Raw genomic sequence first — 55338 nt, 5'->3', positions numbered from 1 at the left:
CAGGAAGGTCTTGCGCTGGTCGCTGACGCACACGCCTGTGCGCGCTTCAAGCAGCGTCTGCCACTGCCGAAACTGCTGCGTGTCCATGTCTGGCAGCTGCTGCAGCGACCAGTTTTGCGTTGTCTGCACGTGTGACCCTCGCACTCGGCGTTTCGGGGTGGCAGTTGCCTGCCACCCGACTCAGCTTAGTCGCCCTGCTGCGGCAGCGTGAAGCCGTCAACCGACTGGCGCATGGCCTCGGCCAGTTTCGCCAGCTCACCGATGCTGCGCGCCGTGGTAGTGGTACCGGCGGATGTCTGCGAGGTGATTTCCTGAATCACGTTCATGGTATTGGAAATGTGACCGGCCGAAGACGCCTGCTGACGTGCTGCGTTGGAAATGTTCTGAATCAACGCTGCAAGGCTGGTCGATACCTTCTCGATCTCCTCCAGTGCCACACCGGCGTCCTGCGCCAGTCGGGCACCGCGGACCACCTCGGAGGTGGTCTGTTCCATCGAGATAACCGCTTCGTTGGTATCGGTCTGAATGGTCTTAACCAGCGCTTCAATCTGCTTGGTTGCACCGGAGGAACGTTCCGCGAGGCGCTGAACCTCGTCCGCAACCACCGCGAAGCCGCGACCGGCATCACCGGCCATAGAGGCCTGGATCGCCGCGTTAAGAGCCAGAATGTTGGTCTGGTCGGCAATGTCGTTAATCAGGCTGACGATGTCACCGATCTCCTGGGACGACTCACCCAGACGCTTGATCCGCTTGGAGGTGTCCTGGATCTGCTCACGAATGGTGTCCATGCCAACGATGGTGTTCTGTACCACCTCGTTACCCTTGTTGGCGATGGCTACCGAGCGCTCCGCTACCGCCGCCGATTCGGAGGCGTTGGCCGATACCTGGTCGATCGACACAGCCATTTCATTTACCGCCGCCGAGGCGCCGGCGATTTCCTGCGCCTGGTGCTCGGAGGCCTCGGCCAGGTGCATCGCGGTGCCCTGTGTCTCCTGGGCGGCGCGCTCCACTTCCTGAGCAGTGTCGTTAATGGTACCTACCAGCGCACGCAGCTGGTCGATGGACTCGTTGATGGAGTCAGCGATGGCGCCGGTGAAGTCCTCGGTTACCGTTGCCTGGGCGGTCAAGTCACCGTCGGCCAGATCACCGATCTCGTCCAGCAGACGCAGAATCGCTGCCTGGTTACGCTCGTTCTTCTCGCGGGTTTCCGCCAGACGTTCACGGGTATCGCGGGTCAGCTGAATACCGATCAGCAGCAGACACATGAAGGCGATCGCCGCCAGCACATAGCCCAGCAGGCTGTTGGCAACGCGCGAATCAGCGCGGCTTTCAAAGCCCTGCGCCAGCTCCGACAGGTTGTCGAGCATCAGCTGGGAGCCGGAGAAGATTTCGTTGGCTGCGGTACGTACCTGATAGAGCTCGGGAGAGGTCAGCAAAATCTGGTCAACCGAGTCCGATACATAGCGGAACAGCGACTGAATTTCCTGCAGTCGGCTGGCCGCGTCAGGGTCGGTTACCGGCGCAATGCCAATGCTGGGGTTACCTTCCAGCATGCCCTGCAGTACGCGACCGAACAGGCTGGCGTCACGGCCGAAGCTGTCCGCCGCCATGACCGCATCCTCGTCACCTTCGAGTACCCGGTTCACCGAGCCGAGAATCCGCTCTGCCAGCAGCGACTGACGCTGGGCAATGGCGACCTGATCAGCGGGCGCGCCGCTGGCAATCAGCACGTCTACCACGTCTTCGTACTCGACCTGCAGTTGCGGCACAGTATCGGACAGGGTGATTGCTACCTCGTGCAACGAGAGTACCGTGGTCTGGCTGGCCAGAATCGCGTCGGCGTTGCCACGCATGCGATCCCAGTCGGCCTGCACCTTGGCCTGCTGCGCCTGCAGACTGTCAGGCATCGGCGGCAGGTTGGAGGACGGATCACCGTTGACCAGGTAATCCCAGCGTTGCTGGAAGTCGTTACGCGCCGTCAGCAGCAGGCCAAAGGCCTCCGGCGTACCGGTGGCCGCCTCGGTGGCCGACTTGGAGATTTCCTGCGACAGTACGCGCAGCTCACCCGCGTGACCGATGTACTCCGTATCACGCGAGCTTTGGGTGTTCAGGTAAAAGAAGTTGGCGATCAGCAGCACCAGCGAAACGACCAGTACGGCACCGAGACCCAGGACCGTGCGGTTGCTTCGCAAGGAAGACAGCGTCTGTGTATCAATTAGCTTCATATGACTGGCCCCTACCTGGCCTACGGCTGTTATTACTGGCTACATGCTCCTGTCGCGGTGGCGGCCAGGCCGCTACCGCGCCCAAGTCCATCAGATGGCAACGTCCAGAAACTGCTGGTCGTGTGCCAGGGCGCGAAAGTTGAAAACCAGCGCCTCACGCTCTCCCCGATACGCCCCTACAATGTAGGGCCGCACTTGCGCATCCAGCGCCGGTAACTCGGTGCTGAAGGTATTCACCGGCAGATGCTGCATCCCCAGCACCTCATCTACCAGCAGCCCAACGAACAGATCATCACGATCCAGCACCAGCACCCGACGCTGCTTGCGGGCAGCCGTGGTGCTGACGCCGAAGAACCGGCTCAGATCAATGATGGGTAACAGACGGCCACGCACGTTGGCCACACCCCGCACCCAGGCCTTGACCCGGGGCAGCGCGGTGTAGCGCGGTTCGTGCAGAATTTCAGTGATTTCGCCCATGGCCGCCAGCATGGTGCAACCGGCCAGGCGAAAGCCTACGCCGCTCCAGGTCTCACTGACCACGTCCTGCGACGGCAGGCCTGCGGCCTGCTGGCGGCACTGGCTGGCGAGCTGCTGCAGCAGCTCGAAGGGATGTTGAATATCTGACATGCCGTCCCTGTTCTCGTTCTTATCCGGCATCAAGTAACGTCGGCCCTAGCTGCCGAGTACGGTTTTCAGGGTCTTGATCAGGGTGGACTCGTCGACCGGTTTGGTCAGATAGTCCTTGGCGCCCTGACGAGTACCCCATACCTTGTCGGTTTCCTGGTCCTTGGTGGTTACGATGATGACGGGAATGTGTCCGGTTTCCGGATCTTTGGTCAGTTGCCGCGTTGCCTGAAAGCCGTTCAGGCCGGGCATCACGATATCCATCAGGACGGCGTCGGGCTTCTCCTGGCGGGCCAGGGCCACGCCGTCGGCGCCGTTCTCGGCCTTGAGTACCTCATAGCCGTGTTTTTCCAGCATGCCGGTCAGCTTGTACAGCTCGGTCGGCGAATCATCTACTACCAAAATACGGGCCATCAGACTCCCCCGGGTTGTGCTCTGTGTTGCGTTCGCGCTCAGGCGCCGGCGGCACCGGCCAGATTGCCGGACTGCGGGACGTGGGCGCGGATGGCACCCAACAGCTCTTCCTTGCTGAAGGGTTTGGTCAGGTATTGGTCTGACCCGACGATACGGCCCTTGGCCTTGTCGAACAGACCGTCCTTGCTGGACAACATGATGACCGGCGTCGCCCGGAAGGCGCTGTTGTTCTTGATCAGCGCGCAGGTCTGATACCCGTCAAGACGAGGCATCATGATGTCGACAAAGATGATATCCGGGTGGTTGTCGGCAATCTTGGCCAGCGCGTCAAAGCCGTCGACCGCAGTGATGACGGTGCATCCGACCTTTTTCAGCAGGGTCTCTGCCGTGCGTCGAATCGTCTTGCTGTCGTCAATCACCATGACTTTCAGGCTCTCGAAATTTTCTTCCATAAGACCAGCCTTTGTTTTTGATGGAGGGTCGTACCTGTTGGCTGCGCCGACGCAGCCGCTGACCAGCCAATTCCCTGTCGGCGTACTTTTAGCATAGATTCGACGACCAATCTATAAACCCATCCCAGCGACGATACAGCTTGCGCAAAAGCACCACGCACTGGCTGCACGACGCCGGCGGCGCTACACTCGAAGCCCCCTGCAACAGCCTGGAATACACACTGCCCATGCGAATCCGCCTCGGTATCGTGATGGATCCGATCAACGCGATCCATTACAAGAAAGACAGTTCACTGGCCATGCTGCTGGCCGCCGCCCAACGCGACTGGGAGCTCTTCTACCTGGAGCCGCAGGACCTCTACCTGGTCGACGGCAAGGCTCACGGCTGCCTGCGCCCGCTCAAGGTATTTGCCGATCCCGCCCACTGGTACGAGCTGGGCGAGGAACAAAAGGCCCCGCTGGACAGCCTGGACGTTGTGCTGATGCGCAAGGACCCGCCCTTCGACAACGAGTTTCTCTACGCCACCCACATTCTGGAAGCGGCCGAGCGTGACGGTGTACTGATCGTCAACCGCCCAGCCAGTCTGCGCGATTGCAACGAGAAATTGTTTGCTACCCAGTTCCCGCAATGCGCACCGGATCACGTCGTCACCCGGCGCGCCGACATTCTGCGCGAATTCGCGTTGCAGCACCGTGACGTTATTCTCAAACCGCTCGACGGCATGGGCGGCTCCATGATTTTCCGCATAAGAGAGAATGACCCCAACCTCAGCGTGATCATCGAGACACTGACTCAACACGGCACCCAGCAGATCATGGCCCAGCGCTACCTGCCGGAAATCAAGGACGGCGACAAACGTATCCTGATGATCCAGGGCGAGCCGGTCCCCTACTGCCTGGCGCGCATCCCGCAGCAGGGTGAGACGCGCGGCAACCTGGCCGCTGGCGGCCGTGGCGAGGCGCGCCCGCTGACCGAGCGCGATCGCTGGATCGCAGCCCAGGTCGGGCCGACCCTGCGCGAGCGCGGCCTGCTGTTTGTCGGCCTGGACGTGATTGGCGATTACCTGACCGAAATCAACGTCACCAGTCCGACCTGCATCCGCGAAATCGATGCGGCCTACGACACCGACATTGGCGGCCGCCTGATGAACGCGATCGAAGCCCTGCTGCAGGCGCGTTGAAACACCCCCGCTCGCACGCCGTCGACACCGACGGCGTGACCTGCCCCACAGAACAGCACATGGACTTTTGTGCCGTCGGCGGGCAGACTTCCACGGATACCGAGTTCGCCTATGGACAGCATGAATACCGCCGTGACCCCTCCTGCGCCCAGCCAAGCCCGTACCGTCACCTCCCGTGACCGCCTGGGTTTCACCCTGTTTATCGCTGCGGTGCTGCACGCCCTGCTGATTCTCGGTATCACCTTTGATCTGCCGACACCCAGCGAGCTGACCAAAAGCCTGGAAATCACCCTGGCCACACAGCGGGCCGACGAGGCCCCGGAAGAGGCCGACTACCTGGCCCAGATCAACCAGCAGGGCAGCGGCACGCTGGAAGAAAAGGCCGCGCCCAGCACCACTGAAGAAGCAGACTTTCAGGACAGCGAGATCCACGAAGTCACCCCCCAGCAGCAAGTCAGCGCACCGCCGCCGGAGCAGGAGCAGCAAAAGGTCATCACCACCAGCGCGCCCAAGGTCGACCAGGTCACCGCCGCACCGCCGACCGCCAAGCCGGAGCCAGCACCCACCGCCGAGCTGAGCTTCAACATGAGCGACCTCTCGCGTGAAATCGCCAGCCTGGAAGCCCAACTGGCCGAAGAGCGCCAGGCCTACGCACGCCGTCCGCGCATCCTGCGGCTGAACGCCGCCTCGACCATGGCCGACAAGGGAGCGTTCTACAAGGATGCCTGGCGCCGCAAGGTGGAGCAGGTGGGCAACCTCAACTACCCTGCCGAAGCCCGCGCCAACCGTATCTACGGCAGTCTGCGGCTGATGGTCCAGATCAACCGTGACGGCAGCCTGCGCGATGTGCGTATCCTTGAATCCTCGGGCGAGAAAATTCTCGACGACGCGGCCATCCGCATTGTCCGACTGGCCGCTCCCTTCATGCCGTTCACCGGCGAACTGATGGATGTCGACGTGCTGGAAATCATCCGTACCTGGCGCTTTGAGCCGGGTGACCGCGTGTCCAGCTTCTGACCCGCTGACGCCTCGCCACAAAAACCGGCGTCAGTGCACGCCGGCCCAGGGCATTCTGGCACGCAACCGCCTTGCCCTACCTGGCCTTCGGCCCGATACTGTGGGCATGCAGACCTCGCCGAACTACCTCACGCACCATTTTCTGATCGCCATGCCCCACATGGCCGACGACCGTTTTGATCACAGCCTGATCTACCTCTGTGACCACAGCGCCGAGGGCGCCATGGGCCTGGTGATCAATCAGCCCAGCGACCTCAGCCTGGACGACTTGCTGGAGCAACTGGCGCCCGAGTTGAGCGGCCGCAACTGCCAGACCGTCTTCAACGGCGGCCCGGTAGAGCCCGAACGCGGCTTTGTATTGCACGATGGCGAACGTCGCTGGGAGTCGAGCGCCGAGCTGGGGCCGCTGACGCTGACCACCTCGCAGGACATCCTGCGCGCCATGGCGTGCGGCGAAGGCCCCCAGCAGGCGCTGATCACCCTCGGCTACGCTGGCTGGGGCGCCGGTCAGCTGGAGCAGGAGCTGGCCAACAATGTCTGGCTCAGCTGCCCGGCCGAACACCACATTCTGTTCCAGCTGCCCAGCGGCGAGCGCCTGAATGCCGCCGCGCGCACTCTGGGTATCGACTGGACCCTGCTGACCAGCCAGGCAGGCCACGCCTGATGCCGACCGCCCATCGCCGCGCCATGGCCTTCGACTACGGCACCCGTCAGATCGGCGTCGCCATCGGCCAGACGCTCACCGGCAGCGCCGAGCCGCTGACCAACCTGCGCGCCCGCGACGGTGTGCCGGACTGGGAGCAGGTCGCCAAACTGATCCGCGAATGGGAGCCCAACGTACTGGTCGTCGGCCTGCCCCTGAACATGGACGGCAGCGCCAGCGATATGAGCGAGCGCGCTGCGCGCTTCGCCCGCCGCCTCAATGGCCGCTTCCAGTTGCCAGTCGAGACCGTCGACGAACGCCTGAGCACCTTCGAGGCAAAACAACATTTAAAGGATCAGGGACGCACGCCGAGCAGCTACCGGGAAGATCCGGTCGACAGCCTCGCCGCCGCCCTGCTGTTGCAAACCTGGCTGAGCAGCCAGAGCAAGGAGACATGATGAGTACACTTCCTGCGGTCGACGGCCTGCTGGTCGATATGGCCGAGCAGCTGCGCGCCCACCTCAACGCCCGGCAGATCACTGACCCGGCCTTTGTCGGCATTCACACCGGCGGCGTTTGGATCGCCGAGGCGCTGCACGCCAAGGTCGCCCCAGAGGCGCCGATGGGCACCCTCGACATCGCCTTTTACCGCGACGATTTTGAGCAACACGGTTTGCCGCAGCGAGTGCGCCCCTCCGAACTGCCGTTCACCGTCGATGACCGTCACATCATCCTGATCGACGATGTGCTGATGACCGGCCGCACCATTCGCGCCGCCCTCAACGAGCTGTTCGACTATGGCCGCCCCGCCTCCGTCACCCTGGTCACTTTGCTGGACGTTGACGCCCGCCAGCTGCCGATCCGCGCCGACATCCTCGGCGCCAGTCTGGCCCTGCCGGCGGGCCAGCGGGTAAAATTGACCGGCCCGGCCCCCCTGCAACTGACTCTGACCGCCGCTACCAATTGAGATCGCCATGAGCCTGACGCCGCACCACCTGCAACTCAACCAACAGGGCCAGCTGCGCCACTTTCTGACTATTGAAGGGCTGTCGCGCGAGCTGCTGACCGAGCTGCTCGACACCGCCGACTCCTTCCTCGAAGTGGGCGAGCGCGCCGTCAAGAAGGTCCCGCTGCTGCGCGGCAAGACGGTCTGCAACGTCTTCTTCGAAAACTCCACGCGTACTCGCACCACCTTTGAGCTGGCGGCCAAGCGGCTGTCGGCCGACGTGCTCAACCTGAACATCTCGACCTCCTCGACCAGCAAGGGCGAAACCCTGTACGACACCCTGCAAAACCTGGAGGCAATGGCCGCCGACATGTTCGTCGTGCGCCACGGCGATTCCGGCGCCGCGCACTTTATCGCCGAACGGGTCTGCCCGGACGTGGCTGTGATCAATGCCGGCGACGGCAACCACGCCCACCCGACCCAGGCGATGCTCGACATGCTGACCATCCGTCGCCACCGTGGTGACTTCGAGAACCTCTCGGTTGCCATCGTCGGCGATATCCTGCATTCGCGGGTGGCCCGCTCCAACATGCTCGCACTGAAGACCCTCGGCTGCCCGGATATCCGCGTGATCGCCCCGCGCACTCTGCTGCCAGAGGGGATCGACCAGTACGGCGTGCGCGTATTCAACGATCTGCGCGTCGGCCTGCGCGACGTCGATGTAGTGATCATGCTACGCCTGCAGAAAGAACGCATGCAAAGCGGCCTGCTGCCCAGCGAAAGCGAGTTCTACAAGCTCTACGGCCTGACCCGCGAGACCCTGGCGCTGGCCAAACCGGACGCGCTGGTCATGCACCCTGGCCCGATCAACCGCGGCGTCGAGATCGAGTCCGATGTCGCCGACGGCCCGCAATCGGTGATCCTCAAACAGGTGACCTACGGCATCGCCGTGCGTATGGCCGTGATGTCGATGGCCATGACCGGACAAACCACCCAGCGCCAGCTCACCCAGGAAGCGAACTGAACCATGCGACTGACGATTGAAGGCGCCCGGGTCATCGACCCCGCCAGCCAGTTTGACGAGATTACCGACCTGCACATCGCCGCCGGCCACATCCAGGCCATTGGCGCCGCCCCCGAAGGCTTCAACGCCAGCCAGCGCATCGACGCCCGCGGCCTGATTGCCTGCCCCGGCCTGGTCGATCTCAACGTCGCCCTGCGCGAGCCCGGCCACAGCCGCAAGGGCAATATCGCCAGCGAAACGCGCGCCGCCGCCGCCGGAGGCGTGACCACCCTGTGCTGTCCGCCCGATACCCGGCCGGTGCTCGACACCCCGGCGGTTGCCGAGCTCATCCTCGACCGCAGCCAGGCGGCCGGCAACGCCCGCGTTCTGCCGATCGGCGCCCTGACCAAGGGCCTGGAAGGCGAGCAACTCAGCGAGCTGGTTGCCCTGCGCGACGCCGGCTGCGTGGCCTTCACCCAGGGCCTGACGCCGATGGCCGGCAACCGCATCCTGCGCCGTTCACTGGAGTACGCCGCCACTTTCGACCTGACCATTATCTTCACGCCGCAGGACGCTGACCTGGCCGAGGGCGGCATGGCCCACGAAGGGCCGACCGCCTCACGCCTTGGTCTGGTGGGTATTCCCGAAAGCGCCGAAACCGTCGCCCTGGCCCGGGATTTGCTGTTGATTGAGCAGACCGGCGTACGCGCGCACTTCAGCGGCCTGACCAGCGCCCGCGCCATGGACATGCTGGCCACTGCCCAGGCCCGCGGCCTGCCGGTGACCGCCGACGTTGCCGCCTACCAGCTGCTGCTGTGCGACGAAGACCTGGTTGGTTTTTCCAGCCAGCTGCACGTGATGCCGCCGCTGCGTTCAGCTGCCGACCGCCGCGCCCTGCGCGAAGCGGTGCAAAGCGGTGTGGTGCAGGCCATTGCCTCGCATCACCGGCCACACGAAGCCGAGGCCAAGCGCGTGCCCTTCGCCGCATCCGAGCCTGGCATCAGCAGCGTCGAGATTCTGCTGCCCTTGGCGCTGACGCTGGTTGCCGATGGCCTGCTGGAGTTGCCGGCAGCGCTGTCGCGGGTGACCAGCGGCCCGGCCAGCGCACTGGGCCTGCCGGTGGGCATCGGCCAGCTGCAGCTTGGCGGCGCGGCGGACATCACCCTGTTTGATCCGGCGCAGGCCTGCGAGATCGGCCGAAACTGGCTATCTCGGGGCAGCAACTGCCCCTTTATCGGGCAAGGCGCGCCCGCAGCGGTTACCCATACCCTGCATGGCGGAAAACTGGTATATCAACTGACCTGACGCTGCTGTCAGCGCGGCGCCGGGCAGCCGGCCAACACTGAGCGACTGGAAAGGACACTGGCATGGCCGCATTCGGCTTACGTGGTAAATCCCTGCTGGCACTATTGCTGGCCTGTCTACTGGCATTGGTGCCGGCCGGCCTGATCGGCTGGTCGGTGCTCAATAACATCCACCAGCACTTCGGCGAAGGCTACGCACGCAACGCCACGCTGCTCAGTCGCGAACGCATCAGCGCGCCGATCAGCCGCGAGCTGGCGCTGTCGCTGCGCTTTGCCAATTCCGAGGTCACCCGCCAGTGGCTGCGCGATCCGGACGACCCGGCCAAGGCCGACCTGTTCTTCCGCGAGGCCGAACTGTACCGCGCAGACTTCCGCGACCACGCCTACTTCATTGGTCGACTGGATACCCTGGGCTACTACTTCAATGGCGGCGACCAGGCTCCCAGCCGCGAGCCACGCTATATCCTCAACCCCGACGACGATGCCGATCGCTGGTTCTTCAGCACCCTGCGCAATACCGAGGGCTTCAACCTCAACGTCGACGTCAACCCCGAGCTGGACACCACCAAGGTGTGGCTCAACATGGTGGTCAAGGACGAAGACGGCAGCGTGCTGGCACTGGCCGGCTCCGGGCTGGATCTCTCCGACTTTATTCGTGACTTCATCACCAGCGATACCGCCGGCGTCACACCGATGATTGTCGACGCTGACGGCGCCATCCAGGCCCATCAGGACCGCAGTCTGATCGTCATGAACTCCGGCGCTGGCGCCAGCACCGCCAGCGGCAGCAACCTGCTGAGCCTGGTCGCCGAACAGGAACGTGATGCCGTCCGCGCGGCCCTGCAGCAAGTTCAACAGCACACCGGCAGTGTCGCCACGCTGCCCGTCACACTGCAAAACGCCCATCAGCTGCTGGCCGTTACCTACCTGCCGGAGCTGGACTGGTATGTCGCCAACGCCGTCGACCTAAGCACCGCCGAGGTGATCGACAGCGCCTGGATCACGCCGCTGCTGATCGGTCTGGGCGTACTGCTGATCGTTCTGGTGCTGATCTTCGCCTTCGCCATCGAGCGCCTGCTGCTGGGCCCGCTGCGCCAGCTCAAGCGCGGAGCCCAGGCCATGGCTGCGGGTCAGTACGATGTCGCGATGCCGGCGGGACGCAACGACGAGATTGGCGAGCTGAGCGACGCGTTCGGCGTCATGGCCAAGAAGGTCCGCAGCCATACCCAGGAGCTGGAGCAGCGCGTGCAGGAGCGCACCCGCGACCTGGAAGAGGTCAACCAGCAGATGCGCACCGCGCAGCGTAAAATTGCCGACTCCATCGACTACGCCAGCCTGATCCAGCGCTCGATCCTGCCCAACCGCGAGCTGGTCAACGCCCTGGGCGAGCACCACGCCGTGCTTTGGCGCCCGCGGGACGTGGTCGGTGGCGACTTCTACATCTTCCACAGCGATCAGGACCATTGCCTGTTTGGCGTCGTCGACTGCGCCGGGCACGGCGTGCCCGGAGCGTTGATGACCATGCTGGCGCACGCGGCCCTCGACCAGGCCATCAGCGATTGCGGCATGCATGATCCGGCTGCGGTACTGCAGCGCACCGACCGCATCCTGCGCCACATGCTCAGCGACGCCAACGAATCCAAGTCGGTGGCCACCAACATGGACGTCGGTCTGGCCTACGTTGACCTGAAGCAAGGCCAGGTCACCTTCTCCGGTGCCAAGATAGCTCTGTACTACAGCGACGGCGAGACGGTCGAGCACCTGCCGGGTGCGCGCCGGGCACTTGGCGACAAGCGTCAGGGCGACTATCACAACAGCCAGATCGAGCTGCGCGCCGGTCGCACTTTCTACCTGTGCACCGACGGTTTCCTCGACCAGGCCGGCGGCGAACAAGGCTTCGGCTTCGGCAACAGCCGCTTTGCCGACATGCTGCGCACCCACGCCAGCCTGCCACTGCGCGAGCAAAGTGCCGCATTCAGCGATACACTGGCCGCCTACCAGGGTGATTATCCGCAGCGCGACGATATCACCATGTTGTGTTTCCGTTTTGACTGAGCCCGCAACAGGAGCCGTAATGGACAACATCGACCTATTCGCCATGCGCGAACGTTTCAACAGCCAGCAGATCATGCTGTGCTTTAACGGGCCGATTTCGCGCAGCCTGATCGAAGAGATCGGCAATGCGCTGCGTAACTACCTGGCTGCCGACCACGCCCACCCCAGCGCGGCCATGGACGTGTTTGCGGTCTACATCGAGATGACCCAGAACATCAGCCACTACACCCGCTCCAAGGGCTGGAACGAGCAGGAAGCCGGCGCCACCGTGGTGGTCTCGCGCAACGAGGAGAACCGCTACGTGGTCTCCGCCGGCAACCTGATCGAAAGCGGCGACGGCGACGGCCTGGTGGCCGCCATTGGCCAACTCGCCCAGCTCGACAAAGCCGGCCTGAAGGCAGCCTACAAGGAACAACTGCGCCGCCCGCGTGACGCCGAGCGCGCCTCCGGCGCCGGTCTCGGGCTGATCGACATCGCCCGTAAATCCAGTGCGCCGCTGCAGGCCTCACTGCAGCCTGCCGCCGACGGTCGCAGCTTTTTCAGCCTGCGCGCCGTGATCTGATCGAATCGAGAGCACCAGATAATGAACGACTTCAGTATTCCCAGTTCCCAGTCCACTCCGGAAGTCCGCAGTGACTGGGCAGCCGGCCAACTGTTCATGGCCGGCGATTCCTACCCGGAAAACTCCTTTGACATGTTCCAGCAGGTCTTCGAGTGGATCGAGGGCTACCTTAGCGAAGGCGGCAAACCGCTCAGCCTGGAACTGCGTCTGCTGTATTTGAATACCAGCAGCGTCAAGGCCATGATGGACGTATTCGACCTGCTTGAAGCCGCGCACCAGGATGGCGCGCAGGTTCAGGTCAACTGGTACTACGACCCGCAGAACGAGCGCGTGGCCGAGCTGGCGGAAGAGTTCAAGGAAGACTGCTCCTTCACCTTCAACATCATCAGCCACAACTGAGGCGCCCATGAAAGCGTCGAAAGAGGCCCTGGAAGTTCAGATCCAGGCGCTGCTGGACAGCGGCGAGCACGACGACAGCCCGCTGTCGGCGCCGCTGCGAGAGCTGTGGACAGCGCATCAGGACCTGGCCCGGCGTATCGACCGCATCAGCCACATTTCCGATGGCTTTCAGAGTCTGGCCAAGCAACGTGAGCAGTCGCTGACCGAGCGCCTGAACAAGCAGCTGCGCCAACTGGAGAAGGTTGCGCGCATCTCCGACCGCTACCAGAACATGATGCGCGACCTCAACGAGGCCCTGCGCGAAGCCTCGACCCACGACGCCCTGACCGGCCTGGCCAATCGCCGGCTGCTGGTGGAAAAGCTGAAGAAGGAAGTGGAGCGCTTTGTCCGCTATCAGCGCCCCTTCAGCATTGCCATGCTGGATGTTGACCACTTCAAGAATATCAACGACCGCTACGGCCACGAAGTCGGCGATGGTGCGCTGATTGAGATAGCACGGGTGCTGGATGCAGAAATCCGCGAAAACGACCTGTGCGGCCGCTGGGGTGGGGAGGAGTTCCTGATTCTGCTGCCGGAAACCGGTGATCAGGCTGCCACGCTGGTCATGGAGCGTGTACGCAACGCGGTCGAGCGCCTGACCATTCGCGTGCAGGATGAGTCGGTCTGCATGACCGTGAGCATCGGCGTCGCCGAACACCGCCAGGAGTCGAGCTACTCCGACACCATCAGCCGTGCCGATCACGCCCTGCTGGTCGCCAAACGCGGTGGCCGCAACCAGCTGAGCACCGCTAGCGACTGACGCCGCCGTCAAACGACGGCGGCAGGTCAATCACAGACGGCGATTGCGCAGGGCAACGTCCTCTTCTTCTTCCAGCGAGAATCCTTCCTGCTGGCTTTGCATCAGGTGCTTGCCATCGGTCTCCGAACCCAGCTTGATCATCAAGCGCAGGTCGTTGGCCGAGTCGGCATGGGCCAGCGCATCCTCGTAGGTGATCTCGCCCGAGCTGTAGAGCTTGTACAGTGCCTGGTCGAAGGTCTGCATCCCCACTTCGTTGGAACGCGCCATCAGCGGCTTGAGCTCATGCACCTCGCCCTTGCGGATCATGTCAGCCGCCAGCGGGGTGTTGAGCATGACCTCGATAGCAGCGCGCCGTCCCTTGCCGTCCGGCGTCGGAATCAGCTGCTGCGCGACGATGGCCTTGAGGTTCAGCGACAGGTCCATCCAGACCTGCTGGTGCATCTCGTTGGGGAAGAAGTGGATGATGCGGTCCAGCGCCTGGTTGGCGTTGTTGGCGTGCAGCGTGGCCAGACAGAGGTGACCGGTTTCGGCAAAGGCCACCGCGTGATCCATGGTCTCCTTGGTTCGCACCTCGCCAATCAGAATCACGTCCGGCGCCTGACGCAGGGTGTTCTTCAGCGCCACTTCGAACGAATCGGTATCGATACCCACCTCACGCTGGGTCACGATGCAGTTCTGGTGCTGGTGGATAAATTCGATCGGGTCTTCGATGGAGATGATATGGCCGCTGGAGTGCTTGTTGCGATAGCCGATCATCGAGGCCAGGGAGGTCGACTTACCGGTACCGGTCGCGCCGACAAAGATCACCAGCCCGCGCTTGGTCATCGCCAGTTGCTTGAGGATGTCAGGCAGACGCAGCTCTTCCATGGTCGGGATGTTGATCTCGATGCGCCGCAACACCATGCCTACCAGGTTGCGCTGGTAGAACGCACTGACCCGGAAGCGGCCAATACCGCGCGCGCTGATCGCAAAGTTGCACTCGCGGTTCTCGGCAAACTCGCGGCGCTGGGCTTCGGTCATCACACCCAGCACGGTCTCGCGGGTCTGTTCCGGTGAAAGGGGGGTTTTGGTAACCGGCAGGATCTTGCCGTGAACCTTCATGCTCGGCGGGACACCGGCGGTAATGAACAGGTCGGAGGCGCCCTTCTCGACCATCAACCGCAACAGCTTTTCAAACTCCATGCTCTGCCTCTTTTGTCCTTTGCGGCAGGCAGCTCAATGCCCGCCATAACTGCCAGCCGGGTTAGAAGCCGTCGACTGCCTTGGCCTTTTCGCGGGCGCTTTCCTTGGTCACCAGACCCTTGGCGACCAGACCTTTCAGACACATGTCGAGGGTCTGCATGCCAATGTTGCCGCCGGTCTGAATAGCCGAGTACATCTGCGCAATCTTGTCCTCACGGATCAGGTTGCGGATGGCCGGGGTGCCGATCATGATCTCGTGCGCGGCAACCCGCCCGCCGCCGATCTTCTTCAGCAGCGTCTGGGAAATAACCGCCTGCAGAGACTCCGACAGCATCGAACGCACCATCGCCTTCTCCTCGCCCGGGAAGACGTCGACAATACGGTCGATGGTCTTGGCGGCAGAGGTGGTGTGCAGGGTGCCGAACACCAGGTGACCGGTTTCGGCGGCCGTCAGCGCCAGACGAATGGTTTCCAGGTCACGCATCTCACCCACCAGGATGATGTCCGGGTCTTCCCGCAGCGCCGAGCGCAGGGCTTCGGCAAAGCCGAGGGTGTCGCGGTGTACTTCACGCTGGTTGACCAGACACTTCTTCGACTCGTGAACGAATTCGATCGGGTCCTCGATGGTCAGAATGTGCTGGTACTTGGTGCTGTTGAGGTAATCCACCATGGCCGCCAGGCTGGTCGACTTACCCGAGCCCGTCGGCCCGGTCACCAGCACCAGGCCGCGCGGGTTGTCGGAAATTTTCTTGAACACATCGCCCATGCCCAGGTCTTCCATAGTGAGCACTTTGGAAGGGATGGTCCGGAACACCGCACCAGCGCCGCGATTCTGGTTGAACGCGTTGACCCGGAAGCGTGCTACGCCGGGCACTTCAAAGGAAAAGTCGGTTTCCAGAAACTCTTCAAAGTCCTTGCGCTGCTTGTCGTTCATGATGTCGTAGATCAGCGCATGAACCTGTTTGTGTTCCATGGCCGGCACGTTGATGCGACGCACGTCGCCATCGACGCGAATCATGGGCGGCAATCCTGCCGACAGGTGCAAGTCCGACGCGCCCTGTTTGGCGCTGAAGGCTAACAGCTCGGTAATATCCATAGGGTTCCCCATAACGTCCGGCAAGCATGTAGAATGCGGACAGTGTCTTATTCCATTGGCAAGGTATTAACGTCCGTAATGTCCACGATAGCAGAGAATATTGCAAACGTTCGTGAACGTATTAAGCGGGCTGCCGAGGTCGCCGGGCGCGATCCAGCCGCCATTACCCTGCTGGCCGTCAGCAAGACCCGACCAGCCGGCGACCTCCGCGAAGCCTGGGCAGCCGGCCAGCGTGATGTCGGCGAGAACTACCTGCAGGAGGCCCTCGACAAGATGGCCGAGCTGCAGGACCTGCCACTGCAGTGGCATTTTATCGGCCCGATCCAGTCCAACAAGACCCGCGCCATCGCCGAGCACTTTGACTGGGTGCACAGCGTGGATCGACTGAAGATCGCCCAGCGCCTGTCCGACCAGCGCCCCGAAGCGCTGCCGGCACTCAACATCTGTCTGCAGGTCAACATCAGTGGCGAAGACAGCAAGTCCGGCGTGACGCTGGCCGAGCTGCCGGCGCTGGCCGAGGCCGTTGCCGCCCTGCCCCGTCTGCGACTGCGTGGGCTGATGGCGATTCCGGCACCGGCCGACAGCAGCGAGCAGCGGCGCGTCCCGCTGGCCGCACTGCGCGAAGCCGCCACACAGCTGTCACTGCCGCTGGACACACTGTCGATGGGCATGAGCGACGACCTGACCGAAGCGGTGCAGGAAGGCGCCACCATCGTGCGTATCGGCACCGCCCTGTTCGGGCAGCGCCAGTACCCCCAACCCTAAACCGCACGCGCAGCGAGGTTTTCATGACTGCACCCGTAATCGGATTCATCGGCGCCGGCAACATGGCCACCAGCCTGATCGGCGGCATGCTGCAGAAGAACGTCAAACCGGCGAACGTGATCGCCAGCGACAGCAAGCCCGAACAGTGCGCTGCGCTGGAGCGCCAGTTTCAGATTCGCACCAGCACCGACAATGCCGTCCTGGCCGCCGAGTGCGACGTGCTGCTGTTGGCGGTCAAGCCGCAGGTCATGCAGGACGTCTGCCGCGCTCTGCCGCGTGAGCGCAAGCCAGGCCAGCTGATCATCTCGATTGCCGCCGGCATCAGCTGCGACAGCCTGGAAAGCTGGCTCGGCGCCGGCACCGCGATCGTACGCTGCATGCCCAACACGCCGTCGCTGCGCGGCCAGGGCGTCAGTGGCCTGTACGCCACGCCGGCGGTCAGCGAGACCCAGCGGGAGCAGGCCGAGTCCATCCTCAATGCCGTCGGCATCAGCGTCTGGCTGGATGAGGAAAAGCTGATCGACGCCGTCACGGCGGTCTCCGGCAGCGGGCCGGCCTACTTCTTCTATCTGATGGAAGCCATGATCGACGCGGGCGAAAAACTCGGCCTACCGCGTGACACCGCCGAACGCCTGGCGCTGTTTACCGGCCTGGGCGCTGCCGACATGGCGGTGCACAGCGATGTCGACGTGGCCGAGCTGCGCCGCCGCGTCTGCTCGCCCAACGGCACTACCGAACGGGCGATTGAAACCTTCCGTAGCCAGGGCCTGCCGAAGATGGTCGACGACGCCATGCAGGCCTGTGCCGACCGCGCCGCCGAAATGTCCCGCGAGCTTGCCTGAGGAACCCGCATGAACAGCCTGAACACGGCCGCTATCTATCTGATCCAGACCCTCGGCAGCCTTTACCTGCTGATCGTGCTGCTGCGCTTTCTGCTGCAGCTGGTGCGCGCTGACTTCTACAACCCGCTGTCGCAATTCATCGTGCGCGCTACCAAGCCGTTGCTGATGCCGCTGCGCCGGATCATCCCCGGTTACGGCGGACTGGACTTTGCCTCGCTGGCGCTGGGCATTGCCATTCAGCTGGTGATGCTGATCCTGATCATTCTGCTGATGGGCTATGCACTGCCCAATATCCTGCTGCTGGTGGGCTGGGCGGCAATCGGTGTCCTGGCGCTGTTCGTAAAGATCTTCTTCTTTGCGCTGATCATCAGCGTGATCCTGTCCTGGGTTGCCCAGGGCAGTTACAACCCGGCGGTCATTCTGATCAACCAGCTGTGCGAGCCGATTCTTGCGCCGATTCGCAAGATCCTGCCGGCCCTGGGCGGCCTTGACCTGTCGCCGATCTTTGCCTTTATTGCCATTCGGCTGTTCGACATGCTGGTGATCGCCAATCTGGCCGCGGCGGCGGGCATGCCCGGAGGCCTGACGCTGGCGCTGTAGGCGGCTGCGCATGAGCTTCTACCACTGGCAGGACGACGACCTGCTGCTCGACTGCCACCTGCAACCCGGCGCCAAGCGCGCCGAGTTTGCCGGCCAGCACGGTGAGCGGCTGAAGATTCGCATCAGCGCACCGCCGGTCGACGGCAAGGCCAACGATGCGCTGATCCGCTTTCTCGCCGATGCCTTCGCGGTGAGCCGCCAGCAGGTCAGCCTGCTCAGTGGCCAGAACAGCCGGCAAAAACGGCTGCGCATCCAGACACCCCGGCAACTGCCGGCCGAGCTGGGCATCCAACGGCGCTGAATATTGCGCCGCAACCACGCGCTATTTAGACTGGCGCCTCTATTATTGGCCCTTCGTCTGCCTGCGGTACCCGGGAGCGCCCTCCCCCGCGAAGTCTGGCCAAGCGACACAGGAACAGGTTACCGATGTCCAGACTACCTGCCGATTCCGTCGGCCTGGTCACCCCCCAGCGCCACACCTTTACCGAGCCGCTATCACTGGCCTGTGGCAAGCAGTTGCCGCGTTACGAACTGGTCTACGAGACCTACGGTGAACTGAACGCCAGCGCCAGCAACGCGGTACTGATCTGTCACGCCCTGTCCGGGCACCACCACGCCGCCGGCTATCACAGCATCGATGAACGCAAGCCCGGCTGGTGGGATAACTGCATCGGCCCCGGCAAGGCGATCGATACCAACCGCTTTTTTGTGGTCAGTCTGAACAACCTGGGTGGCTGCCACGGCTCGACCGGCCCCTCCAGCATCGACCCGGCGACCGGCAAGAGCTATGGCGCCAGCTTCCCGGTACTGACCGTCGAGGACTGGGTACACAGCCAGGCGCGACTGGCCGACGTACTCGGCGTCCAGCAATGGGCGGCGGTTGTCGGCGGCAGCCTGGGCGGCATGCAGGCACTGCAGTGGGCGATCAGCTATCCGGAGCGCATCCGCCATTGCGTCGCCATTGCCACTGCGCCCAAGCTGTCGGCACAGAACATCGCCTTCAACGAGGTCGCCCGTCAGGCCATCATCACCGACCCGGACTTTCACAATGGCGATTACGCCGCCTTTGGCGTGATCCCCAAGCGCGGCCTGATGCTGGCGCGCATGGTCGGCCACATTACCTACCTGTCGGACGACTCGATGGGCGCCAAGTTTGGCCGCGACCTGCGCTCCGATCAGCTCAACTACGACCTCACCAGTGTGGAGTTCGAGGTCGAGAGCTACCTGCGCTATCAGGGCCAGGAGTTCTCCGGCCGGTTTGACGCCAACACCTATCTGCTGATGACCAAGGCGCTGGATTACTTCGACCCCGCTGGCGCCCATGGCGGCGATCTGGCCCGCACGCTGGCAGGCATCAAGGCACGCTGCCTGGTGATGTCGTTTACCACCGACTGGCGCTTCTCGCCCGAACGCTCGCGCGAGCTGGTGGACGGCCTGCTGGCCGCCCGCAAGGACGTCAGCTATCTGGAGATCGAAGCCGCGCAGGGCCACGACGCCTTCCTGCTGCCAATCCCCCGTTACATCGAGGCCCTGAGTGGCTACATGAACCGCATCGAGGTGAGCCAATGAGCCTGCGCGCCGACCTTGAGATCATCCAGCAATGGATTCGCCCCGGCAGCCGCGTACTCGATCTGGGCTGCGGCGAGGGCCAGTTGCTGCGTCACCTGCGCGACCACAAGGACGTGCAGGGCTACGGCCTGGAAATCGACCCGGACAAGATCAGCAGCTGTATCCGTCACGGCGTCAACGTGATGGAGCAGAACCTGGACGAGAGCCTCGACAATTTCGAGGACAACAGCTTCGACACCGTGGTCATGACCCAGTCGCTGCAGGCCATGCATTACCCCGACCGGGTACTGGAAGACATGCTGCGCATCGGTCACGAAGGCATCCTGACCTTCCCCAACTTTGCCCACTGGCGCTGCCGCTGGTATCTGGGCACCAAGGGCCGCATGCCGGTGTCCGAGTTCATGCCCTACACTTGGTACAACACCCCGAACATCCATTTTTGTACCTTCAAGGACTTCGAACAGCTGTGCCGCGAGCGCGGCATCAAAGTGCTGGACCGTCTGGTGGTTGACCAGACCCACCAGAGCAGCTGGTTCAGCGGCCTGTGGCCCAACCTGCTGGGTGAGGTGGCCATCTACCGGGTCAGTCGCTAGTCCACTTTCGAGGAGAACTGCCATGTTTCGTCGTTTCTGTCTGCTGAGCCTGATGCTGCTCAGCCTCAACGTGTTCGCCGGCCCCGAGCCTACCCGTTTCGGGGATCTGGTGGTCTATCACAACGTGTTCAACAGCACCATGCTGCAGCCCGAGATCGCCGCCAATGCCGGTCTCAAGCGCGGCCCGACCCACGGCGTGCTCAACGTCGCCGTGCAGCGCCCCGATGGCAGCGCCGTGGATGCCATCCTCAAGGGCGAAGTGCGCAGCCTGATCGGCCAACCGGTCGCGCTCGACTTCAAGCGCATTCAGGAGGGCGACGCCATCTACTTTGTCGCCAACTACACCGCCACCCAACGCGGCGTGCTGCTGTTCAAGGTCGACATCCAGTCCGCCGAGGGCAGCATGGTGCACAGTCTGAGCTTTCAGCAGGAATTCTTCCCCGATGACCAGTAATGCCACCCTGCCCTTCAGTGAGTTAGTGCTCGCCAGCAACAACAAGGGCAAGCTCGCTGAGCTGCAAGCCATGCTGGGCAACAGCATCAAAGTCCGCCCGCAAAGCGACTTCACCGATATCGAAGCCGAGGAAACCGGGCTGACCTTCGTCGAAAACGCGCTGATCAAGGCGCGTCACGCCGCCCGCGCCTCGGGCCTGCCGGCCCTGGCCGACGACTCCGGTCTCGCGGTCGATGCCCTCGGCGGCGCGCCCGGCATCTACTCTGCCCGCTATGCCGGCGGCGCTGGTGATGCCGCCAACAATGCCAAGCTGCTTGAAGCGCTGAGGGACGTGCCGGACGCCGAGCGCGGCGCCCAGTTCATCTGCGCACTGGCGCTGCTGCGCCACGCCGAAGACCCGATCCCGCTGATCTGCGAAGGCGCCTGGGAAGGACGCATCCTGCACGCCGCCAGCGGCGAGCACGGCTTTGGCTATGACCCGCTGTTCTGGGTGCCGGAGCGCGACTGCTCCAGCGCCGAACTCAGCCCGCAAGAGAAGAACCAGCTGAGTCACCGGGCCCGCGCCATGGCCCTACTAAAAGCCAGGCTGGGCCTGTGAAGCCACAAGCGGCAAGCGGCAAGCGGCAAGCAAACCCAAACGCCAGCACGGACCGCTTGCAGCTTGAGGGGGCAACGCCCCCGTCTTATGGCTTGCAGCCGCCGCCCTTGGCGGCCTACATCCACATCCCCTGGTGCGTCAAAAAATGCCCCTACTGCGATTTCAATTCGCACACCAGTCACGATGCCCTGCCCGAGACCGAGTACGTTGACGCTCTGATCGAGGATCTGGAGCAGGACCTGCGCTTGCTCGGCGGCCTGCCCGTCCGGCCGCTGACGTCGATTTTCTTCGGTGGCGGCACGCCGAGCCTGTTCTCGGCCGCCGCGCTGGATCGCTTGCTGCAGGCGCTGAATCAGCGCGTGCCGTTCGCAGACGACATCGAAATCACCCTCGAAGCCAACCCCGGCACCTTCGAGCAGGCCAAATTTCGCGACTACCGGCTGGCCGGCATCAACCGCCTGTCGATCGGCATCCAGAGCTTCAACCCCGAACACCTGAAGGCGCTGGGCCGCATCCATGACGACCGCGAAGCGCTCGGCGCGGTCGAGATGGCGCGCCGCGCCGGCTTCGATAACCTCAATCTCGACCTGATGCACGGCCTGCCGAATCAGGACCACGCCCAGGCCATGGCCGACATTGACCAGGCGATGGCGCTCGCGCCCGAGCATCTGTCCTGGTATCAGCTGACGCTGGAACCCAACACCGTGTTCTACTCGCGCCCGCCCACGCTGCCCGAGGAAGACATCCTCTGGTCGATTCAGGAAGCCGGGCTGCAGCGCCTGGCCGCCGGCGGCTACGCCCAGTACGAGATTTCGGCCTATGCCCGTAACGGCCGCCGCGCCCGCCACAACCTGAATTACTGGCAGTACGGCGACTTTCTGGGTCTGGGCGCCGGCGCCCACGGCAAGCTGACCGACGCCAACGGCGCCGTACAGCGCTACTGGAAGACCCGCCTGCCCAAGGACTACCTGACCCCGGAGAAAGCCTATCTGGCTGGCAGCAAGACGCTGGACGCCGACGAGCTGCCCTTCGATTTTCTGATGAACGCCCTGCGACTGGTCGATGGCGTACCCAGCGCCTGGTACGCCGAGCGCACCGGCCAGTCACTGGAACGGATCGCCGACACCCTGAACCAGGCCGAGGCCAAAGGCCTGCTCGAACCCTGGCAACAGCAACTGCGCCCAACCGAACGTGGTCGCCTGTTTCTCAACGACCTGCTGGAAATGTTTCTCTAGGCCGCTATTTCCAACTCGGCCACGGAGCTGCAGCAGCTTGCATGGTCGAGCCGGAGCCCGCTCCTCTCGCCCCGCCACACTGTAAATTACCATCGGTAACATCAATAGCCCTTGCTGCATGGCCGCTCAGTCAGGAGAATTGACTCAGTCTGGACACTGATTTCGATCTCGCCAGCCGGTGAGCAACCGGCGACGACCGCACAACAACAGCCGCGGCCCACAGGGCGCGCAGCAGATCGAACCACACCCAACCCGGAGGCCCGATGAATCCCTTCAGCTTTGCCACCACCGCGCAAATCCTCTGCGAATCCGGCTCGGCCGCCCAGCTTGGCGATCTGTGCAAGCTGCGTGATGCCCACCGCGTACTGGTCGTCACCGACCCGGGCATCACCAGGATCGGCCTGCTCGACAGGGTACTGCCGGCCCTGGCCAAAGCGCAGGTCGCCGCCGAAGTGTTTGACCAGGTCGAAGCAGACCCGCCGGAGTCCGTGGTGCTGGCAGCCGTCGAGCAAGCCAAATCCATGCAGGCCGAGCTGATCATCGGCTTTGGCGGCGGCAGCTCGATGGATGTGGCCAAGCTGGTCGCCCTGCTGGCGCACCCAAACTGCACGCAGACCCTGCAGGACATCTACGGCGTCGGCAATGCCCGCGGCCAGCGCCTGCCGCTGATTCAGGTGCCGACCACCGCCGGTACCGGCTCGGAAGTCACCCAGATCGCCATCATTACCACCGGCGCCACCACCAAGATGGGCGTCGTCTCCCCCATCCTGCTGCCCGATCTGGCCCTGCTGGATGCCGACCTGACCCTGGGTCTGCCCGCCCACGTCACCGCCGCTACCGGCATCGACGCCATGGTGCACGCCATTGAGGCCTACACCAGCAAACTGAAGAAGAACCCGCTGTCCGACATGCTCGCCCGTGAGGCCCTGCGCCTGCTGGCCGGCAACCTGGATGCGGTGGTGCAGGACGGTCAGAATCGCGAAGCGCGCCAGGCCATGCTGCTCGGCGCGCTGCTCGCCGGCCAGGCCTTCGCCAATGCCCCGGTCGCTGCGGTCCACGCACTGGCCTACCCGCTGGGTGGTCACTTCCATATTCCGCACGGCCTGTCGAACGCACTGGTGCTGCCAACCGTTATCGAATTCAACGCGCCGGCCGCCGCGCCGCTGTACGCCGAGCTGGCCCCGCTGATCGTCGGCCATGGCCTGGTACCCGGTGACGCCGACAGCCTGACCGAACAACTGGTGCGCGCCCTGAGCGAGCTCAGCCCACGCTGCGGTCTGCCGAGCCGTCTGCGCGATGCCGGTGTGCCTAAGGACAAGCTGGAGATGCTGGCCAAGGACGCCATGCTGCAGCAGCGTCTGCTGGTCAACAACCCGCGCGAGGTCACCGAAGCGGACGCGCTCGCCATCTACAACCTGGCCTACTGAGCCGCAAGCGGAGCAATCATGAGTACAAGCAAGCCCACCCGCAGCGATTACCACTACCTGCACGCCATCACCACCCGCTGGCACGACAACGACATCTACGGCCACGTCAACAACGTGACCTACTACAGCTACTTCGACAGCGCGGTGAACAGCTGGCTGATCGCCGAAGGCGGGCTGGACATCCACGAGGGCGACCAGGTCGCCTTTGTGGTCAGCTCCAACTGCGACTATTTCGCGCCCATCGCCTTCCCTGACGCCATCGAAATCGGCGTCAAGGTGGCGCGCCTGGGCAGCAGCTCGGTGCATTACGAACTCGCGGTGTTCAAGCAGGGCCGTGACGAGGCCTGCGCGGCGGGCCGTTTCGTCCATGTATTTGTCGACCGCACCAGCAACACCGCCTTCCCCATCCCCAACCGCTGCCGCGCCGCCCTTGAGCGGCTGATGGACCCGATCTGATGCACCGCCGGTGGCTATTGCCGTTATTGCTCGGTCCACTGCTGCTGGCGACAGGCCCGGTCAGCGCTGAGCCACGGCTGCAGAACCGCGTGGAGAGCTTTGATGTCAGCGGCGCCACCGTCGACACCATTCGCGCCAGCCTGAACCGCCACCGGCAACACAGCGCCAACCGGGTTGAATGGCACTTCAACTGGGAGTCCACGCCGGGCCAGTGCCGCATCACCGAGGTACGTACCGAGGTGAGTGTGACCCTGCACCAGCCGCGCCTGCTACCCGACCCGCAGCGCCCGGCCAGCGTGCAGCAACAATGGGACGCCTACTTGCTCGCGCTGCAGGCACATCAGGAAGGGCACGTAGAGCTGGCACTGAACAGCGCCAGAGAAATAGAACGGGCGATCATGGCGCTGCCACCGGCCAGCTCCTGCGATCAGTTGCAGGCCAGCGCCAACGCCACCGGCCGCCGCCTGCAGGAACAACTTGCAGCAGACGACCGCGAATACGACAAACGCACCCAGCAGGGCACGCTGGACGGCGCGCACTTCCCGTAAAAAAGCAGCACTGCACCGCCTGTAGGGTGGAGAACGCCAACGGCTTCTCCACCGGCCGCCCTCGCTCGGCACAGCGGGTCGTACCGCCGATTGGTGGGCAACGCTGCGCGCTTGCCCCCCTACAACAGGGTCCAGAAGCCGGACAGGTCGAGCTCCCGCTCGATCAGCGTCAGGCGTGAACCGCTCTATTACGCCATGCCACCCGGCGCAAAAATTTCGATCCAGTACCCGTCCGGATCACGGATAAAGGCGATGTTGTGCATCTTGCCGTCCTGCGGACGCTTGACGAAGGACACACCCAGCTCCTCGAAACGCGCGCAGGCCGCCTCCAGATCCGGCACCGCAAAACCGATATGGCCAAACCCGCGCGGCTCTTCGTTACCGTTGTGATAGCTGAACTCCGGATCGTCTTCAGTGCCCCAGTTGTGGGTCAGCTCCAGCATGGCCGGACGGCCGAAGGTCTGGTGGGTGCGCTCGACCGGATCATCTGACCAGGTGTCCAGCGCGTTACTGTCGACGGCGGCCAGAAAATACAGGCTGAACTTGCCCGCCGGAAAATCCAGCTTCTTCACCAGCGTCATGCCCATCACGCGGGTATAGAAATCCAGCGTCGCCTTCGGGTCCTTGATGCGCAGCATGGTCTGGTTGAAGACAAACCCCTCGGTAGCCGGATCGCGGTTTTCGCACAGGCCCGGGGCGGATTCAAAGTGACGACTCATGGCAACAGCTCCCATTGGGTAGAAAAAGCCAAAGCCTAACACTGAAACGCCCGCACACAGAACGTGCGCGGGCGTCGGATTCAGTCAGCAGCGCGCCAACTCTCACGCTCGAACAGCGGATCGTTGAGAAACGTTGCCGAGGCAGGCAGTACAAGGCAAAAGTCGCCGGAAAAGCGCAGTTTACAAGCAGTAAATGAGCATTTTCCGGCGGCTTTTAACGCAGTAATGCCAACGCAGGTAGTTTCTCAGCGATCTGTCAGCGGAACTTGCGCTCTTCCCACCAGGGATAAAACGGCGGTTTGTCCTGGCTGGGACGCAACTTGAACTGCGGCGCACGCTTCTCCAGGAAGGAGCTGACGCCCTCTTTCGCATCTTCGGACTCACCCATAAAGGCAATCGCGCGCGAGTCGATGATATGCGCTTCCATCGGGTGATCCGCCGCCATCATGCGCCACAACAGCTGACGGTTCAGCGCGGCGGACATGGCAGAAGTGTTGTCGGCAATCTCACGGGCCAGCTCACGCGCCGCCGGCAGCAGCTCGTCCGGCTCGTGCACGCTGCGCAGCAGACCACCCTTGAGCGCTTCTTCGGCGCTGAAGACACGGCCGGTATAAACCCACTCAGCCGCCTGCATCGGGCCAACGAGGCGCGGCAGGAACCAGCTGGAGCAGGCTTCCATGGTGATACCACGGCGGGCAAACACGAAACCGAACTTGGCATTGGTCGAGGCCATGCGAATGTCAGCAGGCAGGCTCATGGTCACGCCCACACCGACAGCCGCGCCGTTAAAGGCAACGATGACCGGCTTGGTGCACTCGTAGATACGCAGCGAGACAGTACCGCCGCCATCACGCAGGTCATCACCCTCGGGCTGATCCTGACGCTTGTGACGGTTGAAGGTATCACCGCCCTTCTCCAGATCCGCACCGGCGCAGAAGGCACGACCGGCACCGGTCATGATCACCACACGCACCGCATCATCGGCATCGGCTGCATCAAAGGCCGCAATCAGCTCACGACGCATCAGGCCGTTAAAGGCATTCATGCGGTCAGGACGGTTCAGCGTCAGCGTAAGGACACCGTCCTCCACCTGGTAATCGAGGGTCTCGTAAGTCATGGGAGCTTTTCCTGTTTGGTCAAATGTCGCCCAGTGTAGAACCCGCCAGTCACGGTAACCAGTTGAGTTACCGAGGCGTATGTGAGGGTATTGGTGGGGTGGATTGAAAGTCGCAAATACCAACCAACGTTCAAACGCTCAGAAGCCATGCGCAAAGGACATTTCCTGAACTATTCTGAATCAACCACCCTGACACTTGAAAACGGATGGTCTGCGCTTTGGCAAAATCGCCAGTACACAACCTGTCTCGATACTATCTGGTTTTGATGCTGCTCGGCTCGGCCACCTTTCTGCTGGTCGTGGCGCTGACCGTTTGGATCGGCTGGAAGAAGCAGGAGTCCGTCGAAATCTCACTCGCCAAGCAGCGCGTGCACGAAATGGCGCTGCACTTGCGTACCAATCTCAGAGCCGCAGATGACGCGGTAGCACAGCTGGCAGTCTGGTCCAACGGCTTTGCTCACCAGGTTCCCTACGCTGGAAGCTCCGGCTTACGCCGCGCAGTGCAACAGGCCATGCAGTCATCTGACGACGGAGAATTTACTCTTGACGCACTCAGCGCACTACCAGCACAAGACCGCCTTGGACAGATACTTGGACTAAGCTCGATCCAGGCTACAGGCACAGCCAATGGCGCTTCTCACCTTGACCTGGCGCTTTCGCTGCTTGATCGGCTCGGCACAGGTCAGGCAACCTCACCCTTTCTGCGCTGGACCTATTTCTATACCGCAGGCGAGGACATGCTCGCCATCTCTCCTTGGACGCCAAGTCAGGTCTTGCTCGGCGAGCACAACGGTGTTCGCGATTTTCTACACAGCTCCTGGCAGTACTACGATGTTGCAAGAATGGCGTTGCCAGCGCAGAACCCGCAACGCGAGAGATTCTGGACTCCGGCCTACGTCGATCAGGCCGGAGCAGGCTTGATGGTCTCTCTTGGGCAGCCGGTGTACTGGGACGAACATTTTGTCGGGGTGGTCGCGGTCGATGTACTTCTAAGCTTTCTGCAGGGCGAGCTCGACTCATTCCCTGATGAGTCAGGCAGGCTAATTATCGCCAACCAATACGGGCAGGTACTTGCCGATCGCAGCAACCTGCACACGGGGAGGTCAGCAGTACCCCAGCTAAGCTCGGTTCTACCCGATATGCCGGGCCAGGGCGACAGCCTCAAGGCGCTCGATGGCACGCACCAAGACAATCACTGGCTGCTGTTGGACAAGCTGGATAGCCCAGAGTGGCTTGTGCTGTTCCTGCTGCCACGCGAGGTTGTCACAACCCGGGTGCTCGCGGCGTTCATGCCGCAATTACAGCTCGCGCTGGTGCTGGTGATCGGGGTTGCCTTGGCAAACTTCGTCCTCTGGCGGGTATTAGTACATCCGACAATGCGCGTAGCGGACTACGTCGCTCATACCACCGACGAGGTGGCTCCACCGACACCGGAGGTGCCGTTGGTATGGCGTCCCTGGGTTGAGGGCATGGTGCAAGCCTTTGTCGAGCGCCGACGATTGCTCAATGAATTGGAGCAGGCCAATGCCCAATTGGAACGCAAGGTCGCAGTACGCACCCAAGAGTTGCTCACAGCCAACAAGCAGTTGGCCAGGCAAGCCAACACCGATCCGCTGACCGGCGCATTCAACAGGCGCTATCTCTTCGACCTGCTATCCAAGGAAGCGGCACGCGTTAGACGTGGCGCCGCCGCCATGTCCGTGTTGTTGATTGATCTCGACCATTTCAAGCGCATCAACGATAACTACGGCCATGACGCGGGCGACGCTGTGCTACGCGAGTTCGTTCAGCGCGCCTGTGCTGCGGTGCGTACTACCGACCAAATTTGCCGCTACGGCGGTGAGGAGTTTGTGGCGTTCCTGCCCGAGTGCTCGATCGAAGGGGCTCTTGCCCTGGCTGAACGCATGCGCCTGAGTATTGCCTTAACGGCGTTTGAGCATGACGGCCAGAATATCCCGGTTACCGCAAGTATCGGTATCGCCCAGTTCATGGCGACCGATACCGAGCACACCCTGCTCAAGCGCGCTGACCAAGCGTTGTATCGTGCCAAGGAAACCGGTCGCAATCGTTGCGTGCTGTCGGACTGAACCACCAAAGGCCACCGCACGTTCCCCGGAGATACATCCAACCACCACCTGGACGCCCGATAACAAGAGCGCGCATCCTTAAACCCCTGCTGCTCACTCACCCGCGCCATGGTCAGGCGCTGAGCGATAAGGGTCTCACCTACGCAACCATGTCATGAATAAAAATGGCATTGATACTCCGCAGCAGACGTATCTCTCAGGCAAAGGAGGCCCTCAATTCAGGTCTGGCCTCTCCCTACTGAGTATTTTCCGCCAGCACCTCGTCCAGCGGCGCTGATGGCATCAGCGGCCTGGATCAGCAGGTGTCTGCTTATCTACGGCAACCTCCGTCGGCGGGCGAAGAAAAACCGGCGCCTTTGCTCTGTGCCGCCTTCAGCCTGGCCTGAATCTGTTCAGCAAAGGGCTCCGGCACCTCGACCGAGAGGAACAACCCCAACTCCTGAATGACCTGAAACAGCTTGCCCCATTGCACGGAGTCACTGCCGCGCTCGACCTCGCCGAGGAAGTTTTCCGACACGCCGATGCTGCCGGCGGCGTCCTGACGCAGCTGCATGGCTTTGCGGCTGGCTCTGACGAGCGGCCCTATTTGCTCCGGGGAGCTGATGTGGAATTTCATCGTCAACCTCAATGATCACTGACAATCCTGACGTTTGTGAGGATTGTCGTCGTGATTCATGCAAGATAGCAAAAACCTCATGATCGTGAGGATTCAGGCTTTGCTATGCGCGAATTGGGTACCGCGCCGTACCACCGCCTGCACGCCCGATAAAACGTACTCGCATCCTTAAACCCCAGCTGCTCGCTTACCCGCTCCATGGTCAGGCCCTGCTCTATCAGAGTCTGGGCTAGCTCCCTACGTATCTGGTTGACCAGTTCGGTGTAGCTGGTGCCTTCCTGTTTAAGGTGACGGTAGAGGGTCTGGCGGCTCAGGTGCAGTTGGGCGCAGATGTGGTCGAGGCTGAGTTTGTTGGGCAGGCTCTGACGAATCAACCGGCTGACGGTGCGGCTCAGGCTGCAGCCCTGTTCGACCTGCTTCAAGGCCTCCTGCGCGCGGGCCTGAAGCATCTGTCGCAGATAGTCATTGGCGCCGGTGATTGGGGTATCCAGAAAGGCGCGCGGCAGCTGCAGGCGATTGCGGTCGGCGTTGAAACGCAGGTTGCGCCCGAACAGTTGCTCGAAGAGTTCCATCTGCTGCGGACGCGGGCGCATCAGTTCGCAGCTGAGCGGCGTCACGGTGGTGCCGGTCATTTCAGCTGACCAGCACAGCAGAGCGCTGAGGCTGCGTTCTGCCGCGATCTGGGGGTAGGCGCGGTCGGCGGCGAAGTCGACTGTCAGCGTCAGCGCGCGTTGGCCTTCGCTCAGCGTCCAGCGTTCCGAGGGGTTCATCAGCGCGATATTGCGCTGGAATACCGCGAGCGCTTCGCCGACGCGGCGGCAGTGCCGCAACCAGCTGGCGAGCACGCCGTGAGCGGCCGGGTTGTACTGCTGACCGATGATCAGACCAAGCTCGGGCTGTGTGCTGTGGCGCTCGGCCAGCTGCCAAAGCATCAGCAGCAGGGTCTCGCTGACCCGCTGCTCCTGCAACGGCGCGGCGTTGGCGCGCTGATCAAGCAGCGTTTCACGGTAGATGCCCGCGGCGTGCAGTTGCTGCGCACTGACCACATTCAACGCCAGCAGCAGATCGTGCAGATCGAGTACCGCCACGGCCGATACGCTGGTGTGCTTGCCCATCTTGCCTCGCTCCTGCGTGGGTTGCAGCCCCGACTCTAACGGTCCATCCACTGTCGCACCAGCACTAGTGTGCAACCAAAAGCCAGACTTATTGATCGCCGCTGCAATGGTCGCCAGCGAGCCTGCGCCCTAGCATCAGCTTATCCACAGCCAGAGGCCGCACCATGCACAACGAGCACCATATCCACTCCCTGGAGGCGCTGCGTGCGCTGATTCCTTCACCGCCGGCAATGATGCACAAGCGCCTGCAGCGCGCACTCGACGACTACTGCCTGACCATCATCCACCAGGCCTCGCTCTGTGCAGTTGGCTTTATTGATGACGCGCTGGATGTGACCTATCTGGACCTGCGCAACCACCCGGTACTGCAGGCCGAGGGGCAAGACATTTTGCTGCGCTGGCCTGCGTCCAAACCTGCTCCGCAGCTGCAGCCAGAGGGGCTGGCCTGCAGCCTGTATTTCGTTATGCCCGGCGTAGGCTTCAGCCTGCGCGCCAATGGCCGCTGCGTCCTGCAAGCGGATGCGAGCGGCCAGGTGCTGGCGTTTCGGGCTGAGGCGCTGTTCCTTCATTGTTCACGCGCCAAGGTGCGGGCGGATTTCTGGCAGGCCCGCGAGCCTGGCCAGCCCTTCGTCGCGGAGGAAGGCGACGCCCTGAGCGCACGCGCACTGGCCTTTGTCGCACAGGCGCCGTATCTGTTGATGCTGACCCGGCAGGGCGAGCATACCGAGCTGTCCCCACGCGGTGACCCTGAGGGCTTTGTGCAGCCTCTTGGCCCCAGCACCCTGCTAATCCCCGAGCGTCCGGGCAACAAGGTAGCGTGCACGCTGACCAATATCATTGAGGACGGTGCACTGCGGCTGTCGCTGGTCCATCCCGGCAGCAGCACGGTGCTGTCTGTCGCTGGCCGCGCCTGGCTCACCAGCGACCCGGAGGTGCTCAAACCACTGGCGGTGAACAACAAGGCGCCGAAGGTGGCTAGCGTGCTGGAGGTCGAGCGCTATCGCTTTCAGCATTGCCCGGAGCTGACCAGCGCGGGGTTGTGGGACTCGGCGACCTACCTGCCAGAAGACGCGATACCGGCGTTTTCAAAAATGCTGTCCGAGCACATGAACGGCCGCGGCCTGCTCGGCAAGGCGACCACGCTGGTGGTGGATGCGGTGGTCAAGCACGATCTCAAGCACCTGTACTAGGGACGCACCGATTAATTGCGCATGCGCTTTGAGCCACTAGCAATACTGGGCGTTGTTGCGACCCGCCGCCTTGGCGGCGTAGAGGGCGCGGTCGGCGCGGTTGAAGAGGTCATCAATCGAGGTGTCGTCGCGGCGCCAGTCGGTCAGGCCAATGCTGACCGTCACGCCGGGCAGCCCAGGCTCGCTGGTCACGGCGGCCAACAGCAGGCGCTCAGCCAGTTCGCTGGCCTGGGCCATCGTGGTGGCCGGCAGCAGCAGGATAAACTCCTCGCCACCCTGCCGGCCGAACACGTCGGACTGGCGCAAGGTGTCTTCCATACGGCGACAGAAGGCCTGCAGCACGTGGTCTCCTATCTGATGACCATGCTGGTCGTTGATGGCCTTGAAGTGGTCCAGGTCGAGTGACAACACCGAGAAGGGTTCACCGCTGCGCCGGCTGCGCTTGAACAGATCGCTGGCGGCGTCTACCACCGCCCGGCGGCTGCGTACGCCGGTCAGCGTGTCGGTCATGGCCAGCTGTTCAAAGTTGCTGCGGATGCGCTCGGACACCAGCAGCAGAAAGCCGATGTTGACGATCACCAGGCCAAAGGTGAAGGTGCCGAGGTACAGCGCCTGCAACCAGGACACCTCCAGCATGCCTTGCCCGTGCTGAGGCAGAAGCAGCGCATGGGTCCAGCGGGCGCCAAACACCAGGCACGAGAAGCCGATCCAGAAAGCGGTGAAATAGAGCCCCAACGAACGACGCCGGTGGCTAGCGCGGTTCCGCAAGATCTGCCGGACAAATACCGCAGCGTGCATCAGGCTGGCGGCAAAGACGTAGCCCGTCAGGCTCAGATAACGGCCACGCAGGCTGTCGACGACATGGGTAAAGTAGGTCTGGCCGATCCAGGCCAGAGCAAACAGTACAACCCAGGCGTGAAGCCGGGGTTGCTGAGCAAAGTGCTTCGCACTGCCAACCCAGTAGAAGGTATACGCCAGCATGGCTGCCGTATTCTGCACGGTAAAGCTCAGCCATTCAGGGGCCACACCACGCAAGATAATCAGCACGCCGGCCAGGGCCGCCAGCATCGAGCCGATAGCCCAGTCGCGTACACCGGGGATACCGAGCGTGCTGGCCCGCTCCATGAGCAGCAACACCATGCCCATGACCCCTATCAACAGCGTGGCCAACATGATCAGGGTGCGGGGGTCGTAAAGCGGGGTTACATCCATACATTGCGCTTCGTCGTCTGGTTCCTCCGCATTATGGTTCATAGCACGCTCCGCAGCATCAACCGTCTTGCCGGGAACCCTTGCCGCAGCTTTGGCCACGCGCCGAGTACAGCCGTGTGACCCGCTAGCCAGAGCGCGCGTAACGCCCAAGCGTCACCCCTCTGTAACCTGCATGTCATCTCACTGTCGCACTCTGACAGCCCGCACACCTGCTGTCCGATGAATGAGGTCCATCATGCATTCCCTTCGCCATCTGTGGCTCTCCCTTGCCCTGCTGCCCAGCCTGGTCAGCGCCCACGCACTGGAAGTGCACGGCTCCAACACCATCGGTGCGACCCTGGCGCCGATGCTGATGACCCAGTTTCTGCAACAGCTGAGCGGCCAACCGGTGACCAGCGAGGGCACCGGCACCGCCAACGAGACGATCCTCAGTACCCAGCGCAACGGCCAACCGCTGACGGTGCTGGTGGCAGCCCATGGCTCCAGCACCGGCTACAGCGCCCTGGCCGCCGGACAGGCCGACGTCTGGGCAGCATCGCGCCGAGTCAAGGGCAGCGAGGCCCAAGCTATGGCCAGCCGGGCAGACCTGTTGAGCGGCGACAGCGAGCACATCATCGCCATCGACGGCCTGGCGATTCTGGCCCACCCCTCCAACCCGGTAAACCAGCTGAACATCGATACCCTGGCGCGTATCTTTGCCGGCGAGATCAGTAACTGGTCGGAGGTTGGCGGGCCGGACCGGGCGATTCAGGTCTACGCCCGTGATGAGCAATCCGGCACCTGGGACACCTTCAAGGAGCTGGTGCTGGCCGGGCGTTACAGCCTGACCGAGAGCGCACGACGCTATGAGTCCAATGACCAGTTGTCTGACGACGTGACCGCCAACCCCGGCGGCATCGGCTTTGCCGGCTTTGCCTCGGTCCGCAATGCCAAGCTGCTGGCGATTGCCGACGGCGAGGCTCCGGCGCTCAAGCCCAGCAAGCTGACCGTGGCCACTGAGGACTACCCGTTGTCGCGCCGCCTCTACCTGTACACCCCCGGCACCGGCGGCGAGCCGCTGGCGCAGGAGTTTGTTGCCTTCGCCCAGAGCGACGCCGGTCAGGCGCTGGTGGCTGAGTCCGGTTTCTTCTCGCAGACGCCCTTCGCCGTGGACCCGGTGATGGACGACAGTGTGCCGGACAGCCTCAAACGCCTGACCGCCAACTATCAGCGGCTGTCGGTCAACATTCGTTTTGACGAGGGCCACACCGACCTCGACAACAAGGCCAAGCGCGACCTGCTGCGCATTCAGCAATACCTCACACAGAGCGGCAAAAGCAGCCGCGACATCATGCTGATCGGCTTTGCCGACCAGCAGAGCCATGAGCTGCGTGCCCAGATGATCTCCGAGCTGCGCGCGCTGTCCGCCGCCAAGGCACTGCGCGACATGGGCTCACCGGTACAGGGCCATATCGGTTACGGGCACTACAAACCCGTAGGCTCGGCCGGCGGGGAAAGCGGCGCGCGGCGCAATGGACGGGTTGAGGTGTGGGTGCGGCGCTAGGGCCTGCCCCGTGTGGCTGGATTCCCGCCTGCGCGGGAATGACGGCTGGGTGGAGTGGCTGTTATAGGCGCCAAAGATCGGCCTGGTGCCGAAGCGCCAAAATACCTGCATATAGCGCCTACCGGGGAGGTCGAGCCCGCTCGACCAGCGTACCTTCATGCAACGCCAAGGCCGAGCAAGCGCTCGGCCCTCAAGGACAGTTCAGAGGGCCGCCGTTACAACAACGCGCCCACCTACTCCTCGTCATCCCCGCGCAGGCGGGGATCCAGTCAGGCGAACGGCGCGCACAACCGCCTGATCAGTCGACTCGTTCGAACTTCAAGTCCCACACGCCGTGGCCCAAGCGCTCGCCACGGCGCTCGAACTTGGTGATCGGGCGCTCTTCGGGGCGCGGTACATAACCGGCCTCACCCGCCTGATTGCGATAACCGGGGGCGACGTTCATGACCTCCAGCATGTGCTCGGCGTAGTGCTCCCAGTCGGTAGCCATATGAAACACACCACCGACCTTCAGCTTGCGGCGCACCTGCTCGGCAAAGGCCGGCTGCACGATGCGACGCTTGTGGTGCTTCTTCTTGTGCCACGGGTCCGGGAAGAACAGCAGCAAGCGGTCCAGACTGCCATCCGGGATGCAGCGGTTGAGCACTTCAATCGCATCGCAGTCGAATACCCGTACGTTGTTCAGCCCTTCTGTCAGCAAGCCGTTGAGCAACGCGCCAACACCCGGACGGTGTACTTCAATGCCGATAAAATCCTGCTCGGGCGCAGCGGCGGCCATCTGCAGCAACGAGTGGCCCATACCAAAGCCGATCTCCAGCGTGCGCGGTGCGCTGCGACCAAACAGGGCATCCAGGTCGAGCATGCCCTGATCCAGCGTCAGACCAAAGCGCGGCCAGCCCTGATCAATGCCCTTCTGCTGGCCTTCAGTCATACGGCCAGCGCGCATGACGAAGCTGCGAATGGCGCGGCGTGGCGGGTTATCGGTGTTGGGGGTCTCTGCGCTGTCGGGCAGTTCGGGCGTATCGGACATGAGGTGCTCGGTCGTGAGTCGGATAAAACGGCGCCCCGAAGAGCGCCTGACAGAAGAATAGCCTGCTCAGCGCAGGGTGCCGTCCAGCGGCGAGGACGCCGAAGCGTAGAGTTTGCGCGGCATGCGGCCGGCCAGATAGGCAGCGCGGCCAGCCACGACGGCATGGTGCATGGCCTGGGCCATCAGCACCGGCTGGTCGGCGTGGGCGATGGCACTGTTCATCAGCACACCGGCGCAGCCCAGTTCCATGGCGATGGTGGCGTCAGAGGCGGTGCCGACACCGGCATCCACCAGCACCGGCACGGTGGCTTCTTCCAGAATGATGCGCAGGTTCCAGGGGTTGCAGATGCCCATGCCGGAGCCGATCAGACCGGCCAGCGGCATCACCGCGACGCAGCCCATGGCGGCCAGCTCGCGGGCGATGATCGGGTCATCGCTGGTGTAGACCATGACGTCAAAGCCGTCCTTGATCAGCACTTCGGCCGCCTTGAGGGTTTCTACCACGTTGGGGAACAGGGTCTTCTGGTCGGCCAGCACTTCCAGCTTGACCAGCTTGTGGCCATCCAGCAGCTCGCGGGCCAGGCGGCAGGTACGCACCGCTTCATCGGCGGTGTAGCAACCGGCGGTGTTCGGCAAAATGGTATAGCGATCCGGCGACACCACGTCCAGCAGGTTGGGCTCGTCCGGGTTCTGGCCGATGTTGGTGCGGCGAATGGCAACGGTGACAATCTCGGCACCCGAGGCTTCGATCGCGCGGCCGGTCTCGTCCAGGTCCTGGTACTTGCCGGTGCCGACCAGCAGACGGGAACGATAGCGAACGCCGGCGATTTCCAGCGCATCCTGGGTCATATCAGTCATCAGGGTCTCCAACGAGGATTGGGTTAGCCGCCACCGATGGCATGCACGATTTCCACCCGATCACCCTCGCCCAGGCGAGTGTCGGCATGCTGGCTGCGCGGCACGATCTCAAGGTTCAACTCGACCGCCAGGCGCTTGCCGGTCAGGCCCAGCTGCGCGATCAGCTCGCTGAGAGTCAAGGGCTGGTCCAGGTGGTGGGGCTCACCGTTCAAGAGAATCTGCATGGGCGCTCGGTAACAACGGATGGAGATGATAAGGCAGCGTGGCGCGGCCATTATTGACCGGCGACAAGGGCGCTATGATAACGCCCTTTGCCGCCCGCTGGCCACGCCAGTTCAGACCGTGCGCCAGACGGCGAGGCCCAGACACAGCCAGGCAATCAACCACAGCACGCCGCCCAGCGGGGTGATCATGCCCAACTTGCCCAGGCCGCTGAGAGCCAGCACGTACAGGCTGCCGGAAAACAGCAGGATACCCACGGCGAACAGCACGCCGGTCACCTTCAGCAGCGTGCTCTCCGGGCTGCGCAGCAACAGCAGCGCGACACCTATCAACGCCATGGTGTGCCACAGCTGGTAGCTCACCCCGGTCTGAAAGGCATTGAGCAGGTTTTCCGGCAGCTTGCCGCGCAGCCCGTGGGCGGCAAACGCCCCCAGCGCCACACCGGTGAGCCCACTCAGTGATGCCAACATCAACAGCCACTTGGCCATGCTTTACTCCCTCGGTTTATACTCCGGGCAGACTCGCCACCCGGACGCCCATGTTCAAACGTATCCTGCGCAAGATTGCCAAGTGGCTGCTGATTGCCGCCGCCGTCAGCCTGCTGCCTATCGTCGTGCTGCGCTGGGCACCCACGCCCGGCTCGATGCTGATGGTCGAGCGCTGGGTGACCGAGCGCGACCAGCCAGGCTATCAGCGCCAGTACCAATGGACGCCCTACGCGCAAATCCCCGACAGCATGAAGATGGCCGTGATCGCCGCCGAAGACCAGCGCTTTGCCGAGCACTACGGTTTTGATCTCAAGGCCATCCGCGCCGCCGTGGAACATAACATGCAGGGCGGCAACTTGCGCGGCGCCAGCACCATCAGCCAGCAGGTCGCCAAGAACCTGTTCCTCTGGTCTGGCCGCAGCTACATCCGCAAAGGACTGGAAGCCTGGTTTACCCTCGGCATCGAGCTGATCTGGCCCAAGCAGCGGATTCTGGAGATGTATCTGAATATCGCCGAGTGGGATCACGGCGTCTATGGCGTGGAAGCGGCGGCCCAGCACCATTTCGGTGTAGGCGCCAGCTACCTGTCCAGCCAGCAATCGGCCCAGCTGGCGGCGGTGCTGCCCAGCCCGCTGAACTGGGATGCCGCCAGCCCACCACCGCACGCCCTGCGCCGCGCCAACTGGATTCGTCAGCAAAGCCAGCAATTGGGCGGACAACACTATCTCGACCGGATGGAAGCCGGCAAGCCGCTGCCGGACTGGCTGACTCTGCGTTACTGGCGCAACCGGCTGGAGATCTGAGCAGCGCGGATCATCAAGTCGCTGCAATTAACGCCAAACAGCCCAATCAAGCGTGCAGGGCATTTGCGCGCTTAGGCTACTGGCCCAGGTCCTCGCGCAGGCCAAACATGATGGAATGCGCCTGCTCTTCGCCCACGGCGACCACGGCCCCCACCTTCGGATAGACCCAGGCTTCGCCTTCGCTGACCGGCAGTCGCAGGTCGGGATTGCCGAAGGTGCCCTGCACCTGCGCCAGCGACATCGGCTCGTTAGGGATCATGCTCAAGCGCACGACCTTGCGGTCCTTGAGGGCATCACCCACCGCCGAGCTGATCGGCTGATCCGGCAAGTCCGGCTGCCAGGCCTGGGCCTGTACCAGGCTGTCAGTCTGCTCGGGCGTCAGCGCGATCACCGCCTGGGCACGCCAGCTCAGATCGTCGCTCTCCAGGGTGTAGCGACTCACCAGCAGCGGCTCACCCTCGGAGCTGATCATCCACAGGGTGCCGTGCCCCAGCGCCGCACCGGTATCAGCCAGCGTCAGACGCTGGGCCTGCAGGGGTTTGAACAGCGACTCCTGATACTGGCCGTACCAGTCCATCGGCTCCGGCGCAGCCGGCTTCGACTGCCAGTAGCCAAAAGCATAGAAAGCGAGAATTACCACAGTAAACAGTGTGGCCAGTCGCACACCCTGACGGCGCGTCATGCGTTACTCCTTGGTCTTGTTATCTGATCGGGTACACAAAATGGGGTGGTCGGGCGGACGGCCTCACCAACAAAAAGGGCATCCCGTGGATGCCCTTTCAGTCCAACTGACGCCTTAGATGGCGACCTCGGTCTCGAGGTTCTTTTTCAGCTTGTTCATGGCGTTCTTTTCCAGCTGCCGGATACGTTCGGCCGACACCTGATACTTGGCCGCCAACTCGTGCAGAGTGGCCTTTTCCTCGGCCAGCCAGCGCTGATAGAGAATGTCGCGGCTACGCTCGTCCAGCTCGTCCAGACCGCTCAGCAGACTGCTGCTGGCGCTGTCAGACCAGTCGGCCGACTCCAGCTGGGTAGCCGGGTCGTAACGCTTGTCTTCCAGATAATGCACCGGCGCGTAGGCGTGGTCATCGTCGTCGTCCTGAGCACCATCAAAACCCAGGTCCTGCCCGTACAGGCGGCTTTCCATCTCGCGCACTTCGCGCTCGGCCACGCCCAGGTCAGCGGCCACGGCTTCAACTTCGTTCTGCGACAGCCAGGCCAGCTTCTTCTTGGCGCTGCGCAGATTGAAGAACAGCTTGCGCTGGGCCTTGGTGGTAGCCACCTTGACGATACGCCAGTTGCGCAGAATGAACTCGTGGATCTCGGCGCGAATCCAGTGCACGGCAAAGGACACCAGGCGCACGCCCATCTCCGGATTGAAGCGCTTGACGGCCTTCATCAGGCCGACGTTGCCTTCCTGCACCAGGTCGGACTGCGCCAGGCCGTAGCCCGAATAGCTGCGGGCAATATGCACCACAAAGCGCAGATGGGACATGACCAGCTGGCGGGCGGCTTCAAGGTCTTCGTGATAGTACAGGCGGTCAGCCAGCACGCGCTCCTCGTCTGCGCTCAGAACAGGAATGCTGCTGACGCTCTGGATGTAGGCTTCGAGATTGGCTCCCGGAGCCAGATTATGAACAGGCTGCAGTGCAGTGCTCATGCGCTACCTCGCTAAAAATGACGGCCCAGTGTATCACCGCAAAATCGGACTGTGAACGTAGGCTAAAGTTCAACTGGGCTGACGCCAGCTGCAAGCCATAAGCTTCAAGCTTCAAGCTTCAAGCTTCAAGCCAAAAGCGGACGGTGCGGAGATTGCGGCCCAGGTTTTACTTGCAGCTTGAAGCTTGCCGCTTGCCGCTGCTCTCACTGCGGCTCAATCGCCCTGACGTGCTGTCCCACCGCCAGCCAGGCGCCGGCGAGACCGAGCAGCATGGCGCCGAAGACCAGGGCCAGGCCGTCAGTGAACGGCATGCCGAACAAGGCGAAGTCGCTCTGGTAGAGCGCCGCGACCCGTTCCACCGTGACATTCAGCCAGGCCAGCCCCAGCGCCAGCAGCACCCAGGCCAGCAGGCCGGCCAGCAGGCCGTAGAGCACACCGATATAGAGGAATGGACGACGGACAAAGGCGTCGGTTCCGCCTACCAGCTTGATGACCAGAATTTCTTCGCGGCGGCTTTCGATCGCCAGGCGAATAGTGTTGGCCATCACCAGCAACAGGGCGATGATCAACAGCACCGCCAGACCACCGGCAAAGCGCTCGAACATCGCCAGAATCGCCGACAGGCGCTCGACCCAGAGCAGGTCAATCTGCACCTGATCGACCCCGTCCAGCGCCACCAGCCGGTCACGCAGCGGCTCCAGCGCAGCCGCGCCGCCTTCGATACTCTTGGGGGTCACCACGATGACGCTGGGCAAGGGGTTATAGTCGAGCTGCAACAGGGCGTCGCCCATGCCGGCGTGTTGCTGAAACTCGGCCAGGGCCAGGTCCTTGTCAAGCAGCTGGGCGCTGGCGACACCGGCGAGCTGACCAACCTGCTCGGTCAGCGTCTGTTGCTGCTCGGCGCTGACGCTATCGGCCAGATAAACCGAGATCTGCGCCGCCTCCTGCCAGTTCACCCCCAGTTGCTTGACCTGATTGATCAGCACCGAGAGCCCCATGGGCAACGCCAGGGCGATGGTCATGACCAGAATGGTCATGGCACTGCTGAACGGGTAGTGCCGCACGCGCTCCAGTGCCTGCAGGGCACTGGTACGGTGGCTGCCCAGCCAGCTGCGCAGCGGGTGACGCCAGTTGCGCTGGGAGCGCGCGGCACCGCTCGGCGCCTTGCGACGAGCGGGCTGGGTAGGTTTATTGGCGCTCATCAGGACTCTCCATCCGCCAGCAGGCGGCCCTGATCGAGGGTCAGCGTGCGGTGGTGCAGGCGGGCGATCAGCGGCAGGTCGTGACTGGCGATGATCACCGTCACCCCCACGCGATTGAAGTCTTCAAACAGCCCCATGATTTCCGCCGACAGTTCCGGGTCGAGGTTACCGGTCGGCTCGTCCGCCAGCAGCAGGGCAGGCTTGTGCACAACGGCGCGGGCAATGCCGACGCGCTGCTGCTCACCGCCGGACAGGGCAATGGGGTAGCTATTTTCCTTGCTCAGCAGACCGACCTTGTCGAGCGCGGCGCGCACCCGGCGGCCCACCTCATCACTCGGCGTGCCATTGATGATCAGCGGCAATGCGACGTTGTCGAAGACCGTGCGATCAAACAATAGCTGGTGATTCTGAAACACCACCCCCACCTGACGGCGCAGGTAGGGAATATCGTCACTGCCTAGGTCACGCAGATTCTGCCCGCCAACATGCACGGCGCCACTGCTGGGGCGCTCCATGCACATGATCAGCTTGAGCAGGGTGCTCTTGCCGGCGCCTGAATGGCCGGTAATGAACACCATCTCGCCGGTCCGAATATGAAAGCTGAGGTTATCCAGCCCCTGATGACCGTTGGAATAGCGCTTGCTGACCTGCTCGAAGCGAATCATTTATGGCTTCTGACCAAACAGTGCCGCGACAAAGTCCGATGCGGTAAAGGGCCGCAGGTCGTCGATCTGCTCGCCCACCCCGATAAAGCGGATCGGCAGGCCGAACTGCTTGGCCAGCGCGAAGATCACCCCGCCCTTGGCAGTGCCATCCAGCTTGGTCAGCGTCAGACCGGTCAGACCAACCGCCTGGTCAAACAGTTTGGTCTGCGAGATCGCGTTCTGGCCGGTGCCGGCGTCCAGCACCAGCATCACCTCGTGGGGCGCGTCGGCATCCAGCTTGGCCATGACGCGCTTGACCTTGGCCAGCTCGTCCATCAGGTGATCCTTGTTATGCAGACGCCCGGCGGTGTCGGCGATCAGCACGTCGGCGCCACGCGCCTTGGCCGCCTGCAGGCCATCAAAGATCACCGACGCAGAGTCCGAACCGGTGTGCTGGGCAATCACGCCAATCTTGTTGCGCTCACCCCAGACCTGCAGCTGCTCGACGGCGGCGGCGCGGAAGGTGTCGCCAGCGGCCAGCATCACCTGCTTGCCTTCGCCCTGCAGGCGCTTGGCCAGTTTGCCAATGGTGGTGGTCTTGCCGACGCCATTCACGCCGACGACCAGAATCACATAGGGCTTTTTGCTGGTGTCGATGTCCAGCGGCTTGGCCACATGCGCCAGCAGCGCTTCGAGTTCATCCTGCAGCGCACGGTAAAGCGCCTTGCGACTGGCGACCTGGCGGCGGGTGACGCGCTGCTGCAGGGTTTCCATGATCATGGTGGTGGCTTCGATACCCACGTCGGCCATCAGCAGACGGGTTTCCATCTCTTCAAGCAGCTCGTCGTCGATTTCTTTCTCGCCGAGGAACAGGTTGGCCATGCCCTCGCCGAGGTTGGCGCTGGTCTTGGACAGCCCCTGGCGCATACGCGAGAAAAAACCGCCACTTTCAGGCTGCACTGCGGGCTCGACTGCCTCGGCTGGTGGCTCGGCCGGCGCTTGCTGGCCCAGCTCGGAAAACAGCGAGGCGGCGGCTTCGCGCGCAGCGGCCTCACGGCCCTCGATGGTATTCAGGTCGCCACTCAGCGGCGCCGGCGCATCCGTCTGTGCCGGTGCGTCGGCGGGCTTGTCCTTGCGCCGGGCCCAGCCAAACAGCCCCTTCTTCTCGGCTTTGCTGTTGTCCTGGGTGTCGGTGTCTTGCGGCTTGTCTTTGGAACCAAACATGAAGTGTCACTATCTGAGTTCGGCGGCGCATGTCCGCCTCATTGAAGGTTGGGTTATCCTACCCCACTTCAGCCGAGGGCGGTATGACCCGCAGCCGCCGTCTGCCGGCCCGCCCTTCGACCACGCCGCACAACAGGATACCTGCATGCTGCCCTTGCGTTACCTCCTGCTTCTACTCCCGCTGCTGACGCCCCTCGCCCATGCCGAGAGTCGTCAACCGACCCACAGTTACACTCTGGACAATGGCCTGAAGGTCATTATCCGCGAAGACCACCGCGCACCAGTGGTGGTCTCGCAGGTCTGGTACAAGGTCGGCGGGGTCGACGAGCCGCCCGGGCAGACCGGTCTGTCCCACGCGCTGGAACACATGATGTTCAAGGGCAGCGAGCATCTGGAGCCGGGCCAGGCCTCACACCTGCTGAGCAGCCTGGGCGCCAGCGAGAACGCCATGACCAGTCGCGACTACACCGCCTACTACCAGATGCTCAGCCGTGACCAGCTGCCCGTCGCGCTGGAACTCGAAGCCGAGCGCATGCACCTGCTGACCCTGCCCGAGGACGAGTTCATCAAGGAGATCGAGGTCATCAAGGAAGAGCGCCGCATGCGCGTGGATGACAACCCCAACGGCCTCGCCTACGAGCGCTTCCTCGCCCAGGCCTACACCGCCAATCCCTATCGCCAGCCGGTCATCGGCTGGATGCACGACATCGAGCGCATGAGCATCGAGGACCTGCGCGCCTGGTACAAACAGCACTATGTGCCGGGCAACGCGGTGCTGGTGATTGTTGGCGATGTGTACCCCGAAACGGTCAAGCCGCTGGTCGAGCGCTACTTTGGCGCCGTGCCCGCCGGCGCCAAACCGGTGGTTCGCACACCGCTGGAGCTACCCGCGCCCGGTGAGCGCAGCATGACACTGCATCTGGACCTGCAACTGCCAACGTTGCTGATGGGCTTCAACGTGCCCTCGCTGAACACCGCCAGCGAGGCCTGGGAAGTCCATGCCCTGCGCCTGCTCGGCGCCGTATTGGACGGCGGCTACAGCGCACGCCTGCCCAGCCATCTGGAGCGTGGCCAGGCCATCGCCACCTCGGTGGGCACCGGCTACGATGCCTTCACCCGGGGCGACAGCCTGTTTGTCTTCAGCGGCATCCCCAACGAGGCCCGCAACATTGACCTGCCGCAGCTGGAAGAGGCGATCTGGCAGGAAATCGACGAGCTCAAGCAAAACCCGCCCAGCGAGGACGAGCTGGCCCGCGTGCAGGCCCAAGTCGTCGCCGGCCTGGTCTACGCCCAGGACAGCATCATGGCGCAGGCCAATCGCATCGGTGAGCTGGAGGTGGTCGGCCTGTCCTGGGAGCTGGTGGACGAAGACACCGCAGCCCTGCAGGCCATTACCCCAGAACAGATCAGCGAGGTAGCCCGCCGCTACCTGGTGCGCGACCGTCTGACCCGTAGTTACAACCTGCCGCTTGCCGAGGAGGCACAACCATGAGCCCCCGTTCCCCGTTTTCCGCGCTGCGCTGGCTGATTGCCCTGCTGGTACTCGGCGGCATGCTGTTCCTGCTGGTTGAGCGTGCGCCCGAGCAGTCCATCCCCGAGCCGGTCGAGGTGCCTACCGAGGCGCTGGTCGTCACCGACACCGCCAGCGAAGTCTTTGGCGAGCCGCTACCCGCACTGCAGTCACTGGAGGAGCTGGACCTGGACACCCCGCCGGCGCGCCGCGGGCTGGACCTGCAGCACTGGCAGACCAGCCAGGGTACTCCGGTCTATTACATGCACGCCGATGAGCTGCCGATGCTGGATGTGCAGATCCTGTTTGCCGCCGGCGCCAGCCGCGACGGCGAGCTGCCGGGCCTGGCCGGTTTTACCAACGCCATGCTCAACGAAGGCACCGGCAATCTGGATGCCGGCGATATCGCTGCGGGCTTTGAACGCCTGGGCGCGCAGTTCAGCAACAGCGCGCATCGCGATATGGGCCTGCTTGGCCTGCGCACTCTGACCGCCAGCGACAAGCTGGAGCCGGCGCTGTCGCTGTTTGCGCAGATTCTGGCCAAACCGAGCTTCCCCGAGGCCTCGCTGCAGCGTATCCGCGAACAGATGCTGGCCGGCCTGCGCTATGCCCGCCAGCGCCCGGACAGCCAGGCCAGCGAAGCACTCTGGTCGACCCTGTATCCCGGTCACCCCTACGGCATCCCGCCGGACGGCACGCAAGAGAGCATCAACGCCATCACCCGCGAAGACCTGCAGCGCTTCCAGCAAACCTACTACAACGCCGGCAATGCGGTGATTGCGCTGGTTGGCGCCGTCGACCGCCAGCGCGCCGAGCAACTGGCCCAGCACCTGGCCGACGCCATGCCGCAGGGTGATGCTGCGCCGCGTACCCCGGCACCCGAGCCGGTCAGCGCCAGCACCCAGCACATCGACTTTGCCAGCAACCAGACCCATCTGCTGATCGCTCAGCAGGGCATCAGCCGTGACGATCCGGACTACGCGGCGCTGTATCTGGGCAACCAGATCCTGGGCGGTGGCGGCTTTGGTTCACGCCTGGTCCATGAGATCCGCGAGCAACGCGGGCTGGCCTACTCGCCGCGCAGCACCTTCAGTGCCATGCAGGCGCCCGGCCCCTTCTATATCAGCATTCAGACCCGCGCCGATCAGGCCGAGCAGGCGCTGGACGTCGCCAATCAGGTGCTGGATGAGTTCATCCGTAGCGGCCCGACCGACACCGAGCTGAGCCGCGCCAAGCAGCAAATGCTGGGCGAATTTCCGCTCAGCACCGCGAGCAACGGCGCCATCGTCTCGCAATTGGGCGCCATCGGCTTTTATGACCTGCCGCTGAACTACATGCAGCTGTTCCTGGATCGCGTGCAAGCATTGACCAGCGAAGATATCCGCGACGCCTTTGCCCGCCAGCTGCCGGCCGACCAGCGCGTGATCATCACCGTTGGCCCGCCGCAACCGGAGCCGGAGCAAGACAGCAGCGACACCGAGAGCGACTCGGCAGCCCAGACCACAGAGAGCGAGGACGCATGAAGCCCGTTCGCACCAAGGCGCGCGTCAGCCAGCTACGCATCATCGCCGGGGAGTGGCGCAGCCGCCGTTTCAGCTTTACCGAGCAGCCGGGCCTGCGCCCGACGCCCGACCGCGTACGTGAGACGCTGTTCAACTGGCTGAGCAGCGCTGTGCCCGGCGCCCATTGCCTGGACCCGTTCACCGGCAGTGGCGCGCTGACCCTGGAAGCCCTGTCTCGCGGCGCCGCCAGCGCTCTGGCCGGTGACCTCAGCCGGGATGTGGTGCAGACCCTGCGCGGCCATCTGCAGACACTGGAATGCGATCGCGCCGAGGTGGTCCAGCAGGACGGCCTGTCCCTGCTGAGCGGTACGCCGCCGCGTCAATTTGATCTGGTGTTTCTTGATCCGCCGTTCCATCAGGGCCTGCTTGAACCGGCCTGCAGCGCGCTGGAAGCCAACGGCTGGCTGGCCGACGACGCGCAGATCTATATTGAAAGCGAGCAGTCGCCCAGCCAGCTGACCCTGCCCGGCAGCTGGCAACTGCACCGAGAAAAGCGCGCCGGTCAGGTCTGGTACAGCCTGTGGCACCGGGCAGCGTGAGCCGCTTCCGGCCTGCGCGCTGGCTGCCCGGCGGCCACCTGCAGACCCTGTTCAGCCCACTGCTGCGCCGTCCGCCCCTGCTGCATCGCGAGCGCGAGCGGCTGACCCTCGCCGACGGCGACTTTCTCGACCTCGACTGGTTCGGCCCGGACCATCCCGATACGCCCTGCGTAGTTCTGCTGCACGGCCTGACCGGCAGCTCCAGCTCGCTGTATATCCTCGGCCAGCAACAACAACTGGCGAAACTCGGCTGGCGTAGCGTCGCGGTCAACTGGCGCGGCTGCTCGGGCGAGCCCAACCACAGCGCCCGCGCCTACCACTCTGGCGCCAGCGATGATCTGGCCGAGGTGGTCAACCATGTGCTGCTGCGCTATCCCGGGCGCACACTGGCGGCCGCCGGCTACTCACTGGGCGGTAACGTGCTGCTCAAATATCTGGGTGAATGTGCGGACCAATGCCCATTGCACGCGGCGGTCGCAGTCTCGGTGCCGTTTCGGCTGGATCAATGCGCCGATCGCATCAGCGTGGGCTTCTCGCGGGTCTACCAGAGCCGCTTCATGCGTGACATGCTGGCCTACGTCAGCAACAAGAAGCGCCTGTTCCAGCATCAAGGCAGGCAAAGCGAGCAGGCACGGCTGGATGCGTTGGGCTCAATGGAGGGAATGGATACCTTCTGGGATTTCGATGGCCGGGTGACCGCGCCGCTGCACGGCTATGCCAGCGCGCAGGACTACTACCGACGCTGCAGCAGCCGATATTTTCTCGGCGCAATTCAGGTGCCCTGTCTGCTGATTCAGGCCCACAACGACCCCTTCGTCTACCCGCACAGCCTGCCGCAGCTCAGCGAACTCGGCCCGCAAACCGAGTTTGAACTGCACCAGGGCGGTGGTCACGTCGGCTTTATCGAAGGGCCGCCCTGGCAACCGCGCTACTATCTGGAGCGGCGCATTCCCGCCTGGTTCCAACAGCAGCTTCAGTCTGCCGCGAGCGGCGAGTAGAGCCGTTCCAGCATCACGTCCACCGCCGGGCGAGCGGCCTCGCTGAGCAGGCCGCGCTCCTGCGCCAACACCTGATAGACGCCCCGTCGCAGCATCTGCGGCGTCAGGTCATCCTGCGCGTCGTTGAGCATGGTGGTGCAGAGAAAGTTGACCCAGCTGGTCATCAGCAACCAGCTGTTGAGCGCCAGTACCTCAGCGTTGGCGTAGCGGGCATCCAGAATGCCCGCATCAATCGTGCCCTGGAAGATAGCCTCGATCGCCCGCAGGGAGTGGCGCGAAAACGCCCGATAGCGCGCAGCCAGCTCCACATCGCTGGCCAGCAGGTGCTCCAGGTCGCGCAGCATGAAGCGGTAGCGCCACATGGTGGCGCCCATCGACTCCAGATAACGTGCCTTGTCATCCAGATCGAGCGCCCGGCCCTGCGGCAAGGCCAGATTCTGTTCGGCTTCAGCGGCGTAGCGCTCGAACAGCTCGGCAATGATCTGCTGCTTGTTGCGGAAGTGGTAATAGAGGTTGCCCGGCGACATGCCCAGATGCGCAGCAATGTGGTTGGTGGTAACAGCGCGCTCGCCCTGCTCGTTGAACAACTGCAGGCTGGCTTCGATGATGCGGTCGCGGGTTTTCATGGTCGTTGGTCGGCTTCACTCACAGATTATTTGACACTTTAGAGCAATTACTCTAGAAATACAGTCCAGACCGACAACGGCAGGACTCACAGACCTCGCCGACGACAACAGCGCCGATAACAACAAAACAGTGCTGGCACAGCTGACCCAGCCGACGGAGGCACCATGGTAGCCGATATCGCCTACATGCAAGAGCAGCAGCAGTCCATCAGCCGCATGCACAACCTGTTCGACGCCCAGCGCGCGGCGTTTCGCAAGGCCCCCATGCCCTCCGCCGACGAACGCATTCAGCAGCTGCAGGCTCTCAAGCAAGGGATTCTGAAACACCAGCAGGCGCTGATCGACGCCATCAGCGACGACTTCGGCCGTCGCTCGGCGGACGAAACGCGGCTGGCGGAAATCATGCCCTCGCTCGAAGGCATTCATTACGCCAGCAAGCGAGTACGCCGCTGGATGAAGCCCTCACGCCGTCGGGTCGGTATCGCCTTTCAACCGGCCAAGGCGCAAGTGGTGTACCAACCGCTGGGCGTGGTCGGCATCATCGTACCCTGGAACTACCCGCTGTTTCTCGCCGTCGGCCCGCTGATCACCGCGCTGTCGGCCGGTAACCGGGCGATGATCAAGATGAGCGAATCCACCCCGCGTACCGCCGAGGTGCTGGAACAACTCTTGGGTGAGATCTTCCCGCAAGATCACGTCGCCGTGGTCACTGGCGAAGCCGACGTGGGCGTCGCCTTCTCCAAGCTGGCGTTCGATCACCTGCTGTTTACCGGCGCTACCAGCATCGGCCGCCACGTGATGCGCGCGGCCGCCGACAACCTGACCCCGGTCACCCTGGAGCTGGGCGGCAAGTCACCGGCCATCGTGTCTGCCGACGTGCCGCTGGCTGACGCCGCCGAGCGCATTGCCTTTGGCAAGGGCGTCAACGCCGGCCAGACCTGCGTCGCCCCCGACTATATCCTCTGCCCGCGCGGCCGGGTCGAGGAGCTGACCCAGGCGCTGCATACGCAGTTTGCCCAGATGTACCCGAACCTGCGCGACAACGCCGACTTCACCCAGGTGATCAACCCGCGGCAGTATCAGCGCCTGCAGAGCTACCTGAATGATGCCGAAGAGAAAGGCGCACGCATCCTGCCGATCAACCCGGGTAACGAGGATCTGAGCGGCACACGCATTATCGCGCCGACCCTGCTGCTGGACGTCAACGACGACATGAAGGTCATGCAGGACGAAATCTTCGGCCCGCTGCTGCCGATCCTGCCGTACGACAATCTGGATGCCGCGCTCGACTACATCGCCGAGCGCCCGCGTCCGCTGGCGCTCTATTATTTCGGCTACGACAAGGCCGAGCAGCAACGACTGATGGAGCAGACCCACGCCGGCGGCATGTGCATCAACGATGCGCTGCTGCATGTGGCCCAGGATGACATGCCCTTCGGCGGCATCGGCGCCTCCGGTATGGGCCACTACCACGGCCACGAAGGCTTTCTCACCATGAGCAAGGCCAAGGGCGTCTACATCAAGCAGCGTTACAACGGCGCCAAGCCGATCTACCCGCCCTACGGTGGCAAACTGCTCAATCTCGTGTACAAACTGTTTCTGCGCTGAGACAGCGTAAACAACAATAAAAAGAAGAACGACCATGCCTGATACCAACTCGCCGAGCCTTGACCGGCGCAGCCTCCTCAAGCTGGGTCTGGGCGCCACCATGGTGCTCGGCACCGCCGGCCTGACCGCCAGCCTCAGCGGCTGCAGCAGCAGCGCGCCAGCCAGCCATCTGGCAGTACTGCGCGACTCTGACCTGCCGCTGCTGCGCGCCCTCTACCCTGCCGTGATCGGCCCGCACCCGGCGTTTGCCGAGGCCGACGCCATCACCCTGGCCACGGCCCAGCTGGACCGCTCCCTGCAAGCCGCCTCCCCCTTTGTCCAGGATGAAGTCCTCAACCTGCTGGGCATGCTGTCGCTGCCCCTGACCCGCGGCCCGCTGACCGGCATCTGGGGCAATCTGGCCGAGGCCAGCCCAAAGCAACTGGAAACCTTCCTGCTGCGCTGGCGCGACAGCCGTTTCGAGCTGTTGCGCAAGGGCCACAAGGCCATCACACAGCTGCTGCAGTTGTCCTGGTACGCCACCCCGCAATCCTGGGCCGCCGTCGGCTACCCCGGCCCGCCGCAAGTCTGAGAGGTTTCCATGCCTGTACCCGATATTTTCCTGCAGGGCCTGGCGCGCGGCTGGCAGGTCATTGATGCGCGCGAGCTGGACAGCGATCGCGAACTGGAAGCCGATGTCATCATTATCGGCACCGGCGCCGGTGGCGGCACCAGCGCAGAGATTCTGGCCAACGCCGGTCTGCGCGTGCTGCTGGTGGAAGAAGGCTCGCTGAAGACCTCCAGCGACTTCAAGAACGACGAAGCCAAGGCCTACGCCGAGCTGTATCAGGAGGCCTCGGCCCGCGCGACCGCCGACGCAACCATCGGCATCCTGCAGGGTCGCACCGTCGGCGGCACCACCACCGTCAACTGGACCAGCAGCTTCCGCACCCCCGCTCCAACCCTGGCACACTGGGCCAGCGAGCACGGCGTCAAGGGCCTGGACAGCGCCAGCATGGCGCCCTGGTTCGCCCGCATGGAAGAGCGCCTCGGCGTGGCGCCCTGGGCCGTCCCGCCGAATGCCAACAACGACGTCATTCGCCAAGGCTGCGAACAGTTGGGCTACCACTGGAAGGTGATTCCACGCAACGTGCGCGGCTGCTGGAACCTGGGCTACTGCGGCACCGGCTGCCCGACCAACGCCAAGCAATCGATGCTGGTGACCACCCTGCCAGCGGCGCTGGACAAGGGCGCCGTGCTGGTACACAGCGCCCGCGCCGAGCGCCTGTCGTTTACCGGCGACCGGGTCAGCGCGGTACACTGCCGGGCCATGGATGCGCACCTCAGCCGCCCTGCCGGGCAACGTCTGACCCTGCGCGCGCCACATATCGTGCTGGCCGGCGGCGGCATCAACAATCCTGGCCTGTTGCTGCGCTCCAAAGCACCCGACCCGCACCAGCGCGTCGGCAAACGCACCTTCCTGCATCCGGTCAACCTGACCCTGGCCCAGTACGAGCGCGACATCCACGGCTACTACGGCGCGCCGCAGTCGATCTACTCGGACCATTTCCAGTGGGATCAGGGCACCAGTGGCCCGATGGGCTACAAGCTGGAAGTGCCGCCCATGCAGCCCAGCATTACCGCCACCCTGATGGGCGGCTTTGGTATGCAGAGCCTGCAGCGCATGGCCGCGCTGCCGCAGAGCAACATCCTGCTGGCGCTGCTGCGTGACGGCTTCCACGAACAAAGCCAGGGCGGTAGCGTCAGCCTGCGCGACAACGGCGATCCGGTACTCGACTACCCGCTCAACGACTACCTCTGGGACGGCGTGCGCCGCGCTTACCTGAGCATGGGCGAAATCCAGTTTGCCGCCGGAGCCAAGGCGGTAATGCCCAGCCACGCCCACGGACGCCTGAGCACCAGCTGGGCGGACTTCCGTCAGCAGATTGGCGAGCTGTCCTATCGCGCCCACGACGTGCGCCTGGCCAGCGCCCATGTGATGGGCGGCTGCGCCATGGGCGAAGATCCGCAGCAGGCCGTGGTCGACAGCAAGGGCCGGCATCACCAGCTGGAGAACCTGTCGATCCTCGATGGCTCGCTGTTCCCCACCAGCATCGGTGCCAACCCGCAGCTGTCGATCTACGGTCTGGTAGCGCGCCTGGCCAGCCAGCTGGCCGAGGAATTGACCTGAACGCCGGGAGCAAAGACCAATCGATGCCGCCCGCCCCCGGCGGGCGAGCGGTTCACAGCTGGGTTTTCGATGGTTGTTGAGCTACCATCTGCCTCTCTACCACCCGCTGCAGGACCCGCTCTGGCATGAACACCGTACTCTACCCCGGCACCTTCGACCCCATCACCAAAGGCCACACCGATCTGGTGGAGCGCGCTGCGCGGCTGTTTGACCGTGTGGTCGTGGCCGTTGCTGCCAGCCCGAAGAAGAACCCGGCCTTCTCGCTGGAACGCCGAGTCGATATGGCCAAGACCGTACTCAGCCATCTGCCCAACGTCGAAGTAGTCGGCTTTTCATCGCTGCTGGCGCACTTTGTCAAGGAAGTGGACGCCAACGTGCTGCTGCGCGGCCTGCGCGCGGTCTCCGACTTCGAGTACGAGTTCCAGCTGGCCAACATGAACCGCGTGCTGGCACCCGACGTGGAAAGCCTGTTCCTGACCCCGTCGGAGAAGTATTCCTACATCTCCTCCACGCTGGTGCGCGAGATTGCCGCCCTGGGTGGCGATGTCACCAAGTTCGTTCACCCGGTGGTCAACGAGGCGCTGGCTGAGCGCTTTAGCGGCTGAGGCAGCAGGAGTCAGAGCATGTCACTGATCATCACCGACGACTGCATCAACTGCGACGTCTGCGAGCCCGAGTGCCCCAACGGCGCCATCTCCCAGGGTGAGGAGATCTACGTCATCGACCCCAACCTGTGCACCGAGTGCGTCGGCCATTTCGACGAACCCCAGTGCCAGCAGGTCTGCCCGGTCGACTGCATCCCGCTGGATCCGGACAACGTCGAAAGCAAGGACGAGCTGATGGACAAATACAAGATCATCACCGGCCAGGCCTAAGCGCATGATGACTCGCCTGCGCCAGACCCTTAGCCTCAGTGTGCTGCTACTGTGCAGCACTCCCCTGCTGGCAGCGGATGGCCCAGGCCGCAGCGCGGTCGCCAGCGCCCACCCGGTGGCCACCGAAGCTGGCCTTGAGATCATGGCCGACGGCGGCAATGCCTTCGACGCCGCCATCGCGGTGGCCGCTACCCTGGCGGTGGTCGAGCCCTACAGCTCCGGTATCGGCGGCGGCGGCTTCTTCCTGTTGCGCCAGCCCGGCAACCCTGACCAGCCCTATCGTTTCATCGACGCCCGCGAAACCGCACCCGGCAAGGCTGGCCGCGACCTGTACCGCGACAGCAGCGGCGAGGTACAACGCGACCCGGCCATCAACGGCCCACTGGCCGCCGGCATTCCCGGCATCCCGGCAGCCCTGGTCCACCTGGCCGAGCACTACGGTCGCCTGCCGCTGGCACAGTCGCTGGCGCCAGCCATCGAGGCAGCAGAAAACGGCTTCACCAGCAGCGAGCACTACCGCACGCTGGTCGGCTTCCGACTGAAAGCCATGCAGCGCGATGCCGAAACCGCCCGGCTGTTTCTACGTGACAACCAGGCGCCCGAGACCGGCACCCTGATTACCCAGCCCGAGCTGGCGAATACCCTGCGCGCCATTGCACAGGATGGACGCGACGGCTTCTACCGTGGCCCGGTGGCCGAGCACCTGCTGCGCGGCGTGCAGGCGGCCGGCGGCGTCTGGCAACAAGCCGACCTGGATAACTACCGCGTCATCGAGCGCAGCCCCATTCGTTTCTCCAGCGGTGGTTATCAGGTCATCAGCGCACCGCTGCCGTCCGCCGGCGGCATTGCACTGGCCGGCATTCTGCAGGCGCTGCCCGCCCTGCCCGCCAGCCCCAACCGCTCGATAGCGCAGACCCACCAGTTGGTCGAGCTGATGCGACGGGTCTACCGCGACCGGGCCATGCTGCTGGGCGACAATGACTTTGTACCCGTGCCGGTGGCCGAGCTGACCTCCAAGGCCTACGCCGTGGCCATGGCGCAGGACATTGACCCCGAACACGCCACCCCGAGCAGCGAGCTTGGTCCGCTGCGCGAGTTCCACGAAGGCACCAATACCACCCACTTCTCGCTGCTGGACGCCGACGGCAACGCCGTCTCCGCCACCCTGAGCATCAACCTGCCCTTCGGCGCGGCCTTCACTCCGCCCGGCACCGGCGTGTTACTGAACAACGAGATGGACGACTTTGCCGCTGACCCAAGCGGTAGCAACGCCTACGGCCTGGCTGGCAGCGAGGCCAATGCCATCGCCCCCGGCAAGCGCCCCCTGTCGAGCATGACTCCGACCATGCTGGAGAACGGCCAGCAGCTGGCCCTGCTCGGCACGCCCGGCGGCAGCCGTATTATCACCATGGTGCTGCTCGGTACGCTGGACGTCATGCACGGCGAGCCGGTCGAACGCTGGGTCAGCCGTCCGCGCTACCACCACCAGTACCTGCCGGACTACATTCAGGTCGAAGATGCCGCCTTCACCGCACAGCAGCGTCAGACGCTGGAAGCCATGGGCCACCGGATCGAGCTGGTGGGCCGCGACTACGGCAATATGCACGCGGTGTCCTGGGACAAGACCCGCAACCGCGTCAGCGCTGCCAGCGACCCTCGCGGTATCGGTGCGGCCAGCGTAGCGCCGCGCGCGGAACGAACACCGAGCGAATAACGCAGCCACAACCGATCCGCATCACCACGCAAAGGTATTCGTATAAAAACCTTTATTTACGAGTTCTGGCGCTTCGGCCTCAAACAGGCCTATGCCTGCCTGTTCGGCGGTTTTTTGTTGCTGGTGATGGTGGTGACCCGCTACTGGTACCCGATCGAAGGGTTGCACCGCTACGACTTCATCTTTCTTGCCGCGATCGGCTTTCAGCTATTTATGCTGGCCGCACGGCTGGAAACCCTGCGCGAGTCCATGGTGATTGTGGTGTTTCATGTCACCGCAACAGTCATGGAGCTGTTCAAGACCTCGGACGCCATCGGCTCCTGGCAGTATCCGGAGGCTTACCTGTTTGGTATCGGTAATGTGCCCTTGTTTACCGGCTTTATGTACAGCGCGGTGGGTAGCTACATCGCCCGCGTCTGGCGCCTTTTTGACTTTCAATACACCCACTACCCGGCGCGCTGGCAGACCGTGATACTGGTCAGCCTGATCTACCTCAACTTCTTTACCCACCACTTCGTCTGGGATCTGCGCTGGGTCCTGCTGGCGACCACGGTCTACCTGTTCTGGCGAACGCAGATTCATTTCAAGATCAGTAAAACCCATCGCTGGATGCCCCTGCTGCTGGGCTGGTTTCTGGTGGCACTGTTCATCTGGTTTGCTGAAAACATCGCCACCTACGCCAACGTCTGGGTCTACCCTAACCAGAAAGAACAATGGCACATGGTCTCACTGGCCAAGCTGAGCTCCTGGTATCTATTGATGCTGCTGAGCTTTGTCCTGGTGTCGCTGATCAACAATCCGGTCACGCGCCTGCCGGCAAGAGCGCAGGCGTAACGCGCGGACACGTCACCGCGCGAAGAGCCAAAAAAAGCCGGACCGCGATATCGCCGGTCCGGCTTTTTCATGCTGCATCTGAGCGCGAGGCTAGGGTCTGTTGACGTTTCGTTCACCCACCTGTTGCAGCCTGTAAAGCCGCCAATCAAGGAGCGAGAAGCGTAGCGTGGTCATTCCACGTGA

The 55338-nt window shown here is 63.4% G+C and carries 60 protein-coding genes (1 of these 60 running past the window's edge); 38 read left to right on the top strand and 22 right to left on the bottom strand.

Annotated features, from left to right (window positions below; translation table 11 throughout):
• The 5 genes from ASB58_RS18135 to ASB58_RS18115 all read right to left on the bottom strand — a co-directional run.
• Positions 1-129, bottom strand: the start of a protein-coding gene (locus ASB58_RS18135) for a CheR family methyltransferase (protein ID WP_096005827.1). 753 nt of this gene lie to the left of the window's left edge; 129 of the gene's 882 nt are visible here — the first part of the coding sequence; its start codon is at positions 127-129; its stop codon lies beyond the left edge, outside the window.
• A 56-nt stretch (positions 130-185) separates the two neighbouring features.
• Entirely contained in the window at positions 186-2225 is a 2040-nt protein-coding gene (locus tag ASB58_RS18130; RefSeq protein WP_096005828.1) for a methyl-accepting chemotaxis protein, read from the bottom strand.
• A gap of 90 nt (positions 2226-2315) precedes the next feature.
• Positions 2316-2852, bottom strand: a complete 537-nt coding sequence (locus ASB58_RS18125) for a chemotaxis protein CheW (protein ID WP_096005829.1) — start codon at positions 2850-2852, stop codon at positions 2316-2318.
• 45 nt (positions 2853-2897) lie between these two features.
• Positions 2898-3263 (bottom strand): twitching motility response regulator PilH, encoded by a 366-nt coding sequence (gene pilH, locus ASB58_RS18120; RefSeq protein WP_083725030.1) that lies wholly within the window; start codon positions 3261-3263, stop codon positions 2898-2900.
• 38 nt (positions 3264-3301) lie between these two features.
• On the bottom strand, positions 3302-3715 hold the full coding sequence (locus ASB58_RS18115; protein WP_096005830.1) for a response regulator: 414 nt from the start codon (positions 3713-3715) through the stop codon (positions 3302-3304).
• 227 nt (positions 3716-3942) lie between these two features.
• On the opposite strand from ASB58_RS18115, the gene gshB reads away from it, so the two are divergent.
• From gshB to siaD, 11 genes are all read left to right on the top strand, one after another.
• Entirely contained in the window at positions 3943-4896 is a 954-nt protein-coding gene (gene gshB / locus ASB58_RS18110) for a glutathione synthase (protein ID WP_118131879.1), read from the top strand.
• Between the two features lie 120 nt (positions 4897-5016).
• Positions 5017-5913, top strand: coding sequence for an energy transducer TonB (locus ASB58_RS18105; RefSeq protein ID WP_096005859.1), 897 nt, complete (start codon positions 5017-5019; stop codon positions 5911-5913).
• 106 nt (positions 5914-6019) lie between these two features.
• Entirely contained in the window at positions 6020-6577 is a 558-nt protein-coding gene (locus ASB58_RS18100; protein WP_118131878.1) for a YqgE/AlgH family protein, read from the top strand.
• Complete coding sequence (gene ruvX / locus ASB58_RS18095; RefSeq protein WP_118131864.1) at positions 6577-7014, top strand: Holliday junction resolvase RuvX; 438 nt, start codon at positions 6577-6579, stop codon at positions 7012-7014. Before ASB58_RS18100 ends, ruvX begins: the two co-directional genes overlap by 1 nt.
• Positions 7014-7523: a bifunctional pyr operon transcriptional regulator/uracil phosphoribosyltransferase PyrR gene (gene pyrR / locus ASB58_RS18090; RefSeq protein ID WP_118131862.1), complete on the top strand. Its 510-nt coding sequence runs from the start codon at positions 7014-7016 to the stop codon at positions 7521-7523. The genes ruvX and pyrR overlap by 1 nt, the downstream gene beginning before the upstream one ends.
• 7 nt (positions 7524-7530) lie before the next feature.
• The gene (locus ASB58_RS18085) at positions 7531-8526 is read left to right on the top strand and encodes an aspartate carbamoyltransferase catalytic subunit (RefSeq protein WP_118131860.1); all 996 of its coding nucleotides are present in this window, start codon (positions 7531-7533) and stop codon (positions 8524-8526) included.
• A 3-nt stretch (positions 8527-8529) separates the two neighbouring features.
• A complete protein-coding gene (locus ASB58_RS18080; protein ID WP_118131858.1) occupies positions 8530-9810 on the top strand; it encodes a dihydroorotase in 1281 nt (426 codons plus the stop codon).
• A 62-nt stretch (positions 9811-9872) separates the two neighbouring features.
• Positions 9873-11864, top strand: coding sequence for a biofilm regulation protein phosphatase SiaA (gene siaA, locus ASB58_RS18075; RefSeq protein ID WP_118131856.1), 1992 nt, complete (start codon positions 9873-9875; stop codon positions 11862-11864).
• A gap of 19 nt (positions 11865-11883) precedes the next feature.
• A complete protein-coding gene (siaB, locus tag ASB58_RS18070; RefSeq protein WP_118131854.1) occupies positions 11884-12426 on the top strand; it encodes a biofilm regulation protein kinase SiaB in 543 nt (180 codons plus the stop codon).
• A 21-nt stretch (positions 12427-12447) separates the two neighbouring features.
• Positions 12448-12825, top strand: coding sequence for a biofilm regulation phosphoprotein SiaC (gene siaC / locus ASB58_RS18065; RefSeq protein ID WP_096005838.1), 378 nt, complete (start codon positions 12448-12450; stop codon positions 12823-12825).
• Positions 12826-12832: 7 nt separating this feature from the next.
• The gene (gene siaD, locus ASB58_RS18060; protein ID WP_096005839.1) at positions 12833-13624 is read left to right on the top strand and encodes a biofilm regulation diguanylate cyclase SiaD; all 792 of its coding nucleotides are present in this window, start codon (positions 12833-12835) and stop codon (positions 13622-13624) included.
• A 30-nt stretch (positions 13625-13654) separates the two neighbouring features.
• Here the strand turns inward: siaD and ASB58_RS18055 are convergent, their stop codons facing one another.
• Together ASB58_RS18055 and ASB58_RS18050 are read right to left on the bottom strand one after the other, a co-directional pair.
• Entirely contained in the window at positions 13655-14806 is a 1152-nt protein-coding gene (locus ASB58_RS18055; RefSeq protein WP_096005840.1) for a PilT/PilU family type 4a pilus ATPase, read from the bottom strand.
• Between the two features lie 61 nt (positions 14807-14867).
• The gene (locus ASB58_RS18050; protein ID WP_096005841.1) at positions 14868-15902 is read right to left on the bottom strand and encodes a type IV pilus twitching motility protein PilT; all 1035 of its coding nucleotides are present in this window, start codon (positions 15900-15902) and stop codon (positions 14868-14870) included.
• Between the two features lie 78 nt (positions 15903-15980).
• Between ASB58_RS18050 and ASB58_RS18045 the strand changes: the two genes are divergently transcribed.
• From ASB58_RS18045 to ASB58_RS17990, 12 genes are all read left to right on the top strand, one after another.
• On the top strand, positions 15981-16667 hold the full coding sequence (locus ASB58_RS18045) for a YggS family pyridoxal phosphate-dependent enzyme (RefSeq protein WP_118131852.1): 687 nt from the start codon (positions 15981-15983) through the stop codon (positions 16665-16667).
• A 23-nt stretch (positions 16668-16690) separates the two neighbouring features.
• Positions 16691-17509, top strand: a complete 819-nt coding sequence (proC, locus tag ASB58_RS18040) for a pyrroline-5-carboxylate reductase (RefSeq protein ID WP_096005843.1) — start codon at positions 16691-16693, stop codon at positions 17507-17509.
• A 9-nt stretch (positions 17510-17518) separates the two neighbouring features.
• Positions 17519-18109 (top strand): YggT family protein, encoded by a 591-nt coding sequence (locus ASB58_RS18035; protein ID WP_096005844.1) that lies wholly within the window; start codon positions 17519-17521, stop codon positions 18107-18109.
• Between the two features lie 10 nt (positions 18110-18119).
• Positions 18120-18410, top strand: a complete 291-nt coding sequence (locus ASB58_RS18030) for a DUF167 family protein (protein WP_118131850.1) — start codon at positions 18120-18122, stop codon at positions 18408-18410.
• A gap of 125 nt (positions 18411-18535) precedes the next feature.
• On the top strand, positions 18536-19678 hold the full coding sequence (metX, locus tag ASB58_RS18025) for a homoserine O-succinyltransferase MetX (protein WP_096005846.1): 1143 nt from the start codon (positions 18536-18538) through the stop codon (positions 19676-19678).
• Positions 19679-19680: 2 nt separating this feature from the next.
• On the top strand, positions 19681-20271 hold the full coding sequence (gene metW, locus ASB58_RS18020) for a methionine biosynthesis protein MetW (RefSeq protein ID WP_096005860.1): 591 nt from the start codon (positions 19681-19683) through the stop codon (positions 20269-20271).
• 22 nt (positions 20272-20293) lie between these two features.
• Positions 20294-20725 (top strand): DUF4426 domain-containing protein, encoded by a 432-nt coding sequence (locus ASB58_RS18015; RefSeq protein ID WP_096005847.1) that lies wholly within the window; start codon positions 20294-20296, stop codon positions 20723-20725.
• Positions 20715-21323, top strand: coding sequence for an RdgB/HAM1 family non-canonical purine NTP pyrophosphatase (gene rdgB / locus ASB58_RS18010; protein ID WP_181977969.1), 609 nt, complete (start codon positions 20715-20717; stop codon positions 21321-21323). The genes ASB58_RS18015 and rdgB overlap by 11 nt, the downstream gene beginning before the upstream one ends.
• Positions 21324-21379: 56 nt before the next feature.
• Positions 21380-22558, top strand: a complete 1179-nt coding sequence (gene hemW / locus ASB58_RS18005; RefSeq protein WP_118131876.1) for a radical SAM family heme chaperone HemW — start codon at positions 21380-21382, stop codon at positions 22556-22558.
• A gap of 263 nt (positions 22559-22821) precedes the next feature.
• A complete protein-coding gene (locus ASB58_RS18000; protein ID WP_118131848.1) occupies positions 22822-23985 on the top strand; it encodes an iron-containing alcohol dehydrogenase in 1164 nt (387 codons plus the stop codon).
• An 18-nt stretch (positions 23986-24003) separates the two neighbouring features.
• Entirely contained in the window at positions 24004-24441 is a 438-nt protein-coding gene (locus tag ASB58_RS17995) for an acyl-CoA thioesterase (RefSeq protein WP_118131845.1), read from the top strand.
• On the top strand, positions 24441-24989 hold the full coding sequence (locus ASB58_RS17990) for a DUF922 domain-containing protein (protein WP_065335807.1): 549 nt from the start codon (positions 24441-24443) through the stop codon (positions 24987-24989). The genes ASB58_RS17995 and ASB58_RS17990 overlap by 1 nt, the downstream gene beginning before the upstream one ends.
• A 188-nt stretch (positions 24990-25177) precedes the next feature.
• Here ASB58_RS17990 and gloA read toward each other — a convergent pair whose 3' ends face one another.
• Positions 25178-25708, bottom strand: a complete 531-nt coding sequence (gloA, locus tag ASB58_RS17985) for a lactoylglutathione lyase (RefSeq protein WP_118131844.1) — start codon at positions 25706-25708, stop codon at positions 25178-25180.
• 256 nt (positions 25709-25964) lie between these two features.
• The gene (locus ASB58_RS17975) at positions 25965-26825 is read right to left on the bottom strand and encodes a crotonase/enoyl-CoA hydratase family protein (protein WP_118131841.1); all 861 of its coding nucleotides are present in this window, start codon (positions 26823-26825) and stop codon (positions 25965-25967) included.
• Positions 26826-27043: 218 nt separating this feature from the next.
• Between ASB58_RS17975 and ASB58_RS17970 the strand changes: the two genes are divergently transcribed.
• Positions 27044-28912, top strand: coding sequence for a sensor domain-containing diguanylate cyclase (locus ASB58_RS17970; protein ID WP_181977968.1), 1869 nt, complete (start codon positions 27044-27046; stop codon positions 28910-28912).
• Between the two features lie 310 nt (positions 28913-29222).
• On the opposite strand, the gene ASB58_RS17965 is transcribed toward ASB58_RS17970, so the two are convergent.
• The gene (locus ASB58_RS17965) at positions 29223-29528 is read right to left on the bottom strand and encodes a helix-turn-helix domain-containing protein (protein WP_118131837.1); all 306 of its coding nucleotides are present in this window, start codon (positions 29526-29528) and stop codon (positions 29223-29225) included.
• 77 nt (positions 29529-29605) lie between these two features.
• On the bottom strand, positions 29606-30643 hold the full coding sequence (locus ASB58_RS17960) for an AraC family transcriptional regulator (RefSeq protein WP_118131836.1): 1038 nt from the start codon (positions 30641-30643) through the stop codon (positions 29606-29608).
• A gap of 164 nt (positions 30644-30807) precedes the next feature.
• Between ASB58_RS17960 and ASB58_RS17955 the strand changes: the two genes are divergently transcribed.
• The gene (locus ASB58_RS17955; protein ID WP_118131834.1) at positions 30808-31833 is read left to right on the top strand and encodes a PNPOx family protein; all 1026 of its coding nucleotides are present in this window, start codon (positions 30808-30810) and stop codon (positions 31831-31833) included.
• Between the two features lie 36 nt (positions 31834-31869).
• Here the strand turns inward: ASB58_RS17955 and ASB58_RS17950 are convergent, their stop codons facing one another.
• Complete coding sequence (locus ASB58_RS17950) at positions 31870-33087, bottom strand: GGDEF domain-containing protein (RefSeq protein ID WP_118131832.1); 1218 nt, start codon at positions 33085-33087, stop codon at positions 31870-31872.
• Positions 33088-33280: 193 nt separating this feature from the next.
• Between ASB58_RS17950 and ASB58_RS17945 the strand changes: the two genes are divergently transcribed.
• The gene (locus tag ASB58_RS17945; protein WP_118131830.1) at positions 33281-34588 is read left to right on the top strand and encodes a substrate-binding domain-containing protein; all 1308 of its coding nucleotides are present in this window, start codon (positions 33281-33283) and stop codon (positions 34586-34588) included.
• Between the two features lie 298 nt (positions 34589-34886).
• Here the strand turns inward: ASB58_RS17945 and trmB are convergent, their stop codons facing one another.
• The 4 genes from trmB to ASB58_RS17925 form a co-directional block, all read right to left on the bottom strand.
• On the bottom strand, positions 34887-35534 hold the full coding sequence (trmB, locus tag ASB58_RS17940) for a tRNA (guanosine(46)-N7)-methyltransferase TrmB (protein WP_245841533.1): 648 nt from the start codon (positions 35532-35534) through the stop codon (positions 34887-34889).
• Positions 35535-35684: 150 nt separating this feature from the next.
• Positions 35685-36476: a thiazole synthase gene (locus ASB58_RS17935; RefSeq protein WP_181977967.1), complete on the bottom strand. Its 792-nt coding sequence runs from the start codon at positions 36474-36476 to the stop codon at positions 35685-35687.
• 23 nt (positions 36477-36499) lie between these two features.
• Positions 36500-36700: a sulfur carrier protein ThiS gene (gene thiS / locus ASB58_RS17930; protein ID WP_096006373.1), complete on the bottom strand. Its 201-nt coding sequence runs from the start codon at positions 36698-36700 to the stop codon at positions 36500-36502.
• A 111-nt stretch (positions 36701-36811) separates the two neighbouring features.
• Positions 36812-37186 carry a DUF423 domain-containing protein gene (locus ASB58_RS17925; RefSeq protein ID WP_118131828.1) on the bottom strand — a complete coding sequence of 125 codons (375 nt, stop codon included), beginning with the start codon at positions 37184-37186 and terminating at the stop codon, positions 36812-36814.
• A gap of 50 nt (positions 37187-37236) precedes the next feature.
• Between ASB58_RS17925 and mtgA the strand changes: the two genes are divergently transcribed.
• Positions 37237-37989 (top strand): monofunctional biosynthetic peptidoglycan transglycosylase, encoded by a 753-nt coding sequence (gene mtgA, locus ASB58_RS17920; protein WP_118131827.1) that lies wholly within the window; start codon positions 37237-37239, stop codon positions 37987-37989.
• Between the two features lie 76 nt (positions 37990-38065).
• Here mtgA and ASB58_RS17915 read toward each other — a convergent pair whose 3' ends face one another.
• The 5 genes from ASB58_RS17915 to ftsY form a co-directional block, all read right to left on the bottom strand.
• Positions 38066-38671 carry a hypothetical protein gene (locus ASB58_RS17915; protein ID WP_118131825.1) on the bottom strand — a complete coding sequence of 202 codons (606 nt, stop codon included), beginning with the start codon at positions 38669-38671 and terminating at the stop codon, positions 38066-38068.
• Between the two features lie 114 nt (positions 38672-38785).
• Entirely contained in the window at positions 38786-39649 is an 864-nt protein-coding gene (gene rpoH, locus ASB58_RS17910; RefSeq protein WP_096006369.1) for an RNA polymerase sigma factor RpoH, read from the bottom strand.
• A gap of 203 nt (positions 39650-39852) precedes the next feature.
• Positions 39853-40851: a permease-like cell division protein FtsX gene (ftsX, locus tag ASB58_RS17905; RefSeq protein ID WP_096006368.1), complete on the bottom strand. Its 999-nt coding sequence runs from the start codon at positions 40849-40851 to the stop codon at positions 39853-39855.
• Positions 40851-41516: a cell division ATP-binding protein FtsE gene (gene ftsE / locus ASB58_RS17900; RefSeq protein ID WP_096006367.1), complete on the bottom strand. Its 666-nt coding sequence runs from the start codon at positions 41514-41516 to the stop codon at positions 40851-40853. Before ftsE ends, ftsX begins: the two co-directional genes overlap by 1 nt.
• Entirely contained in the window at positions 41517-42719 is a 1203-nt protein-coding gene (gene ftsY, locus ASB58_RS17895; RefSeq protein ID WP_118131823.1) for a signal recognition particle-docking protein FtsY, read from the bottom strand.
• A 145-nt stretch (positions 42720-42864) separates the two neighbouring features.
• Between ftsY and ASB58_RS17890 the strand changes: the two genes are divergently transcribed.
• The 4 genes from ASB58_RS17890 to ASB58_RS17875 are packed head-to-tail and all read left to right on the top strand — an operon-like array spanning position 42865 to position 47328.
• Positions 42865-44211: a M16 family metallopeptidase gene (locus tag ASB58_RS17890; RefSeq protein WP_118131822.1), complete on the top strand. Its 1347-nt coding sequence runs from the start codon at positions 42865-42867 to the stop codon at positions 44209-44211.
• Positions 44208-45752, top strand: coding sequence for a M16 family metallopeptidase (locus tag ASB58_RS17885; protein ID WP_118131820.1), 1545 nt, complete (start codon positions 44208-44210; stop codon positions 45750-45752). Before ASB58_RS17890 ends, ASB58_RS17885 begins: the two co-directional genes overlap by 4 nt.
• Positions 45749-46330, top strand: a complete 582-nt coding sequence (gene rsmD, locus ASB58_RS17880; protein WP_096006363.1) for a 16S rRNA (guanine(966)-N(2))-methyltransferase RsmD — start codon at positions 45749-45751, stop codon at positions 46328-46330. Before ASB58_RS17885 ends, rsmD begins: the two co-directional genes overlap by 4 nt.
• The gene (locus ASB58_RS17875; RefSeq protein ID WP_118131874.1) at positions 46327-47328 is read left to right on the top strand and encodes a hydrolase; all 1002 of its coding nucleotides are present in this window, start codon (positions 46327-46329) and stop codon (positions 47326-47328) included. The genes rsmD and ASB58_RS17875 overlap by 4 nt, the downstream gene beginning before the upstream one ends.
• Here ASB58_RS17875 and ASB58_RS17870 read toward each other — a convergent pair.
• Positions 47304-47954, bottom strand: a complete 651-nt coding sequence (locus ASB58_RS17870) for a TetR/AcrR family transcriptional regulator (RefSeq protein ID WP_096006362.1) — start codon at positions 47952-47954, stop codon at positions 47304-47306. The two genes, ASB58_RS17875 and ASB58_RS17870, sit on opposite strands and share 25 nt — an antisense overlap.
• Before the next feature lie 165 nt (positions 47955-48119).
• On the opposite strand from ASB58_RS17870, the gene ASB58_RS17865 reads away from it, so the two are divergent.
• From ASB58_RS17865 to ASB58_RS17835, 7 genes are all read left to right on the top strand, one after another.
• Positions 48120-49562 (top strand): coniferyl aldehyde dehydrogenase, encoded by a 1443-nt coding sequence (locus tag ASB58_RS17865; RefSeq protein WP_118131818.1) that lies wholly within the window; start codon positions 48120-48122, stop codon positions 49560-49562.
• A gap of 34 nt (positions 49563-49596) precedes the next feature.
• On the top strand, positions 49597-50133 hold the full coding sequence (locus tag ASB58_RS17860) for a twin-arginine translocation pathway signal protein (RefSeq protein ID WP_118131817.1): 537 nt from the start codon (positions 49597-49599) through the stop codon (positions 50131-50133).
• 9 nt (positions 50134-50142) lie between these two features.
• Positions 50143-51732 carry a GMC family oxidoreductase gene (locus ASB58_RS17855; protein WP_118131815.1) on the top strand — a complete coding sequence of 530 codons (1590 nt, stop codon included), beginning with the start codon at positions 50143-50145 and terminating at the stop codon, positions 51730-51732.
• 125 nt (positions 51733-51857) lie between these two features.
• Positions 51858-52337: a pantetheine-phosphate adenylyltransferase gene (coaD, locus tag ASB58_RS17850; protein ID WP_118131813.1), complete on the top strand. Its 480-nt coding sequence runs from the start codon at positions 51858-51860 to the stop codon at positions 52335-52337.
• An 18-nt stretch (positions 52338-52355) separates the two neighbouring features.
• Entirely contained in the window at positions 52356-52607 is a 252-nt protein-coding gene (locus ASB58_RS17845; protein ID WP_083724024.1) for a YfhL family 4Fe-4S dicluster ferredoxin, read from the top strand.
• 4 nt (positions 52608-52611) lie between these two features.
• Positions 52612-54321: a gamma-glutamyltransferase gene (ggt, locus tag ASB58_RS17840; protein ID WP_118131811.1), complete on the top strand. Its 1710-nt coding sequence runs from the start codon at positions 52612-52614 to the stop codon at positions 54319-54321.
• Between the two features lie 36 nt (positions 54322-54357).
• The gene (locus ASB58_RS17835) at positions 54358-55155 is read left to right on the top strand and encodes a DUF817 domain-containing protein (RefSeq protein ID WP_118131810.1); all 798 of its coding nucleotides are present in this window, start codon (positions 54358-54360) and stop codon (positions 55153-55155) included.
• Positions 55156-55338: the final 183 nt, after the last annotated feature.

This window comes from Pseudomonas abyssi (assembly GCF_003444685.1).
Classification (GTDB): domain Bacteria; phylum Pseudomonadota; class Gammaproteobacteria; order Pseudomonadales; family Pseudomonadaceae; genus Halopseudomonas; species Halopseudomonas abyssi.
This window is presented reverse-complemented; position numbering and strand designations above follow the sequence as displayed.

What these genes read in the sequence shown, in the direction of transcription:
- ASB58_RS18035 (WP_096005844.1), top strand. Translation starts at nt 17,519, where the DNA reads ATGAACAGCCTGAACACGGCCGCTATCTATCTGATCCAGACCCTCGGC.
- ASB58_RS17890 (WP_118131822.1), top strand. Translation starts at nt 42,865, where the DNA reads ATGCTGCCCTTGCGTTACCTCCTGCTTCTACTCCCGCTGCTGACGCCC.
- ASB58_RS17965 (WP_118131837.1), bottom strand. Translation starts at nt 29,528, where the DNA reads ATGAAATTCCACATCAGCTCCCCGGAGCAAATAGGGCCGCTCGTCAGA.
- ASB58_RS17885 (WP_118131820.1), top strand. Translation starts at nt 44,208, where the DNA reads ATGAGCCCCCGTTCCCCGTTTTCCGCGCTGCGCTGGCTGATTGCCCTG.
- metX (WP_096005846.1), top strand. Translation starts at nt 18,536, where the DNA reads ATGTCCAGACTACCTGCCGATTCCGTCGGCCTGGTCACCCCCCAGCGC.
- ASB58_RS18030 (WP_118131850.1), top strand. Translation starts at nt 18,120, where the DNA reads ATGAGCTTCTACCACTGGCAGGACGACGACCTGCTGCTCGACTGCCAC.
- ASB58_RS17845 (WP_083724024.1), top strand. Translation starts at nt 52,356, where the DNA reads ATGTCACTGATCATCACCGACGACTGCATCAACTGCGACGTCTGCGAG.
- ASB58_RS18080 (WP_118131858.1), top strand. Translation starts at nt 8,530, where the DNA reads ATGCGACTGACGATTGAAGGCGCCCGGGTCATCGACCCCGCCAGCCAG.
- siaA (WP_118131856.1), top strand. Translation starts at nt 9,873, where the DNA reads ATGGCCGCATTCGGCTTACGTGGTAAATCCCTGCTGGCACTATTGCTG.
- ASB58_RS18055 (WP_096005840.1), bottom strand. Translation starts at nt 14,806, where the DNA reads ATGGAGTTTGAAAAGCTGTTGCGGTTGATGGTCGAGAAGGGCGCCTCC.
- rdgB (WP_181977969.1), top strand. Translation starts at nt 20,715, where the DNA reads ATGACCAGTAATGCCACCCTGCCCTTCAGTGAGTTAGTGCTCGCCAGC.
- ASB58_RS18015 (WP_096005847.1), top strand. Translation starts at nt 20,294, where the DNA reads ATGTTTCGTCGTTTCTGTCTGCTGAGCCTGATGCTGCTCAGCCTCAAC.
- ASB58_RS17960 (WP_118131836.1), bottom strand. Translation starts at nt 30,643, where the DNA reads ATGGGCAAGCACACCAGCGTATCGGCCGTGGCGGTACTCGATCTGCAC.
- ASB58_RS18125 (WP_096005829.1), bottom strand. Translation starts at nt 2,852, where the DNA reads ATGTCAGATATTCAACATCCCTTCGAGCTGCTGCAGCAGCTCGCCAGC.
- ftsY (WP_118131823.1), bottom strand. Translation starts at nt 42,719, where the DNA reads ATGTTTGGTTCCAAAGACAAGCCGCAAGACACCGACACCCAGGACAAC.
- coaD (WP_118131813.1), top strand. Translation starts at nt 51,858, where the DNA reads ATGAACACCGTACTCTACCCCGGCACCTTCGACCCCATCACCAAAGGC.
- ASB58_RS18130 (WP_096005828.1), bottom strand. Translation starts at nt 2,225, where the DNA reads ATGAAGCTAATTGATACACAGACGCTGTCTTCCTTGCGAAGCAACCGC.
- ASB58_RS18045 (WP_118131852.1), top strand. Translation starts at nt 15,981, where the DNA reads ATGTCCACGATAGCAGAGAATATTGCAAACGTTCGTGAACGTATTAAG.
- siaB (WP_118131854.1), top strand. Translation starts at nt 11,884, where the DNA reads ATGGACAACATCGACCTATTCGCCATGCGCGAACGTTTCAACAGCCAG.
- siaD (WP_096005839.1), top strand. Translation starts at nt 12,833, where the DNA reads ATGAAAGCGTCGAAAGAGGCCCTGGAAGTTCAGATCCAGGCGCTGCTG.
- ASB58_RS17995 (WP_118131845.1), top strand. Translation starts at nt 24,004, where the DNA reads ATGAGTACAAGCAAGCCCACCCGCAGCGATTACCACTACCTGCACGCC.
- ASB58_RS17855 (WP_118131815.1), top strand. Translation starts at nt 50,143, where the DNA reads ATGCCTGTACCCGATATTTTCCTGCAGGGCCTGGCGCGCGGCTGGCAG.
- ASB58_RS17950 (WP_118131832.1), bottom strand. Translation starts at nt 33,087, where the DNA reads ATGAACCATAATGCGGAGGAACCAGACGACGAAGCGCAATGTATGGAT.
- ASB58_RS17870 (WP_096006362.1), bottom strand. Translation starts at nt 47,954, where the DNA reads ATGAAAACCCGCGACCGCATCATCGAAGCCAGCCTGCAGTTGTTCAAC.
- ftsX (WP_096006368.1), bottom strand. Translation starts at nt 40,851, where the DNA reads ATGAGCGCCAATAAACCTACCCAGCCCGCTCGTCGCAAGGCGCCGAGC.
- pilH (WP_083725030.1), bottom strand. Translation starts at nt 3,263, where the DNA reads ATGGCCCGTATTTTGGTAGTAGATGATTCGCCGACCGAGCTGTACAAG.
- thiS (WP_096006373.1), bottom strand. Translation starts at nt 36,700, where the DNA reads ATGCAGATTCTCTTGAACGGTGAGCCCCACCACCTGGACCAGCCCTTG.
- ruvX (WP_118131864.1), top strand. Translation starts at nt 6,577, where the DNA reads ATGCCGACCGCCCATCGCCGCGCCATGGCCTTCGACTACGGCACCCGT.
- ASB58_RS17955 (WP_118131834.1), top strand. Translation starts at nt 30,808, where the DNA reads ATGCACAACGAGCACCATATCCACTCCCTGGAGGCGCTGCGTGCGCTG.
- pyrR (WP_118131862.1), top strand. Translation starts at nt 7,014, where the DNA reads ATGAGTACACTTCCTGCGGTCGACGGCCTGCTGGTCGATATGGCCGAG.
- ftsE (WP_096006367.1), bottom strand. Translation starts at nt 41,516, where the DNA reads ATGATTCGCTTCGAGCAGGTCAGCAAGCGCTATTCCAACGGTCATCAG.
- proC (WP_096005843.1), top strand. Translation starts at nt 16,691, where the DNA reads ATGACTGCACCCGTAATCGGATTCATCGGCGCCGGCAACATGGCCACC.
- ASB58_RS17860 (WP_118131817.1), top strand. Translation starts at nt 49,597, where the DNA reads ATGCCTGATACCAACTCGCCGAGCCTTGACCGGCGCAGCCTCCTCAAG.
- rsmD (WP_096006363.1), top strand. Translation starts at nt 45,749, where the DNA reads ATGAAGCCCGTTCGCACCAAGGCGCGCGTCAGCCAGCTACGCATCATC.
- mtgA (WP_118131827.1), top strand. Translation starts at nt 37,237, where the DNA reads ATGTTCAAACGTATCCTGCGCAAGATTGCCAAGTGGCTGCTGATTGCC.
- gloA (WP_118131844.1), bottom strand. Translation starts at nt 25,708, where the DNA reads ATGAGTCGTCACTTTGAATCCGCCCCGGGCCTGTGCGAAAACCGCGAT.
- ASB58_RS17945 (WP_118131830.1), top strand. Translation starts at nt 33,281, where the DNA reads ATGCATTCCCTTCGCCATCTGTGGCTCTCCCTTGCCCTGCTGCCCAGC.
- ASB58_RS18105 (WP_096005859.1), top strand. Translation starts at nt 5,017, where the DNA reads ATGAATACCGCCGTGACCCCTCCTGCGCCCAGCCAAGCCCGTACCGTC.
- ASB58_RS17925 (WP_118131828.1), bottom strand. Translation starts at nt 37,186, where the DNA reads ATGGCCAAGTGGCTGTTGATGTTGGCATCACTGAGTGGGCTCACCGGT.
- ASB58_RS18100 (WP_118131878.1), top strand. Translation starts at nt 6,020, where the DNA reads ATGCAGACCTCGCCGAACTACCTCACGCACCATTTTCTGATCGCCATG.
- ASB58_RS18115 (WP_096005830.1), bottom strand. Translation starts at nt 3,715, where the DNA reads ATGGAAGAAAATTTCGAGAGCCTGAAAGTCATGGTGATTGACGACAGC.
- rpoH (WP_096006369.1), bottom strand. Translation starts at nt 39,649, where the DNA reads ATGAGCACTGCACTGCAGCCTGTTCATAATCTGGCTCCGGGAGCCAAT.
- trmB (WP_245841533.1), bottom strand. Translation starts at nt 35,534, where the DNA reads ATGCGCGCTGGCCGTATGACTGAAGGCCAGCAGAAGGGCATTGATCAG.
- ASB58_RS17935 (WP_181977967.1), bottom strand. Translation starts at nt 36,476, where the DNA reads ATGACTGATATGACCCAGGATGCGCTGGAAATCGCCGGCGTTCGCTAT.
- ASB58_RS17865 (WP_118131818.1), top strand. Translation starts at nt 48,120, where the DNA reads ATGGTAGCCGATATCGCCTACATGCAAGAGCAGCAGCAGTCCATCAGC.
- ggt (WP_118131811.1), top strand. Translation starts at nt 52,612, where the DNA reads ATGATGACTCGCCTGCGCCAGACCCTTAGCCTCAGTGTGCTGCTACTG.
- ASB58_RS18050 (WP_096005841.1), bottom strand. Translation starts at nt 15,902, where the DNA reads ATGGATATTACCGAGCTGTTAGCCTTCAGCGCCAAACAGGGCGCGTCG.
- gshB (WP_118131879.1), top strand. Translation starts at nt 3,943, where the DNA reads ATGCGAATCCGCCTCGGTATCGTGATGGATCCGATCAACGCGATCCAT.
- ASB58_RS18000 (WP_118131848.1), top strand. Translation starts at nt 22,822, where the DNA reads ATGAATCCCTTCAGCTTTGCCACCACCGCGCAAATCCTCTGCGAATCC.
- ASB58_RS17990 (WP_065335807.1), top strand. Translation starts at nt 24,441, where the DNA reads ATGCACCGCCGGTGGCTATTGCCGTTATTGCTCGGTCCACTGCTGCTG.
- ASB58_RS18085 (WP_118131860.1), top strand. Translation starts at nt 7,531, where the DNA reads ATGAGCCTGACGCCGCACCACCTGCAACTCAACCAACAGGGCCAGCTG.
- siaC (WP_096005838.1), top strand. Translation starts at nt 12,448, where the DNA reads ATGAACGACTTCAGTATTCCCAGTTCCCAGTCCACTCCGGAAGTCCGC.
- ASB58_RS17915 (WP_118131825.1), bottom strand. Translation starts at nt 38,671, where the DNA reads ATGACGCGCCGTCAGGGTGTGCGACTGGCCACACTGTTTACTGTGGTA.
- ASB58_RS17975 (WP_118131841.1), bottom strand. Translation starts at nt 26,825, where the DNA reads ATGACTTACGAGACCCTCGATTACCAGGTGGAGGACGGTGTCCTTACG.